The sequence below is a fragment of the Streptomyces ochraceiscleroticus genome, assembly GCF_000720485.1.
In the GTDB taxonomy this organism is placed as follows: domain Bacteria; phylum Actinomycetota; class Actinomycetes; order Streptomycetales; family Streptomycetaceae; genus Streptomyces; species Streptomyces ochraceiscleroticus.
The window spans coordinates 55210-112880 of record NZ_JOAX01000013.1; the positions used below are offsets into that span (position 1 = coordinate 55210).

Sequence of the window (57671 nt, forward strand, 5' to 3'; positions counted from 1 at the left end):
GAGGAGCAGATCGGCACCTGGATCCCGCAGATGTACGGCGACGTGAACGACGTCAAGGTCGCGGCCTTCTGCTCCTCCGAGCCCGACGCCGGCTCCGACGTCGCCTCGATGCGTACGCGTGCCGTGTACGACGAGGCCAAGGACGAGTGGGTCCTGAACGGCACCAAGACCTGGGCGACCAACGGGGGCATCGCCAACGTCCACGTCGTCGTCGCGGTCGTCGACCCGGAGCTGGGCTCCAAGGGCCACGCGTCCTTCATCATCCCGCCGAACACCCCCGGCCTCTCCCAGGGCCAGAAGTTCCAGAAGCACGGCATCCGCGCCTCGCACACCGCCGAGGTCGTCCTCGACAACGTCCGCGTCCCCGGAAGCTGCCTGCTCGGCGGCAAGGAGAAGCTGGACGAGCGGCTGGCCCGCGCCCGTGAGCGCGCCAAGGCGGGTGGCGGCGAGCGCGTGAAGAACGCCGCGATGGCCACCTTCGAGGCGTCCCGCCCGGCCGTCGGCGCGATGGCGGTCGGCACCGCCCGCGCCGCGTACGAGGAGGCCCTCGAATACGCGAAGACCCGCGAGCAGTTCGGCCGCCCGATCATCGACAACCAGGGTGTCGCCTTCCAGCTCGCCGACATGCGTACGTCGATCGATGCGGCCCGGCTGCTGGTCTGGCGCGCGTCCTGGATGGCGGTCAACGGCAAGCCGTTCACCGCGGCCGAGGGCTCGCAGTCCAAGCTCTTCGCGAGTGAGACCGCGAAGAAGGTCACGGGCCAGGCCATCCAGATCCTCGGCGGCAACGGCTTCACCCGCGAGTACCCGGTCGAGCGCATGCACAGGGATGCTGCGATCTACACGATCTTCGAGGGCACGAGCGAGATCCAGCGCCTGGTGATCGCGCGGACGCTGGCGGGGATGCCGATCCGGTAACGCCGGTGGGGATGCCGATCCGCTGACGCTGGTCGCCGCGCACAACGGGCCGGAACACACGGTGTGTTCCGGCCCGTTGCGCTGCGCGGGCCGTGCTGATCGGATCACCGGCATGGACACGACTCCACCGGACTGGGACCACTGCGGGATCGGGTCGTCCGCTGACGATCCGGGCGGGTGCCGGGGCGTACGGGCGGCCGGCACCCGGTGCCTGGCACACCTCGAACCCGCCGATCGCGAGGCGTACTTGGTGGGGCTCCGGCCCGGTGCGGATCTCGACTGCCGCGGGGTGACGTTCGACGCGGAGCTGATCAGGGATCTGCTGGCGCGGCTGCGCGGCGACGATGGCAGGCCGGTGTGCGGGGACGCCCTGTTCACGCAGGCGCGGTTCACGGAGGACACGGACTTCTCGCGCGTACGGTTCGACGGCGAGGGCGTCTTCGAGGGGGCGCATTTCGAGGCATCGGTGGTCTTCGACGGCGCGCGTTTCGAGCGGGGCGGCTGGTTCGTCGGGGCGTCGTTCGCGGGGGCCGCGGGATTCGGTGGCGTACGGTTCGCGGCGGACGCCGGATTCGGGTCGGCGGATTTCCGCGAAAGGGCGTGGTTCGGTGGCGCCCATTTCGGCGGCCGGGCGTGGTTCGGCGAGACGGTTTTCCACGGTGAAGCGGAATTCCTCCGGGCGGTCTTCGCCGGTGGTTGGGTGGGGCCTTTTGTGTGCCACGGAACGCTCGGGATGGTCGAGGCGGAATTCCGTAACGCCCTGCAGATATCCGTCATGGCGGCACGGATCGATGCCCGTTCCGCGCGTTTCGAAGGGGCCGTGGCACTGCGCGCGCGATGGGCCACGGTCGATCTCACCAATGCCGTCCTGCTGTTCCCGAGTTCGGTGGCGACCGACCTGTCCACGCCCCGTCATCCCGGCGAGGAAGCGCTCTCGGACGTCCATGACATCGAGGTGTCGATCGCCTCGATCCGCGGGGTCGACGCCTCGATGCTGCTGCTCAGCGACGTGGATCTGACCCGCTGCCGCTTCTCCGGCGCACACCATCTCGACCAGTTGAGATTCGAGGGGAAATGGCGGCTCTCCGCCGCTCCCCGAGGCGTCCAATGGAGCCGAGGAATTCCTCGCTGGTGCACCAAGCGCCAGATCATCGAGGAAGAGCGGCAATGGCGTACGTCGCCCCGTCGCCGCCGTCCGGCACGGCACGCCTGGGGTGATCCGCCGGAATCCCCGGACGACGTACCGGGGCTCGCCACGCTCACCACGACCTACCGCCAGCTCCGTAAAGCACGCGAGGACGCGAAGGACGAGCCCGGGGCGGCGGATTTCTATTACGGCGAAATGGAGATGCGCCGGTACAGTCACCGGCCGCGCAAGGCGGAGCGCTGGCTGCTGCAGGCGTACTGGCTGCTCTCCGGATACGGCCTGCGTGCCTCCCGGGCCCTCGTCGGGCTCGGCCTCGCGATGGCGGCGACGATCGTGCTGATGGTGGCGTCCGGGCTGCCGGACACGCCCGCACGCCCCTACCCGGCGAGCGCCGGCGTCCTCGGGAAGCAGCATCCGCGGCTCCAGCGGCCCTTCCTGGACCGGTTCACGGGGGAGCGCGCCGAGAAGGCCGCCGACGTGGTCATCCACTCCGTGGTCTTCCGCACCAGCGGCCAGGACCTGACCACCGCCGGTACGTACATCGAGATGGTGTCCCGCCTCACCGAGCCGGCCCTCCTCGGCCTCGCCGTGCTCGCCGTCCGCGGCCGCATCAAGCGCGGCTGACCCTCCCGCGCCGCCCACCCCCACTTTCCGCACATTCCACGCCCTCCCCGGCCCACCGGCCGGGGAGGGCGTCGTGCTGTCCGGGCGCGCCTCGGCTGAAGGATGCGGTCCGGTCTTGACGGCTGCCGCGTCTCGCTCTACTTTCGTCTTCCATAAAGCAAAACAAGTTTTCCAAGATGCGGAAACAGCGAGTTCCGGGCCTTACGCCGGAACGTGTCCGCGTCCTGACAGGCCGACGACGCAGGAGTACTCGATGCCTCGTATGACCGCCGCTCGTGCGGCAGTGGAGATCCTCAAGCGCGAGGGCGTGACCAACGCCTTCGGCGTGCCGGGTGCGGCGATCAACCCCTTTTACGCGGCTCTGAAGGCCGGCGGCGGCATCCAGCACACGCTCGCCCGCCACGTGGAGGGCGCGTCGCACATGGCCGAGGGGTACACCCGTACTCACCCGGGCAACATCGGTGTCTGCATCGGTACGTCCGGCCCCGCCGGCACCGACATGATCACCGGCCTGTACTCCGCGATCGGTGACTCCATCCCGATCCTGTGCATCACCGGCCAGGCGCCCACCGCGGTGCTCCACAAGGAGGACTTCCAGGCCGTCGACATCGCCTCGATCGCCAAGCCGGTCACCAAGAAGGCGACGACCGTCCTGGAGGCCGCGCAGGTCCCCGGCGTCTTCCAGGAGGCGTTCCACCTGATGCGGTCGGGCCGTCCGGGCCCGGTGCTGATCGACCTGCCGATCGACGTCCAGCAGACGGAGATCGAGTTCGACCCCGAGACGTACGAGCCGCTGCCCGTCTACAAGCCCGCCGCGACCCGCGCCCAGATCGAGAAGGCCCTCTCGATGCTGAACGAGGCCGAGCGCCCGGTGCTGATCGCCGGCGGTGGTGTCATCAACGCCGACGCCTCCGACCTGTTCGTGGAGTTCGCCGAGCTGACCGGCATTCCGGTCATCCCGACGCTGATGGGCTGGGGCGTCCTGCCCGACGACCACGAGCTCAACGCCGGCATGGTCGGCCTGCAGACCTCGCACCGCTACGGCAACGAGAACTTCCTGGCGTCCGACTTCGTCCTCGGCATCGGCAACCGCTGGGCCAACCGCCACACCGGCTACAAGATGGACGTCTACCGCAAGGGCCGGAAGTTCATCCACGTCGACGTCGAGCCCACCCAGATCGGCAAGATCTTCGCCCCGGACTACGGCATCGCCTCCGACGCCAAGGCCGCGCTGGAGCTCTTCGTCGAGGTGGCGAAGGAGATGAAGGCCGCGGGCAAGCTGCCCGACCGCGGCGAGTGGGCCGCCTCCACCCAGGAGCGCAAGGCCACGCTGCAGCGCCGTACGCACTTCGACAACATCCCGATGAAGCCGCAGCGCGTGTACGAGGAGATGAACAAGGCGTTCGGGCCGGAGACCCGCTACGTCACCACCATCGGCCTCTCCCAGATCGCCGGCGCGCAGATGCTGCACGTCTACAAGCCGCGCCACTGGATCAACTGCGGCCAGGCCGGCCCGCTCGGCTGGACCATCCCGGCCGCGCTCGGCGTCGCCACCGCCGACCCGGACGCGCAGGTCGTCGCGCTCTCCGGCGACTACGACTTCCAGTTCATGCTGGAGGAGCTGGCCGTCGGCGCGCAGCACCGCATCCCGTACGTCCACGTCCTCGTCAACAACTCCTACCTGGGCCTGATCCGCCAGGCGCAGATCGGCCTGGACATCAACTTCCAGGTCAACCTGGAGTTCGAGAACATCAACTCGCCGGAGCTGGGCGTCTACGGCGTGGATCACGTCAAGGTCGCCGAGGGCCTGGGCTGCAAGGCGATCCGCGTCACCGACCCGAGCGAGCTGGCCGCCGCCTTCGAGCAGGCCAAGAAGCTCGCCGCCGAGCACCGCGTGCCGGTCGTCGTCGAGGCGATCCTGGAGCGGATCACCAACATCTCGATGAGCAAGACCGCGGACATCAGCGATGTCACGGAGTTCGAGGAGATCGCCACCGAGCCGTGGCACGCGCCGAGCGCGATCGCGCCGCTGAAGAGCTGACGCCGTCGGGCCTCCCGCCTGCGCTTCGCACGCGGGAGGCCCGCCCCCACCCCCTGTCGTCCGCACCGGAAGGAAGACCACCCCTCATGGGCTTCACCGACTCCCGTTTCGACGTCAACCTGTCGATCCTCTTCACCGAACTGCCGCTGCTGGAGCGCCCGGCAGCCGCGGCCGCCGCCGGCTTCACCGAGGTCGAGCTATGGTGGCCGTGGATCGACGCGCCGGTGCCCGAGCAGTCCGAACTGGACGCGCTGCGGCACGCGCTGCAGGACGCCGGCACCCAGCTCGTCGGCCTGAACTTCTACGCCGGAGCGCTGCCCGGGCCCGACCGCGGCGCCCTGTCCATCCCCGGCGAGGAGTCCGACAAGTTCCGCGCCAACATCGACGTCGCCGCCGACTTCGCCCAGTCGCTCGGCTGCAAGGCGCTCAACGCGCTCTACGGCAACCGCGTCGACGGCGTCGACCCCCAGGTCCAGGACACCCTGGCGCTGGAGAACCTGGTACTCGCCGCCCGCGCGGCCGACCGCGTCGGCGCGACGCTGCTGATCGAGGCGCTCAACGCGCCCGAGTCGCCGCGCTGCCCGATCGTCTCGGCACCGAAGGCCATCGAGATCGTCGACAAGGTCAACGCGGCCACCGGGCTCGGCAACGCCAAGTTCCTGATGGACCTGTACCACCTGTCCATGAACGGCGAGGACCTCAACGAGGTCATCGACGCCTATGCGGACAAGACCGGGCACGTGCAGATCGCCGACAACCCCGGACGCGGCGCGCCCGGCAACACTCTCCATGAGCAGCAACCTCCCCAAGATCGCGTGGATCGGCCTGGGCATCATGGGCTCCCCGATGGCGGAGAACCTGATCAAGGCCGGCTACTCCGTCACCGGCTTCACCCTTGAGCAGGACAAGCTCGACCGGCTGGCCAAGGCCGGCGGCACCGCGGCCGCGAGCATCGCCGAGGCCGTCCGCGACGCCGACGTCGTGCTCACCATGGTCCCGGCCTCCCCGCAGGTCGAGGCCATCGCGTACGGCCCCGACGGCATCCTGGAGAACGCCAAGTCCGGCGCGCTGCTGATCGACATGTCCTCGATCACCCCGCAGACCTCCATCGACCTGGCCAAGAGCGCCGCCGAGAAGGGCATCCGCGTCCTGGACGCCCCGGTCTCCGGCGGCGAGGCCGGCGCCATCGAGGCCGTGCTCTCCATCATGGTCGGCGGTGACCAGGCCGACTTCGACGAGGCCAAGCCGCTGTTCGACGCCCTGGGCAAGACCATCGTGCTCTGCGGCCCGCACGGCTCCGGCCAGACGGTGAAGGCCGCCAACCAGCTCATCGTCGCCGTCAACATCCAGGCGTGCGCCGAGGCCGTGGTCTTCCTGGAGAAGTCCGGCGTCGACCTCGCCGCGGCCCTGGACGTCCTCAACGGCGGCCTGGCCGGCTCCACCGTGCTGACCCGCAAGAAGGACAACTTCAAGAACCGCGACTTCAAGCCCGGCTTCCGCATCGACCTGCACCACAAGGACATGGGCATCGTCACCGACGCCGCCCGCACCGTCGGTGCCGCGCTGCCCGTCGGCTCCGTCGTCGCGAACCTCGTGGCCTCGCTCCGCGCCCAGGGCGACGGCGGCCTGGACCATTCCGCGCTGCTGCGCGGTGTCGAGCGCCTGTCGGGCCAGCCGGTCAAGGACTGACGTCCGAGGACTGTCACCTGAGAACAGTCTTCCGAGGACAGTCATCCGCGGACTGTCACCTCTCCACGGAGCGCCGTTCGGATCCGTCCGGGCGGCGCTCCGTCGTGCGTACGGCTGAGTACACTGAGCCAACGTTCGTTAAGTACAGGGGAGGATCCAGGTGAGTGCGGAGCGGCCTGCGGGTCAGAAAGCGATCCTCGATGCCGCCCGGCACGAGTTCGCCGAGCGTGGTTACGGCGCGGCGTCCATCCGCGGCATCGCGCGGCGGGCGCAGGTCAGCCTCTCCGCGATGTACCACTACTACGCAGGCAAGCAGGAGCTGCTGCACGCCCTGCTGGACGAGAGCAGCGCCCAGTACTTCGCCTCCTGCGAGGCGGAGCTGGCGCGGGCCGGCGCGGACGCGGGGGAGCGGCTGGCCGCCCTGGTGCGGGCCACCGTCCGGTACCGCGCCGAGCGCCGGCTGGAGAGCAGCCTGCTGCTCACCGAGTGGCGCCACCTCTCCGAAGGCCGGGTGAAGGAGGCGCGGCAGCGGCAGTACGACGGCTCGCGGCTCTTCCATGAAGTCGTCGACGCGGGCGTGGCGCAGGGCGTGTTCCGTACGCCGCATCCGGAGGACGCCCGGCGCAGCGTGATCGCGATGTGCAACGCGGTGGCGCAGTGGTACCGCGCGGGCGGTGATGTCGGAATCGGTGAACTGGCCGAGCGCTACGTCGAGTTGGCGCTCGTACTGGTCGAGTACCGGCCGGCCGGCAGCCTCCCGCGCCGGTCCGGCTGACCCGCGGCGGCAGGCGCCCGGCTGAAGTTCGGACACCTTCGGGCACCGCCTTTTAACGACCGTTCAATTCTCTTTCCCGCCCCTGTCTGCTCCTTCGCGCTGCGCCGCGTGGTCAGATGTCCGACTCGCCGGACGGTTGTTCCCGGTAGAGTCCCGCCGCGTGCGGTCAGCCGTGGGGGGAGGGGCTCCTGTGCCGAAATATGAAGAGCTGGTGGCGTGGGCCGGTGCCGGACAGGTCGTCCGGGCCGATCCGGACGCCGTGGCGAAGTGGCGGATACCGGACCGTCAGAAGGCGTTACTGGTGACCACGGGGATACCGGTGGTGGACAACCTCATCGGCACGGCGTGCTTCCAGCACGAGCCCGAACCGCAGCTGCGCACCCGCGACGGCCGGCTCCTGTACCGGCTGACGCAGAACGCGCACGGCAGCCGTTCGCCCGCGCTGACCTGGGCGTTCGGCGTCGATCCCGACTCCGGCGCGGTGTACTACGTCCTGCCCGACGGCGAGGCGTGGTTCGCCAACTCCTCGATCGAGCTGTGGCTGCGCACGCTGCACCACTATGGGCTGCACGTCAGCCGGTCGGCGGTCCTGAACGACCCGAACGGCGACGAGGGCGCTGCGGTGGCCGAGCTGGGGCGCCTGGCGGTGCAGCTCAAGGCCATCGACCCGCCGGCCTTCGACGGGTTCGTCGGCTACATCTGGGTGGAGTTCCTGGAGAGATGGCTCTGGTGACGCGTCCGGAGAGAGGGCTCCGGTGACGCGTCGGCGATCGGTCTCGGACCTTTACCGATCTCTTTGCGTCGAGTGCGAGTGCCTTTGCGTCGCGTCCCCGGCCGGTGGTCTGTCGTCGTCGCGGTCGGCGGGGGCGGGCCGCCGCTGGTCGGCGCGGTGCGGCAGCGCGGGGCGCTTGCGCGCGTGAGACCTGTGACAGACGTGCAACTCATGTGCCGGATGGGCCGTTTCCGTCACGGGCGGGGGCGACGTGGTACGGGCTGCCGACCCGCTTAACGATCGTTCGCCGTCGGCGGCGCCGGTGTCCAGCGCACCGGCCCAGCCGGCCCGCCCGCCTGCTCCGGTTCGCCCCCGTGCTCGGTGATCTCACCCCGGCCCGCGAGCAGCTTCAGGTGGGCAAGCGTCTCGCCGAGTGCGAAGCGGCGCTGTCCCAGGCCGAACTCCTGCCAGCTCCGGGACCACTTGAGGTGCGCGGCCAGTTCCCACGCGGTGCTGCCGGGCGCCGCCGTGACCGCGGCCAGGGTCTCGGCGAGCCGCTCGGTGTGGTGCCGCGCGAGGTACGCGAGCCGCTGGTCGAGCTGCCGGAAGCGGTACTCGTGCGCGGGCAGCACCTCGGCCACGTCGTAACCGGTCAGCTTGTCCAGCGAGCGCAGGAAGTCCGCGAGGGGGTCACCGACGCTCTGCAGGAGGTACCCGATCGAGGGCGTGATCCGCGGCAGCACATGATCGCCGGAGAACAGGAGCTGCCGCTCGGGGTCATAGAAGCAGGAGTGGCCGGGGCTGTGGCCGGGCGTCCAGACGACCCGCAGGTCCAGGCCGGGGAGGGTGATGCGCTCGCCGTCCTGGAGGAGGACGTCCGGGCGCGGGGCGCGGAACAGCCGGTCGGGGGCCATCATGTCGGCGGTGGCGTCCGCGTCGGTGCCGGACATGCCGTGCTCCGTCAGGTGCCCGACGTACCCGCGCCGCCACTTGTCGTACGTGTCGAGATCCGGGCGCATCGCATGGGCGTCCAGCTCGTGCAGCGCGACATACGCGCCGGAGGCGTCGCGGACCCGGCCCGCCAGACCCAGGTGGTCGGCGTGGTTGTGGGTGACCAGCACCGCCTTGACATCGCGGACCTCGTAACCGATGGCCGTCAGACCGTCGTTGAGCGCCTGCCACGAGATGTCGGCGTCCCAGCCCGCGTCGACCAGCGCGAGGCCGCCGCGCACCTCGAGCGCGTAGACCAGGACGTACCGCAGCGGATTGTCCGGGATGGGGACGGGGAGGGACCACAGGCCGTCCCGGACGCGTTCGACGGGCGGCAGCACGCCGTCCTGCCAGGCCCGCCACTGCACGGTGCCGGTGATCTCGGGTGTCACAGCAGGTCCCGTCCCTTCGACGTACCAGAACGACTGGCGCAAGACCAGATACGCCAGCACGATGACGAACGAGCGTTAAGTTTACAGGCCAACGAATAGGGCGGGGCAGAGGGAGCGCTCCGCGCCCGTAGCTCGTCCACTGTGGTTCCGCAGCGGGGCAGTTGGAGTTGTTCCGCCCCTGGACAGGCCCCTTGGCGCCGCCTTAGCTTATCGATCGTTCGCCTGTACGCGATCTCCGTGCCCCTGCGCCCCGCCCGTCCCGGGCGTGGCCGGGGCCCGTCGCCCGCAGAACCGGCACCCCCCGAGGAGTCGCCCCATGCCGCGTACCGCACTGGACTACCCGCCCCTGCCCGTCGGCGCCGTGCTCGCCGGGGCCGCGCAGCGCTATCCCGACCGGCTCGCGCTGACGGACGGGCAGGAGGGCCTGACGTACGCCGAGCTGTACGACCGGGCCCTGCGGTTCGCGCGCGGCCTGCACGAGCACGGCATCGCGCCCGGCGAGACCGTGCTGCTGATGATCCCCAACTGCCCGTGGTTCCCGGTCGCGTACTGGGGCACGCTGCTGGCCGGCGCGGTCGTCAGCCCCACCAACCCCGCGCAGCCCGCGGCCCCGCTGGCGGCGCAGCTCGCCGATTCGGACGCCCGCGCGGTGATCGCGTACGCGGGCGCGCTGCCGTCCGTCTACGCCGCCGACGCGCCCGGCGTGCGCCTCACCGCCGTCGTACCGGGACCGCGCAGCAGCCCCGGCGCCCTCCCCGAACCCCCGGCCGGCCGTACCGTGCTGTCCGCCGAGGAGCTGCTGACGCACGGCAGAGCCGAGCCAGCAGGGCGGCGCCCGGAGGACGTGGCGCACCTGGCCTTCACCGGAGGCACCACCGGCCGGTCCAAGGCCGTCCGCGTGCTGCACCGCAACGTGATCGCCAATGTCGCCCAGACCGTCTGGGTACGGGCCGCCGGCCGGCTGTACGACGCGGACGGCGTGCTCGGCCTGGCCCGCGACGAGGCGGCCGCGACGCCCCACCAGTCCGTCCCCGGCACCGAGTCGACGATCTCCGTGGCCCCGCTCTTCCACGCGATGGGCCTGGTCGGGATGGTCGCGCACACCGTCATCGGCACCACGGCCGTGCTGCACACCCGCTTCGACCCCGCCCGCTACCTCGACGACATCGAAGCCCACCAGGTGGCCATGGTCGGCGGTTCGCCCACGATGTACCGCGCCCTGCTGGCCTCCCCGGCGAGCAACGGGCGCCGCCTGAAAAGCGTACGCAACATCAACTCCGGTGCCGCGCCCATGGACTCCGGAACCCGGCAGCGGCTCACCGAACTCTTCCCGGACGCGCTGTACAGCGAGGGCTACGGGCTCACCGAGGCGACCATGGCGCTGGCCATGTGGCCACTGGACGCCGCCGCCGGGACCCCGCACGGCACCGTCGGCGTCGCACTCCCGGACACCGAGCTGTCCATCCGCGACCTGCTCGACCCGGAGCGCGAACTGCCGGTGGGGGAGACGGGCGAGCTGTGGGCGCGCGGCCCGCAGGTCACCGACGGGTACCAGGGCCACCCGGAACTCACCGCCGAGCAGTACGCCGGCGGCTGGCTGCGCACCGGCGACATCGGGCGGCTGGACGAGCGGGGGCACCTCTTCCTGTCGGGGCGCGCCAAGGACATGCTCATCTACAAGGGGTACAACGTCTATCCGCTGCACCTGGAGGACATCCTTGCCGGGCATCCGGCGGTGGCGGCGGTCGCGGTGATCGGCGCGCCCGCCGCGGACGCGGGCGAGATACCGGCCGCCTACGTGGTCCTGCGGAACGGTGCGGCGGCCACGGCGGACGAGCTGATGGGGTACGTCGCCGAGCGCGTCGCCCCGTACCAGCGGGTGCGCGAGCTGCACTTCACGGACGCGCTGCCGGTCTCGGCGGCGGGCAAGGTGCTCAAGACCGCGCTGCGCGAGCGGCACGCGGCGCGGACGGCGGAGTAGCCCGCGAGCGGAAGATCACGGCCGCCACCGCACCGGTGCGGTGGCGGGGCCCGGCCGCTAGCGTCATGCCGTATGCAGACGACTCTGAACGGCGCCGACGTGTTACTTCGCCCCGCCACGGCGGACGACATCCCCGTCCTGGCCGCGATCCGGGGCGAGCCCGAGGTGTACGCGCGCTGGCGCGGCGGGAAGGACCTGGAGTCCGAGGTCGCCGATGACCTCGCCTCGCCCGGCAAATTCACGTACGCGATCGAGTACACGGGCCGGATCATTGGCGCGATCCAGTGGTCGCAGGAATCGGATCCGGACTATCGGCACGCGAATATCGACATCTATCTGACGTCGGCGCTGCACGGCCGGGGGCTGGGTACCGACGCCGTGCGCACGCTGGCGCGGCACTTGCTGACGGAGCGTGGTCATCACCGGATCACGATCGATCCGGCGGCGGACAACGAGGCGGCGATCCGCAGCTATCGGAAGGCCGGCTTCCGGCCGGTCGGGATCATGCGCCAGTACGAGCGCGGACCCGACGGCACCTGGCACGACGCGCTTCTGATGGACCTGTTGGCGGCGGATCTCACGAACTGAGCGGTGTCGGCGGCCCGTCGGAGGGGTATGTCGCTGACACGCTTCTGGCATATGCCAAACGGTCGCTGCCGCTGTCGGATGCGATCGCGATGGCAACAGGGCGTGAAACAGGCGCTGTCGGCGGTGGGCGGAGAAGGGGGAATTAAGTTCATCATCGATCAGGACGAGCTGTTCCGCGGCGCTCCATGACAGATATATGCGTAGTTGAATGGGGCGCAGCGCGCTCGCCGGGAGGTGCGGCGGCGCGGCTGGGCCGGTGTGCGCACGGAGGGAACCGGAACCTGTCGTGCGGGAGTGGCACAGAGTGGCACGAGACAACTTGGGACGGCTTGTCCGGCCGTCGGCCGGTGTCGGAGAGGAACGATTTTTCCCATGCATGATGTGACACGTTCGACCCCTTCCGCTGAAACGATTCCCCGCTACGCTCGCTCCTCCCCGGAAGCGTTCGGCCCGGCCGCCGGCGCTCAACCGGAACACCCGGCACGCCCCCTCGTCCCGCTGATGTCGAGAGAAACGAGCCCCTCGCGATGACGTACACCGCCAGGACCGCATTTGGCGACTTCGACCAGGCCCTCGCCCTGGAACCCGGCCGCTACGAGAGGGCCCGTCGCCGGCACCGCCAGATCACCGCGGCGCTGAAGAACGTGGGCCTGATCGAAAGTTCCTGCCTCCAGGGCAGCTTCGCGCGCAAGACCCGCATCGCCCCGCTGGACGACATCGGCATGGTCATGGTCTTCCACCGGCGCTTCGCCCGCCTCGTGAAGCGCCCCGGCGGCGCCGCCGACGCCATGGCGATGCTCTGCGACACGGTCACCGAGGCGTTCCCCGGCTCCCGGTTCGGCGACGAGGACCGCACCTCCCGCGCCCTCCAGGTCACCTTCGCCGACCTGGACGTGACCTTCGGGCTGACCCCGGCCCTCGCCGACCCGCGCTGCACCGACCTGCTCACCGCCAACTGGGAGCGGGACTCCTGGGAGCGCTCCACCGTCCGTACGCTCAACCGCGTCATCGGCCGGCACGACCACGCCACCGACGGCCGCTTCGTCCACCAGGTCCGCATGCTCAAGGCGTTAAGGGGCGGCCACCCCGTACTGCGCGAGACCGGCGGTCTCCTGTGGGAGGCGCTGGCCTACGAAGCGGTCTCCGGACCGCGGCAGCACACCGACGCGGTCGCCGGCACCCTCGCCCACGCCGCGCAGGCCGTCACCGGCCCCGTCATGGATCCCACCGGCTCCCAGGACCTCACCGCCGACTGGACCGAGGCAGAGCGCGCGGCCCGCGCCGAGGTGCTGGCCGCACTGGCCGCGCAGGCCGCCGAGGCCCGCCGCCGGGAGCAGGCCGGCGATCACACCGGCGCGATCGGGCTCTGGCACGGCGTGTTCGGGGCGCCCTTCCCGACCGTGGCCGACGCCCGCCGCGCCGAGACGGCCGGCGGCACCGGACACCGCGCGACCCGCCGGCGCAGCGTGCCGATTCCGCGCGCCCGCTCCTTCAGTCCCTTCCTGGGCCGCCCGGTGACCTGGTCGGTCTTCGCCGGTACGACGAGGTCGCTGTGAACTGAGGCGCGCCGGCGGGCCGCACCCGCCGGCGGGCGAGGAGACGGTGGCTCAGCCGTTCAGCCCGGCGAAGAGACGGTGGCTCAGCCGTTCCCGGTCGCTCAGCCGTTCCGCAGATGCGCGCACCGGGGTGCGGCCGCGTGGACGGCCGCGGTGTCCGGCGCCGGAGCCGGCGCGGCCACCAGGGCCAGGTCGTTGGCGTCGGTGAAGTACGGGCGGACCCGCGCGCGGGCCGCGCCCTCGCCGCGGAACGCCGACGGATGGGTGTCGATGTCCTTGCGCGCGACGATGTCCCCGCCGATCCGTCCGATCCGTACGGCCATGCCGCCCGGCAGCACCAGCCGCAGGTCCCAGAACTCCCGGTCCAGCGGCGCCGACCCGGCCACCCGGCCGGTGAAGTCCTCGTGCGGCAGCAGTACGCAGAACCGGCCGGCGCCCAGCTCCGTCGCGGGCAGCCGCAGCACCGTCGGCCGCGCCCCGCGGCGCGTCGCCGTCACCACCGCCTCCGCCGCCGGCTCCGCGCCCAGCAGCTCGGCCTCGACGTAGGTGACCGAGGGCCCGACCGCGACCCACACCGCCTCCGCGTGCGCGGCGCGCTGCCATACGCGCAGCGCCAGCCGCCCGCCGTCGGTGGCGTACGGGATCCAGGACCGCACCGCGCCGTCGGCTACGTCCGGGGCCCGGCCGACCAGCGCGGCCCGCTCGACCATCGTGGACCGCACGGGCCGCAGCGCCCCGTCCGCGCGCCGCCGTACCCACGCCTCCCAGTGCCCCTCGGCGAGCGGCACCCGCGCCAGCCGCAGCCGGACCCGGTACGGGCCGCCGCGGCCCTCCCGTACGGGCGGCGGCAGCGGCACCCGCAGCTCCTCGGCGGAGTTGCGGCGGCGCAGTACCAGGTCGGCGGGGCCGGTCAGTCCCGCGGCGGGGAACGTCAGGACCAGCGCGCCGTCGTCGGCCACCGCGCAGCGCGCCTCGGGGCGCAGCTTGCGTGCCGTGCCGTCGGCCCGCGCGGCCGCCGCGGGCGCGACCTTCCGCAGCACACCGAGCAGCGGCCCGGCGGTCACCGGCTGCTGGAGCAGCGGGCGTGCCATCCGCCGGGCGAGCGCCTTGCCCGCGCGCAGCGCCCTGGCCTGCCCCGCGATACCGGCGTACCCGCCCAGCGCATGCGCCCCGGTGAGCTTCTTCCGCGCCTCCGGAGGAGCGCAGCACTTGCCGGTCTTCGCGACGAGGTCCTCGAAGAGCTTGACGTAGGCGTGGGCGATGGCCGAGGGCGCGTAGTCCAGCGCCTTGGCGCGCGCTGCCGCGGCCATCGCGGCCCGCCGCTCGTCGTCCGCGATCAGAGCGAGCAGCGCCGCGGCGAACTCCTCGGCGTTCCCCGGCTGGACGAGCAGCCCGTCCACCCCGTCGGAGATGATCTCGCCGGGCCCGAACGGGCAGTCCGTGGCGACCACCGGCAGCCCGGCGTGCATCGCCTCCACGATCGTCATCCCGAAGGACTCGCCGTCCGAGGAGACCGCCGCGATCGACCCCTTGGCCCACTCCGGCTCGATCGGCGCGTGCGCGCCCATCATCGTCACCTGCTCGCACAGCCCCAGCTCATGGATGCGGGAGCGCAGCGCCCGCGCCTCGGGGCCGCGCCCGTACAGCCGCAGCCTCCAGTCGGGCCGCTGCTCCACCACGCGGGCGAACGCGTCGATCAGCAGCCGGTAGTTCTTGATGCGGATGAGCCGGCCGGCCGCGACCACCAGCTTGTTGCGCCCCGAGGAGGGCGAGACGTCCGGCTGCGGCACCGCGTTGGGGATGCAGCGGATCTCCGTGGTGACGTCGGGCAGCGCCTCGCGGTAGATCCTGGCGTCCTGCCGGGACACCGTGACGAAGGCGTCCAGGTGGGCCACCGCCGCGTTCTGCGCCGCCCGCACCTCGGGCCGGTGCATGTCGTGGGTGAGGTGCTCCTGCCCGACGAGCAGCGCGCGGGCGGGCCCGAAGCGGGCGAGGTACACATTGATGCCGGGCCGCGTCCCGATGATCACGTCCGCGTCGGTGTCCCGCAGGTACTCCTCGATCCGCGTGTCGACCAGCGCGCTGCACCGCTTGTACGGGCCGTCGCAGGCGGGGTAGACGCGCGAGGGGTTGCCCTTCGGGTCGTGCGCCGGATCGAAGCCGGGCCGGTCCGCGCGGGCCTCGACCAGCGGCACGATCCGTACCCGCGGATGGACGGGCAGGGCCGGGGCGGCCCGGGACCTGATCATCGAGACGATCTCGACGTCGTGCCCGGCGTCCGCCAGCGCGCCGGAGAGGTTGACGGTCGAGCGGATGGTGCCGCCGATGCCGTAGAGGTTGAAAAGGAGGAAGCACACCTTTAGGCGGCGCGCTGCCCACACAGGGGGCGGAGGACATGCCGCCGCTTCCCGGACCATGCCTGACACGACCACATCGCCACGCTTCTCCACAGAACCGGAGAATATGACGTGAATTGATACTCTATGAGTTTTCGCGCGAGCGTGTCGCGAACCTGCCCCCCGAACGGCCGGTATGCATCGTGCCTGGTGGCAGGGGTGACGCGCGGCGCCGACGGGTCGCGGCGTACGCCGGGGGCTCGGGTGTTTCAGGCCGCGTCGAGGGGTGCGGGGCGATGCGCGAGTACCACCGCTCAGGGGCTCAGTCCCGGCCCGCGGTCTTCTCGCGGGCCCGGAGCACGGCGATGGTGCTCCGGCACCAGTCGTGATGTTCCCGCTCGAAGCCCAGGCCGCGCAGGCAGGTGAGGTACGGGCCGATGCGTTCGCCGGTGCGCAGGAACTCCGCCTCCTCCAGATCACCGCGGAGATGCCGGAGGATCTTGGTGAAGAGGTCGGTCTTCGCGGCGGCGACCGCCATCCGCTCCTCGAGCTGTGCGATCACCGGCCCGGCGTCGACCCGGTCCACGGCCTGCACCTTCACCAGCAGGTCGTCCCGGATGAAGGACGGCTTGGCGGCGGCCGCCGCGAACCGCTGCAGCTCGGCGAGGCCCGCGTCGGTGACCGTGAAGAGGCGCTTGGTGGGCCGGGTCTCCTGCACCACCTGCCGCCCGGTGACCAGCCCGTCTTTCTCCAGCCTGGTCAGCTCGGCGTACAACTGCTGCGGCTGCGCGTGCCAGAAATTGGCGACGCCGACGTCGAACGCCTTGGCCAGTTCGTAGCCGCTGTACTCGCCGTCGAGCAGCGCGGCGAGCACCGCGTGGCGGAGCGCCATCGCACCCGACCCCTTTCCCTTTCCCGAAGGCTTGTGCATCATCATAGTCATCAATCTGACTACTCATGATTCTGACTATTCGCGGACCGGTCCGATGCCGACCGGCGAGCTGTCGAGAGAAGGAGCGGGGAATGGTGCAGCAGACGGCGGACCGGTTCCGGGCGGCGGTGGAGAAGGGCGACATCGGGGCGATCGAGGAGCTGTTCGCGTCGGACGTGCGGTTCTACAGCCCGGTGAAGTTCACCCCCTTCGAGGGACGTCCGATGGTGATGGGGCTCTTCGGGGTGTTGCTGCGCACGTTCGAGGACTTCCGGTACATCGGGCGCTTCGAGGGAGCGGCGGAGTCGAGCGCGCCGGCGGCGGCCGGTGACGGCGGCGGAGCGATGGACGCGAGCGTGCTCCTCTTCCGTACGACCGTGCGCGGGAAGGAGATCCACGGGATCGACCTGCTGCACTTCGACGAGGACGGACTGATCAAGGAGTTCACGGTCATGGTCCGGCCGCAGTCCGCGGTGGCAGCGCTCGGTGCCGCGGTATACGAAGGGCTGGTCGCGGACGGGCTGGTGCCGGGGCCGGACGCCGCTCCGCAGAGCTGACGGCCGGCCCCTGGCGAAGCCGTTCGCCGACGGGCTCAGGCGGGTGTCCGCTCCGGGGACGGGTCCCGCGGGGCGGACGCAGTTGTTCCGCCGCCCTCGATCAGCCGGCGGATCCCGAAGGTGGCGACGGTGGCGACGGCCATCGCGGCGACCAGGAACCACAGGCCCGTCACGGCGGAGCCGGTGCGGTCGGTGATGACACCGATGCCCATCGGTCCGAAACCGCCGCCCAGGTTGCCGACCGCGTTGATCATCGCGATGCCGGACGCGGCCTGAATGCCCGTCAGGAAGCGGGAGGGCAGCGTCCACAGGACGGGCTGGCCCGCGTAGAGGCCGACCGCGGCGAGGCTCATCAGGGCCACCTGCACCACGTGGTTGCCGACCAGCGCACTGCCCGCCAGGCCGGCCGCGCCGAGCGCCGCACACCCGGCGAGCCATGGATAGCGCGACCCGCCGCGGTCGGCGAGCTTGGGGACCACGTACAGGCCGATGGCCACGAAGACGTACGGGATCGCCGTGATGAAGCCGGTGGCCGTCGTGGACAGCCCGCCGAAGCCGTCGACGATCGTCGGCAGCCAGAAGCTCAGTCCGTAACAGCCCAGCGGGAAGCAGAGGAAGTACAGGGCGAGGGCGACGACCCGACGGTCCCGCAGCGCCCGCAGCGGACTGCCGTGCGTGGCGCCCATGGCATCGGCCTCGGCGGCGAGCTCGGCGGCGATCCATCCCCGCTCCTCCGTACTCAGCCAGCGCACGCCCTCCGGCCCGTCGGGCAGCAGGCGCAGCGTGACGAAGGCCAGTACGACGGCCGGGGCGCCCGTCGCGATGAAGATCCACTGCCAGCCGTCCAGCCCGAGCGTGCCGTGCAGCCCGCCGAGCGCGCCCATGTACGGATTGCCGAGGATGAAGGCGAGCGGCTGGGACATCATGAACCAGCCGACCATCCGGGCGCGGTAGCGGTACGGATACCACTTGGTGAGGAAGTACAGCACGCCCGGGTAGAAGCCGGCTTCGGCGAGGCCGAGCAGGAAGCGGGCGAGGTAGAACTGCCAGGTGGTGCTGACCGCCGCGGTGAGAATCGTGACCAGGCCCCAGCTCAGCATGATGCGGGTGAACCAGCGGCGCGCGCCGAACCGTTCCAGGTAGATGTTGCTGGGTATCTCGAACACCGCGTACGCGACGAAGAACGCGACCTGGCCGAGGGTGAACGCGGCGTTGGACAGGCCCAGTTCGTGCTGGAGCGTCAGTTTGGCGAAGCCGACGTTCGAGCGGTCGACATAGGCCACGAGATAGAGCAGGACAAGGAACGGCATCAGCCGCCAGGTGACCGCCTTCATCGCTTGCTTCTCCACGCGGCTCTCCACTTCGTCGGTTTGTTCGTCGTTGAACTCTGGACGCGGCGGGACCGTATCGTGCTTTGATAGCACCATTGAAGGGGGCGGCAGGACACGGCTTGGACACGGCCACCCCGCACCGCGTCGGAAGGACTTCACATGACCGTGAACGACCGGCAACCCGCCGGCGCCAACCCGCTCCGCTCCCGCGCCTGGTTCGGCGACGGCGGCAAGAACGGCTTCATCGCCCGGCACTCCCTGCGCGCCATGGGCCGCGGCGGTCACAACTTCGACGGCCGCCCGGTCATCGGCATCTGTAACACCTACTCCGAACTCACGCCCTGCAACGGCCACTTGCAGATCCTCGCGGACGCCGTGAAGCGCGGCGTACTGCAGGCCGGCGGCTTCCCGCTGGAGTTCCCCGCGATGTCGCTCGGCGAGCCGATCATGCGCCCGACGACCATGCTGTACCGCAACCTCGCCGCCATGGAGATCGAGGAGCAGATCCGCGCCAACCCCCTGGACGCCGTCGTCCTCCTCACCGGCTGCGACAAGACCACTCCCGCGGCCCTCATGGGCGCCGCCAGCGCCGGCGTCCCCGCGCTCGTCTTCACCGGCGGGCCCACGCTCAACGGCCGCTTCCGGGGCCGCGCCGTCGGCTCCGGCACGGACGTCTGGCGGATGACCGAGGAGCTGCGCGCCGGCACTGTCACCCAGGAGGAGTTCACCGAGTTCGAGACCGCGCTCACCCGCAGCGCCGGCCACTGCATGACCATGGGCACCGCCTCCACGATGGCCTGCCTCACCGAGGCGCTCGGCATGATGGTCCCCGGCGGCTCCGGGCTGCCCGCCGTCGACTCCCGCCGCGGCACCCTCGCCGAGGAGACCGGCATGCGCGCCGTCGAACTGGCCGGCTCCGACCTCACCCCGCAGCGCATCATGACCCGCGCCGCCTTCGAGAACGCCATCCGCATCAACGCCGCCATCGGCGGCTCCACCAACGCCGTCCTGCACCTCCTCGCCCTCGCCGGACGCCTCGGCGTCCCGCTCGCGCTGGACGACTTCGACCGCCTCGGCGCCGAACTCCCGCTGCTCATCGACCTGATGCCCTCCGGCCGCTTCCTGATGGAGGAGTTCGCGTACGCGGGCGGGCTGCCGGCCCTGATCAACGACCTCCGCGACCACCTGCACCACGACACCGTCACCGTCACCGGGCGCAGCCTGGTCGACAATTGCGCGGGCGCCGAGGTGCACGACCGCGAGGTCATCCGCCCGCTCGACCGGCCCGTCCAGCCCGCCGGCACCGGCACGGCCGTACTCCGCGGCAACCTCGCCCCCGACGGCGCGGTCATCAAGCAGTCCGCCGCCGACCCCAAGCTGCTCAGCCACACCGGGCCCGCGCTCGTCTTCGACTCGCTGGAGGACTACCTCGCCGTCGCCGAGGACCCGGACCTCGACATCACCGCCGACACCGTCCTCGTCGTCCGCAACACCGGCCCGAGGGGCTACCCGGGCATGCCCGAGGTCGGCAACGTACAGCTCCCCAAGAAGCTGCTCGACGCGGGCGTCCGCGACCTGGTCCGCATCTCCGACGCCCGGATGTCCGGCACCGCGTACGGCACCTGCGTCCTGCACGTGGCGCCCGAGGCGGCGGTCGGCGGCCCGCTCGCCCTCGTCCGCACCGGCGACTCCGTACGCCTGGACGTGCCGGCCCGCCGCCTCGACGTCCTGGTCGGGGACGACGAACTGGAGCGCCGCCGCGCGGCCTGGCAGCCGCCCCGCGCGCCCGCGGAACGCGGCTGGAGCTACCTCTACGACCGGCACGTCACCCAGGCCGACACCGGCGTCGACCTGGACTTCCTGCGCGGCGCGACCGACTCCACGCCGCCCCGGCAGGCGTTCTGACCCCGTACCGCCACGTGGCACCGAAGGTGTGACAATCAGCGGGGCGGCCGCCGGCCGGCCGCCCCGCACCGGCGCACACGAGAACACGGGGGAGCGGCGTGGAACTTCAGGGCCTGCACGGGCAGGTGGTCGACCGCATCGGCCGGTCGCTCGCCGCGGACGAGATCCGGGCGGGCGAGGTGCTGCGCCTTGAAGACGTACAGGAACGGTACGGCGTCTCGCGCACGGTCGCCCGCGAGGCCGTCCGCGTCCTGGAGTCCAAGCGGGTCGTCACCAGCCGCCCCCGCGTCGGCATCACCGTACGCCCGCTCACCGAGTGGAACCTCTACGACCCGCAGATCATCCGCTGGCGGCTCGCGTCGCCCCAGCGCGAGGCCCAGCTGCGCGAACTGGCCGAGCTGCGGGCCGCCGTCGAACCGTCCGCCGCCGCGCTCGCCGCGTCCGGCGCGGCGCCCGGCGTCCGCGCCGCGCTGACCGAGCACGCCGGCGCCATGGCGGACGCCGCCCGGGCCAACGACCGCGCACGCTTCGTCGCGGCGGACGCGGCCTTCCACCGCGCGCTGCTCACAGCCTCGGGCAACGGCATGTTCGCGCAGCTCGCCGAGGTCACGGAGGAACTGCTGACGGCCCGCCGCGACCTCGCCCTGATGCCCCCCGACATCGACATGTCGGCCGTCCACCGCCACCAGGAAGTAGCCACCGCGGTAGCCGCGGGCCACCCCACCGAAGCCGCCCAGGCCGTCGCACGCCTCGTCAACGAGGCCCACAACGAGGTGGAACGCCTACTGGAGGGCGGGGGACCGTGCGCCTACCGGACCTGAACCGCACGTGAACCGCGCGGTGCAGGGGCCGGGGAAGCGCAGTCGCCGGGCGCAGCTCAGAAATACACGATGCGCACAACAGTGACCGTCAGCACGCTTTCGCTGACGTAGTAGCGGATGACGACGCCGGCGATGGTGGCTTCTCGGCGTTCGCGTTCCTTTTTTATTGCTGCGGAGCCGTGGCCGTACGGGTCGTCGGCGAGGCGGCGCATGCCCGCGTCGAAGCGGGTGCGCAGGGCGGTGTCCATGGAATCGCGGGCTTGGTCGGCAGGGGGTGCGTACTGGAGGCGGCGGCGGGTCACGCCACCTCCGGCCGGCTGTCGTCGGCCGGTACGGCACCGATGTCCTCGCCACGCTCCAGGCGCTCGAAGAGCTCCTGGTCCTCGAGGTCGGCGCCGGTGCCGCCCAGGGCCCACCGGGCCAGTCTGGCGGGCAGCTCGCCGGCCGGGACGTGCGGGATCTCCTGGTCGAACGCGCGCGCCTGCTCCTCATCGAGGACGGCGCGGATACCGGCGATGGTGCCCGGCAGCTCCACCAGCTCTCCGCCGATCACCGTCTTCAACGTCGCCTCCACGGCCGGCCTCCTCGCGCGACCACCTCGCGCCACCGACCACCGTACGCCCACCGGGCCCCGTCGTGTCCCGCGTACCGAAAACACCCGCCGAACCGACAGTGGGCCCGCGGCGCGGGCCCACGACGGATGGTGGACGAGGGCTGGTCAGCGCTGTGGTGATCAGCGCTGTGCTGTGATGCTCTCGGTCCAGTCGGCCATCTGGTCATCGGTGAGGTGACCGGCCAGATCAGCCTCGCTGATCATGCCGACCAGTCTCTTGTTCTCGATCACCGGCAGCCGGCGGATCTGGTGTCCCCGCATCTCCTCCAGCACTTCGCTGATGTCGGCACCCGCGTCGATCCAGCGGGGCGTGCCCTTCGCCATCTCGTGCGCCGTGACCTGGGACGGGTCGTGCCCCATGGCCACGCAGCCGACCACGATGTCGCGATCGGTGAGAATGCCGCACAACCGCTCGTTCGCGTCGCTGATCGGCAGGGCTCCCACATCGAGCTCCCGCATCAGCTGCGCCGCGCGGTCCAGGGTCGCGTCCTCGGGGATCCACTGGGCGCCGGGGTGCATGATGTCTCCGGCAGTGGTCATGAACCGTACCTCCCATGCCGGACGGCCGGCGCGACGCCGGGCGCGCCGCAGGTCCCGGCCCTCCCATTGTGGTCGCCGGTGCGCGCCCTCGCATGTGGGGGAGCGGGGACGTCCGTGGGGCACCACCGTCGCCGTGACGGTGGTGCCCCACGGGGGTACCGGTACGGCTCAGCCGTTGCCGCTCCCGTTCTCGGAGAGCACCGGGAGGTCGTCGATGAGGTGCGACAGCGGCTCGTCGCCCTTGTTCTGAGTGGAGTTCTTGGTGCACTGCTGGTTCTGCGGGTTCGACAGGACGTTGACGTCCTGAACGGTGATCGGGATGAGGCCGATCAGCGAACCGACGTTGACCTTGGCCGGCAGGCCGACGCACAGGTCGTTGAGCGAGTTCTGGACCAGGCCGGCCTGCGGGCTCTGGTTGCCGTGCGTGGCCGAGTTCCCGTACGACGTCGAGGCACCGTTGCCGCTGAAGTTGTGGGCACCGCCGTCGTTACCGACGGCAACGGCAGTGCCTGCACTGGCGGCGAGGCCGGCGGAGGCGAGGGTGAGGGCGGCCAGGGTGGCACGGATGCGCATGTCTCTCCTTGGGACAACGGCAATGAAGGGAGGTATGGCCCAGTACAGCCCCACGCACGTCCTGTCCTGTCTTATTCACCCATCTATCGGCGTGTCCGTATGAATTGCGGTCGTGTGTGCCGTGTGTTGTGTGTTGGGTGCGGGCGGGCGTTGCTTGACGGTTTTCTGGCGGGGGCCCGCGGGACGGCAGACATGACGGCGGTTCGATGTGGGCATTGGTGACAACGAGTCTCACAGTGCCGGTGTCGTCCGGCGCCGGAGACCGGACCGGCGGGCCCGCGTGCGCCTGTGCTACCCGGACCCCGTATCGCGGTGGACGGCGCGGCCCGCCGGTCGTCAGGTACTGTGGGCGACCGCAGCGATCGCTGACGACCGAGGAGGTGAGACCCATTACCGCTGTACCAGGCCGGGTTCTCCCTGCTCGTATCCGCGCGGTCCCCGCGACGCCACCGGCGTAGCGGACCGCAGCGAGGGAGCGTGCCCGGCATTCGCCAGGCACATCCGAAAGGCTCCCATGTCCCTTCTCGCGTCCCCCCTGCTCCCTTCCCTCCGCTCCGCCGCCGTCGCCCGACTCCGGGCCACCGGCTCGGTCTTCGCCGAGGACGAGGCGGACCTGCTCCTCGCCGCGGCCGGCACTCCGGCCGCGCTCGACGCCATGGTGGAGCGGCGCGCCGCCGGCCTGCCGCTCGAACTGGTGCTGGGCTGGGCGGAGTTCTGCGGTCTGCGGGTGGCCGTGGCTCCCGGTGTTTTCGTCCCCCGCCGCCGTACGGAGTTCCTCGCCCGGCAGGCGATCGCGCTCGCCACCGCCGCCCGGACGACAGTCCCCGAAGCCCTCCGTCCCGTCGTCGTCGATCTGTGCTGCGGCTCCGGCGCGGTCGGTGCCGCGCTCGCCGCGGCCGTGTCCGCGCCCGGTGTCGAGCTGTACGCGGCCGACATCGACCCGGCCGCGGTCCGCTGCGCCCGCCGCAACATCCCCGGCACCGTGGGCGAGGTGAGCCAGGGCGACCTGTACGAGGCGCTCCCCGCAGCCGTGCGCGGCCGCATCGACGTCCTCGTCGCCAACGTTCCGTACGTCCCCACGCAGCAGGTCGGCCTGCTGCCGCCGGAGGCCCGTGACCACGAGCCGCTGGTCGCGCTGGACGGCGGCGCCGACGGCCTCGACATACTGCGCCGGGTGACCGCCGCGGCTCCCCAGTGGCTGGCGCCGGGCGGCCACCTCCTGGTCGAGACGAGCGAGCGTCAGGCGGCGTCGGCCGCCGAGGTGTTCCGCCGCAGCGGCCTGACGCCGCGCGTGGTCACCTCGGAGGAGGAGTACGCGACGGTCGTCATCGGCAGCGTCGGCTCCAGCGAAAGCACGGTCCCGGCCCCGGGCCGCTCTGGCCCGCGCGGCTGATGTGCGGTGAGGAACGGATCATGGCGGGAACCCCTTCCGGAGAGACCGGCCACCCGCACACCGGAGGGAGACGGACGGCAATGACCACCCACCGTTCCGCCGACACCAGCACGTCCGACACCAGCAAGCCCGATACCAGCGATAACACGCCCGACGGCAACGCCGAGTACGGCAGAAAGACGTTCAAGCGGTCCCGGAGCCACTTCGCCGACCGGATCACCGCGGACGGCCGGGACGGCTGGCCCGTCGAGGCCGGCCGCTACCGCCTGGTGGTCAGCCGCGCCTGCCCCTGGGCCAGCCGCGCCGTGATCTCCCGGCGGCTGCTCGGCCTGGAGGACGCGCTGTCGATGGCCATCGCCGACCCGATCCAGGACGACCGGAGCTGGCGCTTCACTCTGGACCCGGACGGCCGCGACCCCGTCCTCGGCATCCGCTACCTCAGCGAGGCGTACGACGCACGCGAGACCGGCTATCCCGGCGGGGTGAGCGTGCCCGCGATCGTCGATGTACCGAGCGGCAGGCTCGTCACCAACGACTTCCAGCGGATCACCCTCGACCTCGCGACCGAATGGACCGCACTGCACCGCCCCGGCGCGCCCGACCTCTACCCGGAGCCGCTGCGCGCCGAGATCGACGAGGTCATGGAGGGCGTCTACCGGGACCTCAACAACGGCGTGTACCGGGCCGGGTTCGCGACCGGGCAGCGGGAGTACGAGGAGGCGTACGAGGATGTCTTCCGCCGCCTGGAGTGGCTCTCGCAGCGGCTGGCCGACCGCCGGTACCTGGTCGGGGACACCGTCACCGAGGCGGACATCCGGCTGTTCACCACGCTGGTGCGGTTCGACGCCGTCTACCACGGCCACTTCAAGTGCAACCGGTACAAGCTGGCCGAGGACCCGGTCCTCTGGGCGTACATGCGGGACCTCTATCAGACGCCCGGATTCGGCGACACGGTCGACTTCGACCACATCAAGCGGCATTACTACCAGGTGCACACCGGCATCAACCCGACCGGCATCGTCCCCGGCGGTCCCGACCTCGCCGGCTGGCTGACCCCGCACCACCGGGAGGAGCTGGGCGGCCGCCCGTTCGGCGACGGTACGCCGCCGGGCCCGGTCCCGGCCGGCGAGGAGGTCCCGCCGGCCGGGCGTCCCTGAAAGCCTTACTCGGCAGCGGCGAGCCGGACGATGCGGAAGAACCCGTTGGCCGCATCGGGGTGACGGCTCGTCAGCTCAAGCCGGACCCGGCTGGTGCGGACGGTGTCGAACGTGACCCGGGTGGGGGAGTCCGAGGCGTCCGCCCACTCGATGCGCACGTGGTCGGCCGGTACGTACTCCCTGCCGTCCCAGTAGCTGACGGCGATCGCCTCGGGCAGTGCGTAGGTGTCGTCGTCCGTTGTCAACGACACGTCCAGGCCGGATACGTCGCGGCGGCGCGGCCAGGTGACCGACACCCAGTCCCGCGCACGAGCCCTGCTGATGGCGGGCAGCAGGGCCGTCGCCGCCATGCGGTAGTGGTTGGACCAGCCCGTGGCCGCGTCGCCGTCGAGCATCGCGGCGGGCACGGTGTCCGGCGCGCCGGAGAAGCTCGCGTCCGCGGTGGGTCCGCCGGAGGCAGCCTCGCGCACACCGGTGGCCGCGGCCGCCGCGGGCGCGGTGGCACTCGCCGAGGCGCCCTGCCGGTGCCCGGTGACGGCGACCCGGACAGACGCCGAATGCAGCCCCTTCGCCCGCGCCGTCACCGTCACCGCCCCGGCCCCCGCCGCCGGCCGTACGATTGCCAGGGCCTTCCCGTGGAAGGCGGACCGGACGGGCGACTGATAGTTCTCGGCGCTCTCCTGCTGCCCGTTGTCGGCGCCCAGCAGGTGCCCGCCGGTCACCTGGAAGGTCAGGGCATGGCCGGCGTCCGGTACGAGGACGCCCCGGGAGTCGGTGACCTCGGCGGTGACGAAGACGAGGCCGTCTCCCGCCACTTGCTTCCGGTCCGGGGTCAGCCGTACCGCCGTGGCCTCGCCCGCTGTCCGCAGGGTGTCGCGGGCGACCTCGCGTCCGTTCCGCCGCGCCACCGCCACGAGCTTGCCCGCCTCGAAGGGCACCTGCCAGGTGAGGTGGAGCCGCCCGGCACTGCCGTTGGGGCTGGTGTAACTGCCCGGGTACGGACCCGAGGTGACGGTCTTGTCGTCCCCCGTCGCCTCGGTCGTCTCCAGGTACTCCCGTCCGTCCGCCGTCTTCTTGCGGTCGAAGCGGCGCACGCCCAGCGACCGGCCGTTGAGGAACAGCTCCACGCTGTCGGCGTTGGAGTACGCCCAGACGGTCACGGTGTCCTTGGGGCGGTGACCGGTCCAGTCCATGGGCACCAGGTGCACCATGGGCGTCTCGCTCCACTGGCTGCGGAAGAGCGAGAACTGGTCCTTGGGGAACCCCGCGGTGTCGACGGCGCCGAAGAACGAGCTCTTCACCGGGAAGACGTCGTCGTACGGGGTCGGCTCGCCGATGTAGTCGATGCCGGTCCACACGAACTGGCCGCCGAAGAACTCCCGGTCGCGGTCCTTCTTCAGGGCGTACTCGCCGCTCATCGTCCACGACTCCAGGTTGTTGTCGTACGACGAGGAGCCGCGCTTGCCGGGCGTGTAGTTCTCGCCCGTGTTGAGCTGGTCAGGGCTCTCGTACACCCCGCGCGTCGAGGTGCTCGACGAGCTCTCGGACTCGAAGAAGAACGTGTCCGGGTACTTCTTGTGCAGTGCGTCGACCGAGGCGGCCGTGTTGTAGTTGAGCCCGACGCCGTCGAGCATCCGGAGGATGCGGTCCTGCGGCGAACCGTCCTTCGGCACACTGCGGTACTTGTCCGAGCCGATCACCACGGGCCGGGTCGCGTCGACCGACTTCACGGCCGCGATCAGCCGCTCGGCCATCGCCACCCCGGCTTCAGCGGTGCTGTCCGGGATCTCGTTGCCGATGGACCACATGATGACGGCGGGCGAGTTCTTGGCCGCGTGCACCATTTCCTTGATGTCGGCGTCGCTGTGCTCGTCGAAGAACCGGCCGTAGTCGTACGGGTTCTTCGGGGTGCGCCAGCAGTCGAACGCTTCGACCTGCAGCATGATGCCCAGCTCAGCGCAGAGCGTGACCAGTTGGGGAGCCGGCGGATTGTGTGACGTCCGCAGGGCGTTGACACCCATTTCGCGCATGATCTCGAGCTGCCGCCGGGCCGCGTCGGGGTGGAAGGCGGCGCCCAGCGCACCGAGGTCGTGGTGCAGATTCACACCCTGCAGCTTCATCCGTTCGCCGTTGAGCGAGAAGCCGTGGCCGGGGTCGAAGGTGGTCCACCGCAGCCCGAAGGGGGTGCTCGTCTCGTCCACGATCCGGCCGCTGACGGTGACACGGGTGACGACGGTGTAGAGGTACGGGCGCTTCACCGACCAGAGCCGCGGCTTGTCGATACGCAGGTCGAGCGTGGTCGTCGTGGGGTCGCCGGTCAGCGTGGCGGGCGCGGACACCGACGCGACCTGGCGGCCGTCCGCGTCCCGGACCGTCGCCGTCACCTCGGCCCGTACGGACCGCTGCTCCTCGCTCACGGCGGCCACCGCGACACGGACCGCGGCATGGCCCTTGCCGACGGTCCGCTCCAGGTCGGGCGTGGTGACCGTGATCCCGTGCCGGACGAGATGCACGGGATCGGTGACGACGAGGCGTACGTCCCGGTGGATGCCGCTGCCGGAGTACCAGCGGCTGCTCGGCACCTGGTTGCGGGCCCGCACGGACAGGGTGTTGGCCGTCCGGCCATCGGTGTGCGCCAGGTCCGTGAGATCCACGGCGAAGCCGGTGTAGCCGTACGGGTGGGTGGCGACCAGCTCCCCGTTGAAGTGCACCTGCGCGTCCATGTACACACCGTCGAACTCGACGGATATCCGCTTCCTCGCGGTCTCCGCCGGCAGTGTGAAGGTCTTGGTGTACCAGCCGAGACCGCCGGGGAGGTAGCCCGAGCCCGCCGTGGTGCGGTCGTCCTTGACGGGGTCCAGGCCGACGCTCCAGTCGTGCGGTACGTCCACGTCGCGCCAGGCCGGATCGCCGGCCGCGGGCTGCGGCGCCTCCTCACCCGTGGTGTTGACCAGGGCGAACCGCCACCCGCGGCAGAGATCGATCTCCCGGCCCGTCCCCGCCGCCTTCGCCGCGGCCGCTGCCCGTCCGGCAGCCCAGGCCGTGGAACCCGCCGCCAACTGCGCACCGAGGACTCCACCGAGGGAGGCGCCGGCGCCGCCCAGAACCACGCGTCGTGAGATGGCCATGTGTGCCTTCCGGTATTCCGTGAGGGTGACGAGGCTGCTGAACGCGCTGAGTCTGTCGAGTCCTGTTGATATATGTCAATGAACAAAACAAAACTTCTCAACTAGCGGCAGGGCGCGGCCGGGAGGCGGGTCGGGATCGGGCTTACGCGTCGTCGGCGGCGTACACCCGAACTCCGCCGACGTACGTCTGCAGGACCCGGGTCCCCGCGATGTCACCGGCCGGGTCCTCGAAGGGGTCGCGGTCGAGGAGGGCCAGGTCGGCCAGGTTGCCGGCGCGCAGGGTGCCCGTGTCGTCGAGGTGGTTCACGTACGCGCTGCCGGCCGTGTACGCCGCGAGGGCCGTGCCGAGGTCGAGGCGCTGTTCGGGCAGGAAGGCGGGGGAGCCGGCGGCGGCGTCCGGCCGGCGGCGGTGCACCGCGGTGTGCAGCGCGGCCATCGGGTCGGGACTGCTGACCGGCCAGTCGCTGCCGGCGGCGAGCGTGGCGCCGGAGCGGAGCAGGTCACCGAAGGGGTACTGGTGGGTGGTCCGTTCGGCGCCGAGGAACGGAATGGTGAGGTCGTCCATCTGCGGCTCGTGCACGGCCCAGAGTGCCTGGATGTTGGCGGTGGCGCCGAGGCGGCGGAAGCGGGGGACGTCGTCGGGGTGGACGATCTGGAGGTGGGCGAGGTGCGGACGGTGGTCGGTCCAGCCGTTGGCCTTCCGCGCGGCCTCGACGGCGTCCAGGGACTCGCGGACGGCGCGGTCGCCGAGCGCGTGGAAGTGGACCTGGAAGCCGTGTGCGTCCAGCTCGGTGACGTAGCGCCGCAGCGCCTCGGGCTCGATGAAGGAGATGCCGCTGTTGTCGGAGGCGCAGCCGCAGGCGGTGAGGTAGGGGTGGAGGAGGGCTGCCGTGTGGTTCTCGGCGATGCCGTCCTGCATGATCTTCACGGTCGTGGCGCGCAGTCGACCGGCGGTCAACTCCTCGCGCTTGGCGAGGAGTTCAGGAAGCTGTTCCGTACCGCGGGCCCGGTCCCACCACAGTGACCCGGTGACCCGCGCCGTGAGCTGTCCGGAGCGGACGGCGGCCGCGTAGGCGGGGGAGGGGTCGGCCATCCCGGCGTGGTTGCCGAGCAGTGCGTCCTGCCAGGCGGTGATGCCGTACGAGTGGAGGAGCGCCTGGGCGCGCAGCAGTCCTTCGGTGAGTGCGGCGAGGGTCGGCGCCGGGACGGCGGCGGCGACCAGCACCATGGCGCCTTCCTGGAGCATCCCGGTGGGGTGCCCGTCCGCCTCCCGTTCCAGGCGCCCGTCGGCGGGGTCGGGCGTACGGGCGTCGAGGCCGGCGAGTTCGAGGGCGCGGGTGTTGGCCCAGCCGCCGTGGTGATCGCGGTTGACGAGGTACACCGGACGGTCGGGCACGAGCGCGTCGAGGAACTGGCGGGTGGGCGTGCCGCCGGGGAACGCCTCCATCGACCAGCCGCCACCGGTGATCCACTCCGTGTCCGGGTGGGCGTCGGCGTAGGCGCGGATGCGGCGGCGGTACTCCTCGGCGGTGACCGCGCCGCTCAGGTCGCACTGCCCCAACTCCACGCCGCCGCCCACCGGGTGGACATGCGCGTCCTGGAAGCCGGGCACGAGCAGCCGACCGTGCAGGTCGAGGATGTCGGTACGCGGACCGATCAGCTCGTGCACCTCGTCGTGGCCGACGGCGACGATGCGCTCACCGCGCACGGCGAGGGCGGTGGCGCGGCTGCGGGCCGGGTCCACGGTGTGGACGGGACCGCCGGTGAAGACGAGGTCGGCGGGGTGCGAGTGCGGCATGTCCGGGCTCCTGGGTCGGTGGGATGGCAGGGGGAAGAGGGAGGCGGGTCAGCGGGCGGGTTCGGACGGTGGCGCGGCCGGCTCGCCGCCGCCGTCCATCGGCAGGGCGATCGCCTCCGCGTCCGTGCCGCGCCCCGTGACGAAGTACGGCGACCGCCGCCCCCACTTGGCGCGTGCCGCGGCCACCAGCCCGGACGCCACGATCAGTACGGGAACGAGCAGCATGAACCAGCCGTTGTCCGGCCGCGCCTCGAAGTGGTCGCTCATCGTCACGTAATGGACCGCGAGATAGCCGCCGAGCCCGAAGAGGACCAGTCCGCTGAGCGCGGGGATCACCACGCCGGTGAGCGCGGCGCGGGCTCCGGCGCGCAGATCGGCGCGGAAGCGCAGCGCGCAGGCCAGGGCGGTCAGGCCGTAGTAGAGGGAGACGACCAGGCCGATCGAGTTGACCGCGGCGAGGATCATCTCGTTCAGCTGGGGGATGCCGAGGGCCAGTACGGCGACGGCCGCGGCGATGGCCATGATGACCACCGTACCGACGGCGGGCGTGTCGAATCGGGGGCTGACCCGCGTCCACATGGTGCCGAGGGTGCGGTCGCGGCCCATGGCGAGCGTGGCCCGGGCCGTGGGGATGACGGCGGCCTGCAGGGAGGCGAAGGCGGAGCACATCAGGGCGGCCAGCGGCAGGGACGCCCACGGCTCGGGGGCGAGGCGCGCGCCCAGGAAGGTGAGCGCCTGCGGGCCGTTGCGCACCAGTTCCCCGTTGCCCATCACGCGCTGGAAGGAGATGGCGGCGAAGACGAACAGCGCCAGCATCACGGTGAGAGCGATGAGCCCGCCGCGCGCGGCGTCCCCGGCGCTCTTCGTCTCCTCGTTCACGGTGAACGCCGCGTCCCAGCCCCAGTAGATGAAGACCGCGAGGATCAGACCCTGGACGAGTGAGGTCGTCGAGCCCATCTCGAACGGGTTGAGCCAGGAGAAGGAGAAGGGCTGGTCGCCGACGGCCAGGCCCCAGGCGCAGAAGGCGAGCAGCACGGCGTACTCGAAGACCAGCAGCCAGAGTTGGAGGCGGGTGGCGGAGCGGACGCCGGTGACCGCGGTGACGGTCACGGCCACCAGCGCGACGAGGCCGATGACCGTGCTGGTCGCGGTGGAGTTCGGGTCCAGCGGGAGGCCGAACGCGGTCCGTGCGCCCAGCTTGTTGAGGAACTGCAGGATCACCGAGCCGGTGACGGCGCCGGTGTACGCCATGAAGACGACGTTGCCGACCAGCACCACCCAGCCGGTGAGGAAGCCCGGCCAGGGGCCGATGGAGCGGCCCACCCAGGTGTAGCCGTTGCCGCAGTTGGGCTCGGAGCGGTTGAGGCGGGAGTACGCGAGGGCGATGCCGAGGATCGGCAGGAACGCCAGTACCAGCAGGGCGGGCGTCCGGCGGCCCGCGTACACCGCGAGGGTGCCCATTCCGATGCCGATGCTGGTGGTCGCCGCGGTGCTGGAGGCGGCGATGGCCACGCCGTCCTTGACGCCGAGCGAGCGGCGCATACGGGTGCCCGGCGGAGCGGGCGGCACTGCTGGGGGCATGGGGCACGCTCCTGGAACGGGGGAGGAGGGGCGCCGTGGCGGACCGGCGTGCGCCGATGAAACCGCCGCCTCCAGCGCTATGTCAATGGTGTTGACGTAAGGTGGTGATTGACTGGCCCGGGCGCCGGCGGCCGGGCCGCGCCCCCGGGCGCCACCCGACCGCCCGGAACCGACGACCGAAGGGCCGACCGTGGCACCACCCGACCGCGTCACCGCGGAACGCAGGCGACGCCGCCCCACCAAGAGCGGCGTGGTCCTGTCGGCGGAGCTGATCCTCGATGCGGCGCTGGAACTCCTCGACGAGCACGGCGCCGAGGCCCTCACCATCCGCCGGCTCGGCACCGCGCTCGGCGCCGACCCCAGTGCGGTCTACCGCTACTACCGCGGTGCCGAGGATCTGCTGCTCGCCCTGGGCGACCGCCTCATCGGCGAGGCGCTCGACGGCTTCCGGCCCGAGGACCACGACGACTGGGCGGCGGCGCTGCGGGACTTCGGACTGCGCGCCTACCGCGCGGCGCTGCGTCACCCGCGCGTCGCCGTCCTCAGCTCCTACCGCGTCACCCGTCGCCCCCACGAACAGCGCGCCGTGGAGACGGGCGTCGGCCTGCTGCGCCGGGCCGGCTTCGACGACGCCACCGCCGTGCGCCACTACCACGCCTTCGTCGACACCGTCCTCGGCCACGCGGCCCTGGACGCCGCGGTACTCCGCCTCCCCGCCGACCAGCGGGCCGGCGACGAACAGGCGTGGAGCGAGGCGTACGCGCAGCTGCCCGCCGACGACTTCCCGCACCTGAATGCGGTCCGGGACCACCTGCCGACGATGGCGGGCCCGGCCGTGGAACACGCGCTTGATCTGCTGCTGGCGGCGTTGCGGGCACAGGCCCCGGCCTAGCGGGCCAACGATCTAGCGGTTCAGCGCGGTGCGCAGCGCGGCGTGCGCCGCCTCGTTCGCCTCGGCGGCCGCGGGCAGTTGGCCCGGCATCCCGAAGAACCCGTGGAAGACCCCGTCGTAGCGCCGGACGTCCACCGCGACGCCGGCCTCCCGCAGCCGGCGGCCGTACGCCTCGCCCTCGTCGCGCAGCGGGTCGTACTCCGCGGTCAGGATGTGGGCCGGCGGCAGTCCGGAGAGGTCGGCCGCGGCGAGCGGCGAGGCGTAGGGGTGCACGTCGGTGCAGGGGTGCACATCGCCGTCACCGTTGCCGTCGCCGTCCGCGCCGAGGTACTGCTCCCAGTACCAGCGCAGATGGTCGGCGGTGACGAAGTAACCCCGGGCGTTCTGCCGGTAGGAGGGGGTGTTCCGGGCGGGGTCGAGCATCGGGTAGATCAGCAGTTGGAAGACCGGCATCGGGCCGCCCTGGTCCCGGGCCATCAGGGGGAGTACCGCGGCGAGGTTGCCCCCGGCGCTGTCGCCGGCCACCGCGACGCGGGCCGGGTCGCCGCCCTCCTCGGCGGCGTGCGCGGCGGCCCAGCACAGGACCGCGTAGGCGTCCTCGGCGGCGGCGGGGAACCGGTGCTCGGGCGCCCGCCGGTAGTCGACGGAGACGACGAGCGCGCCCGTCGCGTTGGCCAGGTCCCGGCAGATGCCGTCGTGCGAGTCCAGGTCGCAGATCACGAAGCCGCCGCCGTGGCAGAACACCACCACGGGCAGCCCTCCGTCGGCGCCCTCGCGCGGCCAGTACAGCCGTACCGGCACCTCGGGGGCACCGGCGGGCCCCGGCACTCGCCGGTCCTCGACCCGGGCCACCGGCACCGGGACCGCCGCGCGGGCCGGCTGCGCCGCGAGGATCCGGCGCGCCTCGGCCGCGTCGAGGACCTCCGTGCCCAGCCGCGGGAAGTGCGCCTCGGTCAGCTCGATGATGGTTTTCGCCACGGGATCCAACGGCATGCGCGGTCTCACCTCGTCGTCACGTCTCTGCCGACCTGCCTCGCACCAGTATTGCCCATCGATAGTCCTAATCGAAATACTCCCGGCCGTGGGCGGTGGAAATCGGTGGCGCCCCGTGAGGTGAGCCGTTACCTTCCGCCCGAGCGCAGTGCGCTGCGAGACACGACCACGAGGGGGAGCCGGGCATGGAGACCGAGAGCTTGCGGACGGACCGTCTTGGCGTACTGCTCGACCAGTTCGACCAGGCCAGGGAGATGGCCCAGGTGCGGCTCACGGGGCTCGGCGACGAGGAGTACCTCTGGGAGCCGGTGCCCGGCTGCTGGTCGATCCGGCGCCGGTGCGAGGCGGTGACGCCCAGGGCGTTCGGACCGGGCGAGTGGGTGCTCGACCGGGGCGCCCCGGACATTCCGGCGAGCGAGTACGCCGAGGTGGCCCGGCAGGCCGCCGGAGGCATGACCGTCGACAAGATCGCCGAGGACTGGAGCGTGAGCGTCGAGCGGGTCGAGCAGGTCCTGGCCCACACCGGTACGCCGGAGCCCGACGTCACACCGGTCACGACCATCGCGTGGCGGCTCGCGCACCTGCACTTCGAGTTCGCGGGCCGATGGGAGTGGACCTTCGGCGAACGGCGGCGGGAGCCGAAGCTGCTCGTCGACTTCACCCCCTCCGCCGACCTGGCACTCGAGCGGTTCTGGGCGTCGGTCGACCGCTGGCGCGACAGCATCGCCACCGTCACCGACGAGCAGCTCGACACCGTCGGCTTCTCGCAGTACCCGCACGGCTCCGACCCCGACGACCCGTTCATCGGCGTGCTGGCGGGCGGCAACCTCGAACTGATCCACCACATGGCCGAGATCGCGCTGCTCCGCGACCTGTGGCGGGCGCGCTTCACCACATCCGGGTAGGGCCGCGCGGGCGCTCAGTCGTGTTTCTGTTCCGCGGCGCGCACCTTCGCGGCCACCTCGTCCAGGTCCCGCAGCGCCGACTCGGCGAACTCCCGCTCCGCCGCGTAGTACTTCTCCGACCAGCGCAGGACCAGTTCGGTGTACGCCCAGGAGGGCTCCTTCGTCGAGCCCTCGGCCGTGGCGCGGGCACGGCGGGTCATCTTCTCCGCGTACGCGCGGTGCTGTTCGAGGACGGCGCGCAGCTCGTCGGGCTCGGTCAGGTGGCCGAGCCACAGCCGCAGCATGACGCCGTGCTTGAGGACCGGCGGCTCGACCGGCGCCTCGCTGACCCACCGCGCCGCCGCCTCCTTGCCGCTCGGAGTGATGCTGTACATCCGCTTGCCACGCACGCCGTCGTCCTGGATCACCGTCCGCGACGTGACGTAACCGTGCTTCTCCAGTCGCTTGAGCTCGCCGTAGACCTGGCTGGCCGACGGGCTCCAGTAGAAGAAGTGCAGGCTCGAATCGGCCCATTTCTTCAGGTCGTACCCGGAAAGCTCGGACCCGAAGGAGAGCAGCCCGAGCACCGCCCAGCTCGTGGGCGGCAGTTCAGCGGGGTCGAAGGGCGCGGTCGAGTCGGTCACGGGCGTGAGTATAGGACCGGACGGGTAAGGTCCTGCGCTGTTGGGGCTTCCGCCAGGTGGTTTCCTGGCCCGGTGCCTATGCGGAGGCAAGATAATTCTGTGCGGACAGCCCCCGCTGTTGCGAAACGCCGCAGAGCTGTGGTGGTCATTGCCTCGGACGTCTTCTCGTCGTTGGGAGAACGGCCGACGCGGTTGTGCCACCGGAGCCGGGTACTGAGAGCGAGCCGACGCGGCACTGTCAGCCGGTATGCAGTCCGGCTGCGAGCACCTGATGCGGGTGTCAGTGGCAGCCGCGTGCGCCGCTCTGCCAACGTGCGCCCCATCGCGCTCTCTTGGCGCTCCTTTCGTGTAGTTCGTACGGTGAAGGCATCGTGTCACTGGAGGTGCCGGTGACCGGATGGATGCCAGGGCGCGGCCGGAAGGGTTGAGCTCCTGGGACCTCGTCGGCCTCACGTCGCCTTGGGCGCTGAGGGGGACCGGTGGCAGATTCGTGGTTACAGCGACTCATTTCGGAGTATGGCGCCGAGTGCAAGGACCGCATCGGTAGAGGGGACCCGGAAGCCGCCATTCGCGGACCGGTCGAGCGGCTTCTGGTGGCGGTGGGAAAGCGGTGGCGCCTCCAGCTCCGCCTCTACCCTGAGGTACGCCGGCCGGAGTTGGGAGTGCGCCCCGACTACGCGGTGAGCGCGAGTGGCCACACCACTGGGTATGTGGAATTGAAGCGGCCGGAGAAAGATGTCACCCCCGGTGGGCTGAAAGGGCGTGACCGGAAACAGTGGGAGCTGATGCACCAGCTACCAAACGTCCTCTACACCAACGGCCGCTCATGGACCCTTTACCAAGGTGGGCCGGAACCCGTGCGGACCGTGCATTTTGAAGGTGACTTGGCGCGCGTGGGGCACCGGCTGCGCGCGCGGGGGCCGGACGCTGCTGACTTCGAGGAACTGTTGCGGGATTTCCTTTTCTGGTGTCCGCAGCCGATCACCAGTGTCCGACAGCTCGTACGGTATGTGGCGCCGTTGTGTCAACTGCTACGGGAAGAAGTGGCCGAGCGACTGACGGAAGAGGAGCGGGAGTCCCGGGGGCGGCGCAGTCGCCGTCCTGGTCCCTTCACCGCCCTGGCGAAGGATTGGGAACAAGTCCTTTTCCCAGGGGCGAACGTCGGTCATTACGAACGAACCTTCGCGGACCGATATGCCCAGACTGTGACGTTTGCTCTGCTGCTGGCCAGAGTTGAAGATATCCCGGTTTCGGGTCGCACACTCCACGAAGTGGGGAGGCAACTAGGTGCAGACCATACGGTCATGGGCCGGGCGCTGCAGATTCTAACGGACGATGTCGGTGAACGATTCGCTCACTGCCTCAACATGCTGGTGCGTATCGTCGGGGTGGTGAATTGGAGTCCTATTCGGGAACGCGAACCGAACGCCCACGTCGATCTCTATGAGCACTTCCTCCAGGCATACGATCGTGACCTGCGTCGACGATCCGGTACTTACTACACGCCCAAGCCGCTCGTGGAGCACATGACGAGACTTGCGGACGAGGTGCTGAGGACGAATCTGCACTGCCCAGAAGGCTTTGCCGACGATCGGGTCACTATTGTCGATCCCGCGATGGGCACTGGCACCTTCCTCAGCGAGATCATCGATCTGGTGGCTGACCGGCGGGCGCTACGTGGTGACGGGTTCCGGGGAGAGGCTATCGAGCAACTCGCGCGTCGACTGATCGGCTTTGAGCGACAAATGGGCGCGTACGCCGTTGCGCAAATGCGCATCACTCAGACTCTGAGAAAGCAGGACACCCACGTCAGGCTCAAGGACCTGCGGCTTCACCTCACCGATACGCTCGCCGACCCTTGGCAGAAGGGGGCGGTTCTCGACCTGGGAGCGGCGTACGCGCCACTGGTGTCCAACAGCGCCGCGGCCGATGAGATCAAGCGGGAGTGGCCGGTAACCGTGATCATCGGCAATCCACCTGACCGAGAGAAAGCGGAAGGCGACGGAGGGTGGATCGAGAAGGGCTCGCCGGGACGTGGACGACCGCTGCTCGACAGCTTCCGGATCGGTGGCAGCAATGGGACGCACGAGCACAAGCTCAAGAACCTCTACGTCTACTTCTGGCGCTGGGCCACGTACAAAGTGTTCGAACAACACGAGCCCGAACACCAGCAGGGCATCGTGTGCTTCGTCACCACGGCAGGTTTCCTGCGTGGGCCCGGTTTCAAGGGTATGCGGGAATACCTTCGACGTATGTGCTCCGATGGCTGGATCATCGATTTGAGTCCGGAAGGAATCCAACCGCCGGCCCATACCCGTATCTTCCCACCCGTACAGCAACAACTGGCGATCGCGTTGTTCGTGCGAAGTCCGGGAGCGGGTGCTGACCAACCGGCGATGATCCGCTACACCGCACTCAATGGCCACCGTGAGGACAAATACCGGAAGCTGGCGGCTCTGAGTATGTGCAGCGAGGACTGGGCCACGGTACGCAGTGATTGGCAGTCCCCCTTCACGCCGGAGGCGCGGACGGACTGGGACGAATTTCCGGCGCTGGGGGAAATTTTTCCTTGGACGAAGCCAGGGGTGCAAGCCAATCGCACCTGGGTGTGCGGTCCGGACAAGGAGAAGCTGGGCGAGCGGTGGCAACGTCTGCTGGCGGAGCCGGAGGAAGCGGCGCAGCGCGTCTTGTTCAAAGAGACGCGCGATCGCAGTCTGGACAGCGCTGTGGAGTCCCTGCCCGGTTTTCCGCAGCGACCACGACCCATCCGAGAGGAGACCGGGGAGTGCCCGGAGCCCGTCAGAGTGGCTTACCGTGCTTTCGACCGGCAGTGGATCATCCCGGACAACCGGTTGCTGGACACGCCACGCCCCGATTTATGGGAAGCTGCAATTCCGGACCAACTGTATGTCGTCGAACAGCACTCACAACCGATCAAATCCGGACCGGCGTTGGTATTCTCATCGCTCCTTCCGGACAAGCATTGCTTCAATAGCAGAGGCGGCCGCGTACTACCCCTCCGGCACGCGGATGGCTCGCCCAACGTCGCACCTGGACTCCTGCAACACCTTGCCAATTCCTTCGGCGGCTTGCCGGTCACGGCCGACGCTCTCGTCGCCTACGTCGCTGCGCTCACCGCGCACCCCGCTTTCACCCACCATTTCGTCGACGAACTCAACACTCCGGGTATACGTGCGCCGCTCACAGCTGACCGCGCTCTGTGGCAGGAGGCCGTGGCGCTGGGCAGAAGAGTGATCTGGGCCGCGACATTCGGGGAGCGGTGCGCCGATGAGTCGGACGGTCGGCCGGTGGGCGGGGATGCCATGTGGTCGTCCGCCGAACCGCGCATCGAGTATGCGGTACCGGTGGGCCGGGATCAGTTACCGACCCGCGTGGAGTACGACGCCTCGGGCCAGAAGCTGCGCATCGGCTCGGGTGTGTTCACCTCTGTGACCGAGCGCATGCGCTCCTACGAGGTAGGCGGGCACAACGTCCTCGACAGATGGCTGAGCCGGCGAAACGGCCGGTCGGCCGGGCGCAGGGGCAGCCCTCTCGACGACATCCGGGCCACAGAATGGCGGCCGACGTGGAGTCACGAGTTGCAGGAGATACTGGCGGCGCTGCGACACCTGACGCAGCTCGAGCCTGCGCAGGCCCAGCTGCTGGAACGGGTCCTGAACGGCCCGCTCATCACTGTTCAGGAACTGCGTCGGCGCAGGATTCTTGCGGTGCCGCCCCAGGCGGCTAAGACCCGGCCCCTGCCGTGTCCCGCAGACATGCTTCCTGGGCTCGAAGGCATCGACGTCCAGACACGGCATGCCGTACAGCCGATAGAAGTGCGGCCGGACGCAGGAGGGACCGGTACCACGCCCAGGCGCCAACGTCAGAAAGGACGTCATCCTGGCCAGAAGCCGTGACGACCATCATTGGAGCAGGGCGGTTCGGCCGCGTCCCACGCGCCAGGTCGGCCGGACTGGGAAAGGAGCCCCCGCCGTGAGGGCCGGCAAGGTGGTGCATCTGATGCGGCGGGCGGGTGCATCGTCTGCGTCACATAGAGGGTGCAGTCGAGCGGCTGGGGCTAGTCACTCTGTTCCTTCATCCTCCTTTGTCCTCCTGAGCGGGCGGTCCTCCCGTGCCGCGCGGCGCAGTTCCGTCTTGAGGATCTTCCCGCTCGCGTTGCGCGGAAGTTCCGGTATGAGGTGGAAGCGGCGCGGCACCTTGAAGTTGGCGAGCCGCTCCCGGGCCCAGGCGGTGAGGCCGTCCGGGGTGGGCGGCTCCTGCGCGGGGTCGGGGACGACGAAGGCCACGCCGACCTCACCGAGCCGCTCGTCCGGCGCCCCGACGACGGCGACCTCGGCGATGGCGGGGTGCGCGCCGAGCGCGTGCTCCACCTCCGCCGGATACGCGTTGAAGCCGCCCACCACGTACATGTCCTTGAGCCGGTCGGTGAGGGAGAGATAGCCCCGCTCGTCCAGCACGCCGACGTCACCGGTGTGCAGCCAGCCGTCCTCGTCGACGGCGCGCGCGGTGGCCTCCGGGTCGTCGAGGTAACCGGCCATGACGTGATAGCCACGCGTGACCACTTCGCCGGGCCGGCCGGGCGGCAGCTCGCGGCCGTCCGGGCCGACCACCCGCAGCTCCGTGCCGGGGAGCGCGACGCCGACGGTACGGGCGACCGTCGCCGCGTCCGCGTCGGCGGGGCAGATGGAGACCACCCCGGTCGACTCGCTGAGCCCGTACGCCGTGAAGACGTCCGTCGCGCCGAGCTCCCGGCGGATCTCCTCGATCAGCGCGGTGGGGACCATCGCGGCGCCGGTACCGGCCAGCCGCAGCGCCGAGAGGTCGTGCCGCTCGCGCCCGGGATGGCGGATGAGGCCGTGGAAGACGGTCGGCGGCCCGAGCAGCACGCTCACCCGCTCCTCGGCCATCCGGCGCAGCACCAGGCCGGTGTCGAAGACCGGCTCGGGCAGCATCGTCACCCCGCGCAGCAGACAGGCGAGCACCCCCGCCTTGTACCCCATGGTGTGGAAGAAGGGGTTGACGAGGAGATAGCGGTCGCCGGGGTGCAGTGTGATCGCGCGGGACCAGCTCTCGAAGACCCGGACGGTCTGCCCGTGTGTGACCATCACGCCCTTGGGACGGCCCGTGGTGCCGGAGGTGTAGAGGATGTCGGAGAGGTCGTCGGGGCGTACGGCGGCGGTACGGGCCGCCCGCTCGGCATCGGGGACCGCGGCGCCCGCCGCCAGGTAGTCGTCCCAGGAGACCGCGTCGTACCCGTGCGATGCGGCCGGGTCCGTCGCCCCGTCACGCAGGACCACCATGCTGCGCAGCAGACCCGGATCCGCACCCGAGTCGTGCAGCATCGCGACGTAGTCCGTGCCGAGGAAGCCGCGCTCCGTGAAGAGGAGACGGGCACCACTGCGCCGAATGATGTCGGCGGCCTCCGCGGCCTTGTAGCGGGTGTTCACCGGTACCAGCACGGCGCCCACCGAGACCGCGCCGAGCGCCGCCGCGATCCACCGCCGGCTGTTCGGCGCCCAGACGGCCACCCGGTCGCCGGGCGCCACACCGTGCGCGACGGCGGCCCGCGCCGCCGCGTGCACCTCGTCCCGCAGCCGCGCGAAGCTCCACCGCACCTCGCCGTCGGCCAGCGCCTCCGCCTCCCCGAACGCGGCCGCGGCGGAGTCCGCCAACTGCGCGACCGTGACGGGGCCGTGCGCGTCCGCCTCGCCGCTCCCGCGGCTGTCCATGCTGATCACGATCACGCCCTCCTGCTCCGCTGCCGAGTCCCGCGGCCATCTCACCGGTCCGCCGCGGCGGTGGCTACGGCGAAGTCCCGTCCAGTGGGAGAAGCGCCACGTCGACTCCCTAGACTGCGGTGGTGGCGGAAGACGAGAAGAGTGGCGCGGAGCTGCCGGCGACCGGCTGGGCGGTGCTCGGGCTGCTCTCCTTCGGTACGGAGCTGTCCGGTTACGACCTGAAGAAATGGGCGGACTGGTCGCTGGGCTTCTTCTACTGGAGCCCGTCGTTCAGCCAGATCTACGGTGAGCTCAAGCGGCTGGAGAAGCACGGCTACGCCGCCTCGCGGACGGTCACACCGGAGACCGGCGGCCGGGGCAAGCGCGTGTACCGGATCACCGAGGCGGGGACGGCCGCCGTCCGCGCCTGGACGCGGGAGGCGCCGGTCGAGCCGCCGGTGCTGAAGCACGGCGTCATGCTGCGACTGTGGCTCGGACACCTGATGGGCCCGGACCGGATGCGAGAGGTGCTCGGCACGCACCAGGAGTACGCCGAGACCATGCGACGGCGGGCGGCGGCGGACGCCGAGGGCGCCGCCACCGAGGACGCGTGGGCCTACACCGAGCTCACCCTCAAGTGGGCGGAGCGGTACTACGCGGCGGAGCGCGACCGAGCCGCCGAGATGCTGGCGGAGCTGGAGGAACTGGCGGAACGGCAGGACGGCGGCGGCCCGGACGGGGGTTAGACGGCGGCGGCCCGGACGAGGACTAGACGATCGCCGGCAGGCCCAGGTCCGCCGCCAGCCGCGACCGGTGCCAGGCGGGCGGCTCGAACAGCCGGGCCGCACCGTGTGCCCGCTTGAAGTACCGGTGCGCGTCGTGTTCCCAAGTGATGCCGATCCCGCCGTGCAACTGGATCATCTCGCCCGCCACCGCCGAGAACGCCTCCGAGCAGACCGACTTGGCGACGGCCGCGGCCCGGGACGCCTCGGGCGTGCCCGCAGCGAACGCCGCGCCCAGCGCTGCCGACCGGGCCGATTCCACCAGCACGTACGCGTCCGCCAGCCGGTGTTTGACCGCCTGGAAGGAACCGATGGGGCGGCCGAACTGGACGCGGTCCTTGGCGTAGGCGACGGTGAGTTCGAGGCAGCGTTGGGCCGCGCCGACCTGCTCGGCGGCCAGTGCCGCACAGGTCAGGTCCAGCACCCGCCCCAGGACCCGGCCGCCGTCGCCGTCCGTGCCGATCAGCCGCCCCTCGGCACCGTCGAGGACCACGCGCGCCAGGGCCCGCGTCTGATCCATCGTCACCGCCGCCTCGCGGCGCACCCCCGCACCGTCCACCGCCACCTGGAAGAGCGACACCCCGGCTTCGGTACGGGCCGCCACGAGCACTACCTCGGCCGTTGCCCCGTCCAGTACGTACTCCTTGGTACCGGTGAGCCGCCACACCCCGCCCGGCCCCGGAGTGGCCGCCGCCCGGACCGCCACCGGATCCCAGGACCCGCCTTCGGCCCAGGCCAGCGTCCCGACGGCCCGCCCCTCGGCCAACCGCGGCAGCAGTGCCTTGCACGCTCCCGCATCGCCCGACGCCAGCAGCGCCTGCATCGCGAGCACAGCAGAACCCAGGAACGGTACGGGACTCAGCGCCCGCCCCAACTCCTCCATCACGACGTGCACTTCCCGGCCCCCGCAACCCGCGCCGCCGTACTCCTCGGGCACCGCCAGCCCCGCGACGCCGATCTGCTCCGTCAGCGGCCGCCAGGCCGCCGCGCCCTCGTGCCGCATGAGTACCGCCCGTACGGCGGACCGCAGCTCCTCCTGCTCCTCCGTCAGCGCCAGCCCCCTCATGCCCTGGCCCCTTCCAGTACGCGGGCGCGGCAGTCCGCCGGGCTGCCCCACGCCGACCGCAGCGCACGGGCCTTGCGCATCCACAGGGAGAGATCGAGCTCGTCGGTGTACCCGAGGGCGCCGTGCAACTGGAGGGCGGTGCGGGCCGCGGCGTACGCGGCCTCGCAGGCGGACACCTTCGCCGCCGGTATGTCCGCCGCATCGCCCGCCGCCAGCCCCAGCGCCGCCGCGTACAGCAGCGGCTCGGCGAACTCCAGGCCGATGAGGGTGTCTGCCAGCCGGTGCTTGACCGCCTGGAACGACCCGATGACCACCCCGAACTGGGTCCGCTGCCGGACGTGTTCCACGGTGTGCGCCAGCAGCGCGCGGCCCAGCCCGAGCGCCTGCGCCGCCGTGGCCAGCGCCGCGACATCGGCGGCGTGCGCGGCGGCCGCTGTCACCCGCGGCCCGCGCGCCAGTACGGTCCCGCCGAGCGGCCGGGCCAGGCGGCGCGCCGGGTCGGCCGAGGGCTGCACGGGACCCGTCGATTCCGCGATGCGTACGGTGTCCCCGTCGACGACGAGGACCGCGTCGGCGTCCGCCGCGTCCAGCGCGTAGGGGTTCCCGCCGGTGACCACGCAGAAGGACGCGACGGTCTTGCCCGAGGCGATGCCGGGCAGCCAGTCACCGGCCGCCGTCCCGGTCCCGTCGCCCAGCCGGTCCAGGAAAGCCGCGGCCGCCACCGTCTCCACCACCGGTCCGGGCATCGCGTGGCGCCCCAACTCCGTGAATGCGAGGGCGAGTTCGACCGGCAGCGGGCCCACGCCCTCGTACGCCTCCGGTACGGCGAGGGCGAAGACGCCCAGGTCGGCGAGGCGGGTCCACAGCCGGCGGCCGGGACCGGTGTCCCCGGCCGCCCAGGCCCTGCTCACCGCGGGCGTATCGGCCGCCGTGAGCAGGGCGTTCAGGGAGCGGGCGAACTCCCGCTGTGCGTCGTCGGGGAGGAACCACATCACCGGCGTCCTTTCGGCAGACCGAGCAGTCGCTCGGCGATGATGTCGCGCTGGATTTCGTTGGTGCCGGCGTAGACGGGCCCCGCCAGCGAGAACGTGTACCCCTCGGCCCAGGAGCCGTGCGCGGGCGCGTCCTGCGCCGTGTCCGCCAACTCCCCGCAGGGGCCGAGCAGATCGAGCGCCGTTTCGTGGAGCGTGATGTCGTACTCGGACCAGAAGACCTTGTTCAGACTCGACTCGGCACCCAGCGTTCCTCCCGCCGCGATCCGGGACGCGTTCCCGTACGTGAAGAGCTGGTACGCGCGGGCGCCGATGACCGCGTCGGCCACCCGGTCGCGCAGCGCGGTGTCGGCCGGGTCGGCGCGCTCGCGCCACAGCGCGACGAGCCGGTCGGCCGCCGCGAGGAAGCGGCCCGGGCTGCGCAGCGTCAGCCCGCGCTCGTTGCCCGCCGTGCTCATCGCCACCCGCCAGCCCTGCCCCGGCTCCCCGATCACGTCCGCGTCCGGCACGAACACCTCGTCGAGGAAGATCTCGGCGAAGGCGGGCTTGCCGTCGAGCCGCCCGATGGGCCGTACGGTCACCCCATCCGCGTCCAGCGGGAACATGAGATACGTCAGCCCCCGGTGCGGCTTGCCGCCGGCCGCGCCGGCCGGGTCGCTGCGGAAGAGCCCGAAGGCCCGGTCGGCGAAGGCGGCCCGGGAGGACCAGGTCTTCTGGCCGCTGAGCAGCCAGCCTCTCCCACTCTCGGCTCCGCTCGAGCGGGAGGTGCCCCCACCGGTCCGTACCGCCGTCGACCGCAGCGACGCCAGGTCGGAGCCCGCTTCCGGCTCGGACCACGCCTGGGCCCAGACCGTCCGGCCGCTCGCCATGTCCGGCAGTACACGCGCCAGTTGCTCGGGCGTGCCGTGCTCGAACAGGGTCGGGGCGAGCAGGTTGATACCGTTCTGGCTGACGCGGCCGGGCGCCCCGGCCGCGTAGTACTCCTCCTCGAAGAGCAGCCAGCGGAGCAGGGACGCGCCCCGGCCGCCGTACTCCTCGGGCCAGGAGACCACCGACCAGCGCCCGGCGGCCAGTTCGCGCTCCCATTCCCGGTGGGCCGCGAACCCTTCCGCCGTTTCCAGTGAGGGCAGCGGAGCGCGGGGCACATGCGCGGCGAGCCAGGCGCGGGCCTCGGCCCGGAACGCCTCGTCGGCGGGGGAGAGGTCCAGGTCCATCAGGAGGACGCCTCCTTCATGCCCCGGACGTCCATGCCGCCGAGCGAGTCGTGCGCGGTCTCGGCGTTGTGCGCGTGGGCGAGGTGGTGCAGGCCGAAGACGGAGTCCAGCCCTGTGTGCAGGCCCTGCAGGTCCTCGGCCTGGTTCACGGCGCGCTTGGTGAGGGCGAGTCCCATCCGGGGCATCTCGGCGACGCGGTGCGCCAACTCCATTGTCTGGTCGGTGAGTTCAGCGCGCGGTACGACCCGGTTGATCATGCCGACCTCGTACGCGCGGCGCGCTGTCATCCGGTCGCCGGTGTAGAGGAATTCCTTGGCGATGCGGGGCGGCATGACCCACGGATGGGCGAAGTACTCGACGCCGGGGATGCCCATGCGCACGACGGGGTCGGCGAAGAAGGCGTCGTCGGAGGCCACGATCAGGTCGCAGATCCAGGCGAGCATCAGGCCGCCCGCCACGCAGGCGCCCTGCACGCTCGCGATCATCGGTTTGGGCAGCTCGCGCCACCGGCGGCACATCCCGAGGTACACCTCGGACTCGCGGGCGAAGCGGCTCTCCGCGCCCGCCTTGTCGCTGTGGTCCCACCACAGCCCGGCCTTGCGGTCGAAGGGGAGATGGGCGTCCCGCTCGGGCGTGCCGATGTCATGGCCCGCTGAGAAGTGCTTGCCGGCGCCCGCGAGGACCACGACCTTGACCTCGTCGTCGTCGGCCGCGCGGTAGAAGGCGCGGTCCAGGGCGTAAGTCAGCGCTGAATTCTGGGCGTTGCGGTAGTCGGGCCGGTTCATGGTGACGGTCGCGACCGGTCCCTGCCGCTCATAACGTACGGGCTCGTCGTCGGGCACAGTGGGCATCTGCGACTCCTTCCCTAACAAGTGTTTGGTAGGTTAACGTACGGTCATGAGCAGCGTCGAGGAGTTCCGCACCGAGGCCCGCGCCTGGCTGCGGGCCCACCTCACCGGCGAGTTCGCGGGTCTGCGCGGCCGCGGCGGGCCCGGCAGGGAGCACGAGGCGTTCGCCGAACGCCTCGCCTGGGAGCGGCACATGGCGGCCGCCGGCTGGACCTGTATCGGCTGGCCGCGGGAGTACGGCGGCCGGGGCGCGACCCTCGCCCAGCAGGTCGCCTTCCACGAGGAGTACGCCCTCGCCGAGGCGCCGGCCCGCGTCGGCCACATCGGCGAGCAACTGCTCGGCCCCACCCTCATCGCCTTCGGCACGCCCGCGCAGCGGGCCCGCTTCCTCCCGAAGATCGTCTCGGTCGAGGAGCTGTGGTGCCAGGGGTACAGCGAGCCGGACGCCGGCTCCGACCTGGCCAACGTACGGACCAGGGCGGAGCGGGACGGCGGGGATGGTGATGGCGGTGGCGACTGGGTGGTCACCGGGCAGAAGATCTGGACGTCCCTTGCCCACGAGTCCGACTGGTGCTTCGTCGTCGCCCGTACGGAGCCGGGTTCCGTACGGCACGCGGGACTGTCGTACCTACTGGTGCCGCTCGATCAACCGGGCGTCGAGATCCGGCCGATCACCCAGCTCACCGGCACCTCCGAATTCAACGAGGTGTTCTTCGACGGTGCGCGTACGGACGCCGACAACATCGTCGGTGCGCCCGGGGACGGCTGGCGCATCGCCATGGCCACGCTCGGCTTCGAGCGCGGTGTGTCCACCCTCGGCCAGCAGGTCGGCTTCCGCCGCGAGCTGACAGCCGTCATCGAGCTGGCCAAGGCCAACGGCGCCGCCGCCGACCCGCTGATCCGCGACCGGATCGCCCGCGCCTGGACCGGCCTGGAAACCATCCGCTGCAACGCGTTGCGGATGCTCGACGGCGTTGCGGCCGGTGCGCCGGGCCCCGAGGCGTCCATCGGAAAGATCTTCTGGGCCACCTGGCACCGTGAGCTGGGCGAACTCGCCATGGACGTCTGCGGCGCCGACGGGATGCTGGCCGCCGGCGAGCCGTACGACCTCACCGGCTGGCAGCGGCTCTTCCTCTTCTCCCGCTCCGACACGATCTACGCCGGCTCCAACGAGATCCAGCGGAACGTCATCGCCGAGCGCGTGCTCGGCCTGCCGAAGGAGGCACGCGCGTGACCCCGCCGCCCCCGTACGTACCCGGGCACTCCCTCCTCGCTGGGCGCACCGCCGTCGTCACCGCCGCGGCCGGCGCGGGCATCGGCGGCGCCACAGCCCGCCGGCTCCTGGAGGAAGGCGCGCGCGTCGTCCTCTCCGACGCGCACGCCCGCCGGCTCAAGGAGTCCGGGGAAGCGCTCGCCGCGGAGTTCGGCGCGGAGAAGGTCGCTGTGCTGCCCTGCGACGTCACCGACGAGGCACAGGTCGCGGCCCTTCTTGACCTGGCCGAGGAGCGCCACGGGCGGCTCGACATCGTCGTGAACAACGCCGGGCTCGGCGGCACCGCCGACCTGGTCGACATGACCGACGCGCAGTGGGACCGGGTCCTCGACGTCACACTCAACGGCACCTTCCGCTGCACCCGCGCCGCCCTCCGGCGGATGAAGGCCACCGGCCAGGAAGGCGTCATCGTCAACAACGCCTCCGTCATCGGCTGGCGCGCCCAGCGCGGGCAGGCGCACTACGCCGCCGCCAAGGCCGGTGTGATGGCGCTGACCCGCTGCGCGGCGGTCGAGGCGGCCGAGTACGGCGTGCGCGTCAACGCCGTGGCGCCGAGCCTGGCCATGCACCCGCACCTCGCCAAGGTCACCACCGACGAACTGCTGCAGGAGCTGACCGCGCGCGAGGCGTTCGGACGGTACGCCGAGCCCTGGGAGGTCGCCAACGTGATCGTCTTCCTGGCCAGCGCGTACTCGTCGTACATGACGGGCGAGGTCGTACCGGTCAGCAGCCAGCGTGCGTGAGCGGCCGGGCGACAATGGGACCGTGCCAACCGCCAAGAAGAAACCGAACGTGAGCCCGTCCCCCGAGCGCCGCCGCGAGCTGCTGGACACCGCGGCCGAGGTGTTCGCCGCGCAGGGCTACAACGCCACCACCGTGCGCAAGATCGCGGACGCCGCGGGGATGCTGGCCGGCAGCCTCTACTACCACTTCGACTCCAAGGAGTCGATGCTGGACGAGATCCTCGCCACCTTCCTGGACGAGCTGTGGACCGGCTACGACACCGTGCTGGCCGCAGGGCTCGGCCCCCGGGAGACCATCGAGGCCCTCGTCACCGAGTCCTTCCGGGAGATCGACCGGCACCGCGCCGCCGTCGCCATCTACCAGAAGGAGGCCCGGACCCTCGCCACCCAGCCGCGCTTCGGCTACCTGGCCGACTCGCAGACGAAGTTCGAGGAGGCGTGGCTGGGCACGCTGGAGCGCGGGGTAGCCGACGGCGTGTTCCGCGCCGGCCTGGACATCCGGCTCACCTACCGCTTCATCCGCGACACCGTCTGGGTCGCGGTGAGCTGGTACCGCCCGGGCGGACAGCACAGCCCGGAGGAGATCGCCCGCCAGTACCTCTCGATGGTCCTGGACGGCGTCGCCGTACGCACCTGACCGACACCCGACCGAGGAGCAGCCGTCATGGCCGAGGCATACATCGTCGACGCGATACGCACCCCCGTGGGACGCCGGAACGGCGGGCTCGCCGCCGTCCACCCGGCCGACCTCGGGGCCCATGTGCTGAAGGCCCTGATGCGGCGCACCGGCGTCGACCCGGCAGCGGTCGAGGACGTGGTGATGGGCTGCCTGGACACCGTCGGGCCGCAGGCCGGTGACATCGCCCGTACGAGCTGGCTGGCGGCCGGCCTGCCCGAAGAGGTCCCCGGCGTCACCGTCGACCGGCAGTGCGGCTCCTCGCAGCAGGCCGTCCACTTCGCCGCGCAGGGGGTGCTCTCCGGCACCCAGGATCTGGTCGTGGCGGCCGGTACCCAGAACATGTCGATGGTCCCGATCGCCTTCGCCAGCCGCCGGGCCGCCGAACCGCTCGGGCTGACGGACGGCCCGTACGCGGGCAGCGAGGGCTGGCGGGCCCGCTACGGCGACGCGCCCGTCAACCAGTTCCACGGCGCCGAGCTGATCGCCGAGAAGTGGGGCATCACCCGCGAGGCGATGGAGGAGTTCGCGCTCCGCTCCCACCAGCGGGCCCTGCGCGCCGCCGACGAGGGCCGCTTCGACCGCGAACTCGTACCGTACGGGGACGTCACCGCCGACGAGGGGCCGCGCCGGGACACCTCACTTACGAAGATGGCGGCGCTGAAGCCGGTGGTCGAGGGCGGCCGGCTGACCGCCGCGGTCTCCTCCCAGGTCTCCGACGGCGCCTCGGCGATGCTGCTCGCCTCCGAGCGCGCTGTACGGGAGCACGGCCTCACCCCGCGCGCCCGTATCCACCACCTCTCCGTACGCGGCGAAGACCCCATCCGGATGTTGTCCGCGCCCATCCCGGCCACCGCGCACGCGCTGAAGAAGACCGGCCTGACCATCGACGACATCGACCTGGTCGAAATCAACGAGGCGTTCGCGCCGGTCGTCCTGGCCTGGCTGAAGGAGACCGGCGCCGACCCGGAAAAGGTCAACGTCAACGGCGGCGCCATCGCCCTCGGCCACCCCCTCGGCGCCACCGGCACCAAGCTCATGACCACCCTCCTCCACGAACTGGAGCGCACCGGCGGCCGCTACGGCCTCCAGACGATGTGCGAGGGCGGCGGCCAGGCCAATGTGACCATCATCGAGCGGCTCTGATGCAGGGGGCCGGCGTGTGTGCGGGCACGCCGGGCCGTCGGTGAACGGTGCCATCACTCCCAGTCGGAGCATGCCGGTACCTCTCTCACCTCAGCAGCCGGGCGCGGAGACCGGCCAGGGTCGAGGTGTCCAGGCCGAGGCCGTCGGTCAGATAGCCGTCGAGGCCGCCGTAGTCCTGCTCGGCCTGGTCGAGAGCCGCCCGGAGGTAGTCCTCGCGGACTTTTAGGAGCGGGGTGAGCAGCTCCGGGTTCCGCATCCGGCCGGCCTTCTTCAGGCCCGCGCGGGTCCTGCGGTCGGCCGCCGCGCGGAGCTCGTTGGAGAGCAGGTAGTCGCGGGTCGCGGCGGACTCCGGTACGCCGACGGCGCGGAGGAGTACGTAACTCAGCCAGCCGGTGCGGTCCTTGCCCGCGGTGCAGTGGAAGAGCAGGGGAGCCCCTTTGCCGTCCGCGATGTCCCGTACGGTCGCGGCGAATTGGCGGCGGCTCTTCGCGTCCGTGACGAAGGAGCGGTAGGTGGCGCGCATCAGCCGCGCCGCCCGGCCCTCCCCGAGCAGCTTCCGCTGCGTGGCCGGGTCTTTGGTGGCGAGGGCCCGGTTTGTTGTGTCGTTGAGGCCGCTGTCGGCCACGGCGCGTGGCACGAGGGTGAGGCCGCGGGGGAGCCGGTCGGCGCCGTCGCGCGCGGTCTCGGCCGGAACGCGGAAGTCGACGACGGTACGGAGGTCCAGCGCGGCGAGCTTCGCACGGTCCGCCGGCGTCAGCTTGCCGAGCCCGTCGGCCCGGAAGACCCGGCCGTAGCGGACGTGGTGGCCGTCGGCGGCCCGGTAGCCGCCGAGGTCGCGGACGTTGACCGCGCCGTGCAGCGTGACGCGGTGGACCGTGGAGGCCGGGGAAGCGGCCGGTGACCGGTCCGGGCGCGGCGGCGCTTCGGCCGCCGTGCACGCGGGCAGGGCGCCGAGGGCGAGGGCGGCGAGCGTCGTGCCGGCCGTCCGGCGGAGGAGGCGTGTGGCGCGCATCGGGCAGCTCCAAAGGGGGAGGGGAAGGCTTCCGAAGGGCGTGCAAACCGTGGGGGTGTGAAGCGGGGGATGTGAATCGGGGCGAACCGTGGGGGTCAGTCCGCGGGCGGCAGACCGCGGAGGGTGGCGTGGGCCTCCGCCATGACGCGGGCGACCAGCTCCGCGCAGGACGGCAGATCGTCGATCAGGCCCGCGACCTGGCCCGCAGCCATCACGCCCAGGTCCGTACGGCCGTCCACCATCGAGCCCTTGAGCAGCATGGGGGTGTTGGCGGCCAGCAGGACCTGACTCCACGTCAGCTCCTTGCCGTGCTTCATCGCCAGGCCGTCGCCGATCATCCGGCGCCAGCTCGTCCCGGACTCCCGCTTGAAGGCCGCCGCGTGGCGTACGGCGCGCAGCAGGGCAGCGGTGCGGCCCGAGCGTTCCAGCGCGTCGACCAGCTCGCTGCGCAGCATCCGGTGCGGGAGCCCGTCGACGGCGGTGGTGACGGTGACGTCCTTGACGGTCGCCGTCAGATAGCGGGCCTTCACCGCGTCGGGGACGGTGCTGTCGGAGGTGAGGAGGAAGCGGGTGCCCATGGCGATCCCGGCGGCGCCGTACGCCAGCGCGGCGACCAGGCCGCGGCCGTCGCGGAAGCCGCCCGCCGCGATGACCGGGATGTCCACGGCGTCCACGACCTGCGGCAGCAGCACGCTCGTGGCGACCTCCCCGGTGTGGCCGCCGCCCTCGCCGCCCTGCACGATCACCGCGTCGGCGCCCCACGCCGCGACCTTCTCGGCGTGCCGCCGGGCGCCGATGGAGGGGATGACGACCACCCCGGCGTCCTTCAGCCGCGCGATCAGCTCCCGCGAGGGCGCGAGCGCGAACGAGGCGACCCGTACGCCCTCGTCGATGATGATCCGTACACGCTCGGCCGCATCACCCGCGTCGGCCCGCAGATTGACCCCGAAGGGCGCGTCCGTACGGGACGTGACCTCGCGGACGGCCGCGCGGAGGCGGTCGGGTGTCATGGTGGCGGAAGCCAGGATCCCCAGCGCGCCCGCGTTGGCGGCGGCCGAGACCAGGCGGGGACCGGCCACCCAGCCCATACCGGTCTGCACGAGGGGATGGCGGACGCCGACGAGCTTCGTCAGTGCGGTCTCGATACCGGTGTCCGTCACGCCGAGGGCACCTCGCGCTCGCGCAGGCCGTTCGGGTCGATCACCGCACGGATCAGCCGCAGCTCCTCGGCGGTGGGCTCGCGGGTGCAAGGCACGTCGTCGGGGACCGTCAATGCGAAGCCGGTGGCCTCCCGCACCTGCCCGACCGTGACGCCGGGATGCAGCGAGCGCAGCCGCATCGTACGGTCCGGGGTCTCGAAGTCGAAGACGCCCAGGTTGCTGATGACGTCCGGGATGCGGTGGTAGCGGGTCGCGGAGGGACCGGCCGCGGCGGCGCGGTCGTACCCGACGCCGGAGACCATGTCGACCTTCTCGACGAACACCCGCGTGGAATGCCGCGGCACCCAGTAACTCGTCGGATTGTTCAGCGTGTTGGCGGGTGCACCGCGCACGCCAAGGAGTTGCCGCTTCGGCTGGTCCCAGTCGCCGATGCAGGAGATGTTCTGGTTGCCGTGCCGATCGAGCTGGCTCGCGCCCATCATGACGTGCCGCCGCCCGCTCGAGACGAGCGCCAGGTGCTGACGGTACGGCAGCCAGCCCTCGGTCACCCCGGACGGCTCCCCGAGCGCCGGCACGTCCCCCATCAGCAGCGCCTCGCCGTCCGTGAGCAGCAGGCCGGGGGAGAAGGTGAGCCTGGCCAGCCGGGCGCCGATGGTGGGGATCGTGCCCATGGGGCTCGCCAGGATCTCGCCCGCGTCGCGCCACACCTCGGCGCAGGCCACCACGCAGTACTCGGCCCGCGTCGCCGTGATCGTCTTCATGCCGACTCCTCATGGAACGCCGCGACCGCGGCCTGGTAGCTGTGCTCGTCGCCGGACAGGAACCGCTCGGTGAATGCGCGCCACGCGTCCGGGTCCTTGGCCGCCCGGACGTACGCCCGCTGGAACGCCTCGTCGCGGCCGTAGTCGGGGGCGCAGGAAGTGAAGTGCGCGCCGTTCGGCGTCTCGACGACGCCGGTCACGAACGCCCGCTTGACCAGCAGCGACTGCGGCCCCTGGTCCTTGAGCAGCTCGGCCGTGTCCACCACCCGCTCGCAGGAGACGTACGCGGCGTCGGCGGCCTGGCAGAACAGGTCGTCGAAGTACGGATCGGGCCCGAGGTACTGGCCATTGCCCTGGGCGTCGGCCCGGTTGAGGTGGACGAGCGCGGCGTCCAGCCGCAGGGCGGGGACGGCGACCAGCTCCTCGCCGTCCTCGTACGGCGAAGTCACCGTGCGCAGCCCCGGGTTGACGGTCATCACGTCCGAGCCGAGGCCGGCCCGGATCGGCATGAAGGGCAGCCGGTGCGCGGCGGCGGTCAGCCCCCACATCACCATCGCCTCGTCCAGCTCGGTCAGTTCGAGGCCGCCACGCTGCCGGGCCGCGCAGAAGTGCGGCTCCAGCGGTACGGAGTCCAGCGTGCCGAACGCGGTGATGAGCTGGCGGATCTTCCCGGCGGCGGCGAGCAGCCCGACGTCCGGGCCGCCGTACGACACCACGGTCAGGTCGGTGAGGTCCGAGCGGAGCAGGGCCCGCACCAGGGCCATCGGCTTGCGGCGCGAGCCCCAGCCGCCAATGCCGAGCGTCATGCCGCTGGCCAGTCGGGCGACGACCGCGTCGGCCGTCATGGTCTTGTCCCTGGTCATGACTGCCGCTCCTCGTCGGTGCCGAAGGCGTCCCGTACGCGGTCGGCAAGGCCGCTGAGGTTGGCCTCGAAGGTGAAGCCCTGCTCGAAGCGGTAGCTGCGGCGTACGTCGACCGGGTCGATGCCGTTGATCGCGGCCTTGGCGAGACGCAGCAGAGTGCCGTCCTTCGCGGCGATCTCGACCGCCAACTCCTGCGCTGCTGCCAACAGTTGGTCACGCGGGACGACCCGCCACACGGAGCCGTGCTGTCGCAGTTCCTCGGCCGTGACGGTGCGTGAGGTGTAGTACAGCGTCCGCATCAGGTGCTGCGGGACCAGCCGGGCGAGATGGGTGGCCGCGCCCAGCGCGCCCCGGTCCAGCTCGGGCAGGCCGAAGGTCGCGTCGTCGCTCGCCACGATCGCGTCCGCGTTGCCGACCAGGCCGATGCCGCCGCCCAGGCAGAAGCCCTGTACCGCGGCGATCACCGGGACTTCGCAGTCGTACACGGCGGCGAACGCCTCGTAACAGCCGCGGTTGGCGCCGATGAGCGCGTCGTGGCCGGGCGTGCGCTGCAGCTCCTTGATGTCCACGCCGGCGTTGAAGCCGCGGCCCGCGGCGGCGAGGACGACGCAGCGCACCTTCGGGTCGGCGCCGGCGGCGCGGAGTGCGGCGGCCAGCGCGTACCAGCCGTTCACCGGCAGGGCGTTCACCGGTGGGAAGTCCACGGTGATGACCGCGATGCCCTCTTCGGGCGCGGAGGTGGAGACACCCATGAGCAGATCAGCTACCTTTCCACCAAACGTTTGTTAGGCGCGCCTGTTGCAGGCAAGGTAGCAGCGGACGGCGCGCCGCGGGAGGTGCTCAATGCCAGCGATCATCGATCTGTCGGGACGCGTCGCCGTCGTCACGGGCGGCACGCGGGGCGTCGGCGCGGGCATCGCGCGCGCCCTGCTGGAAGCCGGGGCCGAGGTGGTGACCTGCGCACGACGGCCCCCCGACCGGCCCGTCGAGGCGGCCGGACGCACCGCCTGTTTCCACTCCGTGGATCTCCGGGACCCGGACGCCGTCGGCGCGTTCTTCGCCACGGTACGGAGCGAGTACGGGCGGCTGGACACGCTCGTCAACAACGCGGGCGGTACTCCGTACCGCATGCTCGCCGAGGGCGGCAGCAGGCACGCGGCACGGGTCGTCGAACTCAACCTGCTCGCCCCGCTGAACGCCTCGCTCGCCGCGTACGATCTGCTGCGCGAGGGGACCGCGGGCGGCTCGGTCATCATGATCGGCAGCGTCAGCGGCACCCGCCCGTCACCGGGCACCGCGGCCTACGGTGCCGCCAAGGCGGGCCTGGAGAACCTGGCCCGCTCGATGGCCGTGGAATGGGCCCCGAAGGTACGCGTCAACACCGTGACCCTCGGCATGGTCCGCACCGAACTGTCCCACCTGCACTACGGGGACGAGGCCGGGCTCGCCGCCGTCGGCCGCACCGTACCGCTCGGCAGGCTCGCCGAACCCGAAGAGATCGGCGACGCCTGCGTCTTCCTCGCCTCCGGCCGCGCCACGTACCTCAGCGGCGCCTCGCTGCTCGTCCACGGGGGAGGCGAGCGCCCGGCGTTCCTCGACGCCGCCACCGTCAACCACACGGAAGGGAACCACACGCAATGACCTCGGACGAAATGACCTCACGCGCCATGAACGCCACTACCGGACTTTGCGCGGACCGCGTCGCCGTCGTCACCGGAGCCGGCCGCGGCCTGGGCCGCGCGCACGCCCTCGCCCTCGCAGCGGAGGGTGCCAAGGTCGTCGTGAATGACCTGGGCGTCGGCCTGGACGGCAGTGGCGCGGCCGCCGCCGGGCCCGCCCAGCAGGTCGTCGACGAGATCCGCGCCGCCGGCGGCGCGGCCGTCGCGCACGGCGGCGACATCGCCACAGCCGCCGGCGCGGCCTCGCTGATCAGCACCGCGCTCGGCACGTACGGCCGGCTGGACGCCCTGGTCAACAACGCGGGCTTCCTCCGCGACCGGATGCTCGTCAACCTCGACGAGGACGACTGGGACGACGTACTGCGCGTCCACCTCAAGGGCCACTTCCTGCTGTTGAAGCACGCCGCGGCGCACTGGCGCGCGGAGGCCAAGGCCGGTCGCACGCCCGAGGCCCGGGTGGTCAACACCAGCTCGGGCGCGGGGCTGCTCGGGAGCGTCGGCCAGGGCAACTACTCCGCGGCCAAGGCCGGCATCGTCGGCCTCACGCTCGTCGCCGCCGCCGAGCTGGCCCGGTACGGCGTGCAGGTCAACGCGATCGCCCCGGCGGCCCGCACCCGCATGACCGAGGAGACGTTCGCCGGGACGATGGCGGCGCCGGGGGAGGGCGAATTCGACGCGATGGCCCCCGAGAATGTCTCCCCGCTCGTCGTCTGGCTGGCCTCCGCCGCCTCCGAGGGGGTGAGCGGCCGGGTCTTCGAGGCGGAGGGCGGGCGGATCACCGTCATGGAGGGCTGGCGCCCCGGTCCCACCGCCGACAAGGGCGCCCGGTGGACCCCGGCAGAAGCGGGCGAGGCCGCGCGGAAGCTGCTCGCGGCGGCCGAGCCGCCGCAGCCGGTGTACGGGGCGCGGTGACCCGGCGGCGCCCTGCGCGTGACCGCTTGGCCCGGCCCGGCCGGCTTGCTGAGGATGCTTTCCCGCTCACCGGGAATTCGGCCTCCCGCACCGCTCCGGGACCGCCCTAGCCTCCCCGGACAGCCCCTTGCCCGCAGGAGGTCCAGACAAGATGACTGCTCTCCACGACCAGGTCCGCGTCATCGACGCGGGCCGGCCGCCCGCCCGCTTCGCCCGCGGCTGGCACTGCCTCGGCCTGGCCGACCACTTCAAGGACGGCGAGCCGCACGAGATCGAGGCGTTCGGCACCAAGCTGGTGGTCTTCCAGGGCGCGGACGACAAGGCGCTGCACGTGCTCAACGCCTACTGCCCGCACATGGGCGGCAATCTGGCGCACGGTTCCGTCAAGGGTGACACCGTGGCCTGCCCGTTCCACGACTGGCGCTGGGCGGGCAATGGCCGGTGCGCGGGCGTGCCGTACGCCCGCCGCGTGCCACCGCGCGCCCGTACTCGCGCGTGGACCACGCTGGAGGAGAACGGCCAGCTCTTCGTCTGGCACGACCCCGAGGGCAACCCGCCGCCGCCCGAGGTCACGATCCCGCGCATCGAGGGCGCCTTCAGCGACGAGTGGAGCGACTGGACCTGGCACACCCTCCGGGTGGACGGTGCCAACTGCCGGGAGATCGTCGACAACATTGTCGACATGGCGCACTTCTACTACGTGCACTACTCCTTCCCGACCTACTTCAAGAACGTCTTCGAGGGACACATAGCCACCCAGTACATGGAGAGCGCCCCGCGCGAGGACGTGGACCTGGGTGCCCTCAGCGCCCCGCTGCGCTCCGACGCCTCGTACTACGGCCCCTCCTACATGATCGACCGTCTCTGGTCGCCGGTGGCCGGGACGGACGGTCTCGAGATGGAGATGGTGCTGATCAACTGCCATTACCCGGTCGACGAGAACAGCTTCGTGCTCCAGTACGGCGCGATCGTCAGGAAACTGCCCGGCATGTCCGACGCCGAGGCCGCCGAGGCCGCCCGGCACACCTCCCGCGGCCTCGCGGCCGGCTTCGAGCAGGACGTCGAGATCTGGCGGCACAAGACCCGGATCGACAATCCGCTGCTGACCGAGGAGGACGGCCCGGTGTATCAACTGCGCCGCTGGTACGAGCAGTTCTACCGGGACGCGGCCGATGTACCGGACGAGATGACGCGGCGGTTCGAGTTCGAGATCGACACCGAGCGGGCCAACAAGGCATGGCGCGCCGAGGTCGACGCGAACCTGGCCCGCCGGGCGGCGGGGACGGGGGCCGGGGCCTGACATGCAGCCGGTGGAG

General features: G+C 71.4%; 50 protein-coding genes (2 of these 50 only partly in view). 27 read left to right on the top strand and 23 right to left on the bottom strand.

What is annotated here, in order from left to right:
• The 7 genes from IG84_RS0117545 to IG84_RS39895 all read left to right on the top strand — a co-directional run.
• Positions 1–918, top strand: partial view of an acyl-CoA dehydrogenase family protein gene (locus IG84_RS0117545; protein ID WP_031057733.1) — the 3' portion only. It extends 312 nt beyond the left edge of the window; 918 of the gene's 1230 nt are visible here — the last part of the coding sequence; the start codon falls outside the window, past its left edge; the stop codon is at positions 916–918.
• Between the two features lie 112 nt (positions 919–1030).
• Positions 1031–2689 (top strand): pentapeptide repeat-containing protein, encoded by a 1659-nt coding sequence (locus tag IG84_RS0117550; protein ID WP_031057736.1) that lies wholly within the window; start codon positions 1031–1033, stop codon positions 2687–2689.
• Positions 2690–2942: 253 nt separating this feature from the next.
• A complete protein-coding gene (gcl, locus tag IG84_RS0117555) occupies positions 2943–4730 on the top strand; it encodes a glyoxylate carboligase (RefSeq protein ID WP_031057740.1) in 1788 nt (595 codons plus the stop codon).
• Between the two features lie 86 nt (positions 4731–4816).
• Positions 4817–5629 (top strand): TIM barrel protein, encoded by an 813-nt coding sequence (locus IG84_RS0117560; RefSeq protein ID WP_051861882.1) that lies wholly within the window; start codon positions 4817–4819, stop codon positions 5627–5629.
• Positions 5520–6419 (top strand): 2-hydroxy-3-oxopropionate reductase, encoded by a 900-nt coding sequence (locus IG84_RS0117565; protein WP_031057747.1) that lies wholly within the window; start codon positions 5520–5522, stop codon positions 6417–6419. Before IG84_RS0117560 ends, IG84_RS0117565 begins: the two co-directional genes overlap by 110 nt.
• Positions 6420–6579: 160 nt before the next feature.
• Positions 6580–7194 carry a TetR/AcrR family transcriptional regulator gene (locus tag IG84_RS0117570; RefSeq protein WP_037800428.1) on the top strand — a complete coding sequence of 205 codons (615 nt, stop codon included), beginning with the start codon at positions 6580–6582 and terminating at the stop codon, positions 7192–7194.
• A 190-nt stretch (positions 7195–7384) separates the two neighbouring features.
• Positions 7385–7927: an SUKH-4 family immunity protein gene (locus IG84_RS39895; RefSeq protein WP_031057753.1), complete on the top strand. Its 543-nt coding sequence runs from the start codon at positions 7385–7387 to the stop codon at positions 7925–7927.
• Between the two features lie 272 nt (positions 7928–8199).
• Here IG84_RS39895 and IG84_RS0117580 read toward each other — a convergent pair whose 3' ends face one another.
• Positions 8200–9288 carry an MBL fold metallo-hydrolase gene (locus IG84_RS0117580; RefSeq protein WP_063761812.1) on the bottom strand — a complete coding sequence of 363 codons (1089 nt, stop codon included), beginning with the start codon at positions 9286–9288 and terminating at the stop codon, positions 8200–8202.
• A 316-nt stretch (positions 9289–9604) separates the two neighbouring features.
• On the opposite strand from IG84_RS0117580, the gene IG84_RS0117585 reads away from it, so the two are divergent.
• The 3 genes from IG84_RS0117585 (at position 9605) to IG84_RS0117595 (ending at position 13413) form a co-directional block, all read left to right on the top strand.
• Positions 9605–11269: a class I adenylate-forming enzyme family protein gene (locus tag IG84_RS0117585; protein ID WP_031057758.1), complete on the top strand. Its 1665-nt coding sequence runs from the start codon at positions 9605–9607 to the stop codon at positions 11267–11269.
• 72 nt (positions 11270–11341) lie between these two features.
• Positions 11342–11857 (top strand): GNAT family N-acetyltransferase, encoded by a 516-nt coding sequence (locus tag IG84_RS0117590; RefSeq protein ID WP_031057761.1) that lies wholly within the window; start codon positions 11342–11344, stop codon positions 11855–11857.
• Positions 11858–12384: 527 nt separating this feature from the next.
• On the top strand, positions 12385–13413 hold the full coding sequence (locus tag IG84_RS0117595; RefSeq protein ID WP_031057766.1) for an SMODS domain-containing nucleotidyltransferase: 1029 nt from the start codon (positions 12385–12387) through the stop codon (positions 13411–13413).
• Between the two features lie 101 nt (positions 13414–13514).
• On the opposite strand, the gene IG84_RS0117600 is transcribed toward IG84_RS0117595, so the two are convergent.
• Together IG84_RS0117600 and IG84_RS0117605 are read right to left on the bottom strand one after the other, a co-directional pair.
• On the bottom strand, positions 13515–15770 hold the full coding sequence (locus tag IG84_RS0117600) for a glycosyltransferase (RefSeq protein ID WP_051861885.1): 2256 nt from the start codon (positions 15768–15770) through the stop codon (positions 13515–13517).
• 301 nt (positions 15771–16071) lie between these two features.
• Complete coding sequence (locus IG84_RS0117605; protein ID WP_031057771.1) at positions 16072–16641, bottom strand: PadR family transcriptional regulator; 570 nt, start codon at positions 16639–16641, stop codon at positions 16072–16074.
• A gap of 131 nt (positions 16642–16772) precedes the next feature.
• Here IG84_RS0117605 and IG84_RS0117610 point away from each other — a divergent pair, with 131 nt between their 5' ends.
• Positions 16773–17237, top strand: coding sequence for a nuclear transport factor 2 family protein (locus tag IG84_RS0117610; RefSeq protein WP_031057774.1), 465 nt, complete (start codon positions 16773–16775; stop codon positions 17235–17237).
• Between the two features lie 35 nt (positions 17238–17272).
• On the opposite strand, the gene IG84_RS0117615 is transcribed toward IG84_RS0117610, so the two are convergent.
• Entirely contained in the window at positions 17273–18586 is a 1314-nt protein-coding gene (locus IG84_RS0117615) for an MFS transporter (RefSeq protein ID WP_031057777.1), read from the bottom strand.
• A gap of 141 nt (positions 18587–18727) precedes the next feature.
• Here IG84_RS0117615 and IG84_RS0117620 point away from each other — a divergent pair, with 141 nt between their 5' ends.
• Positions 18728–20473: an IlvD/Edd family dehydratase gene (locus IG84_RS0117620; RefSeq protein ID WP_031057779.1), complete on the top strand. Its 1746-nt coding sequence runs from the start codon at positions 18728–18730 to the stop codon at positions 20471–20473.
• Positions 20474–20571: 98 nt separating this feature from the next.
• Complete coding sequence (locus tag IG84_RS42630; protein WP_031057782.1) at positions 20572–21294, top strand: FadR/GntR family transcriptional regulator; 723 nt, start codon at positions 20572–20574, stop codon at positions 21292–21294.
• Between the two features lie 56 nt (positions 21295–21350).
• Here IG84_RS42630 and IG84_RS0117630 read toward each other — a convergent pair whose 3' ends face one another.
• From IG84_RS0117630 to IG84_RS0117645, 4 genes are all read right to left on the bottom strand, one after another.
• The gene (locus tag IG84_RS0117630) at positions 21351–21542 is read right to left on the bottom strand and encodes a hypothetical protein (RefSeq protein WP_051861964.1); all 192 of its coding nucleotides are present in this window, start codon (positions 21540–21542) and stop codon (positions 21351–21353) included.
• A 50-nt stretch (positions 21543–21592) separates the two neighbouring features.
• Complete coding sequence (locus IG84_RS0117635; protein WP_051861887.1) at positions 21593–21868, bottom strand: hypothetical protein; 276 nt, start codon at positions 21866–21868, stop codon at positions 21593–21595.
• A 159-nt stretch (positions 21869–22027) separates the two neighbouring features.
• Positions 22028–22447, bottom strand: a complete 420-nt coding sequence (locus IG84_RS0117640) for a CBS domain-containing protein (protein WP_031057792.1) — start codon at positions 22445–22447, stop codon at positions 22028–22030.
• A 168-nt stretch (positions 22448–22615) separates the two neighbouring features.
• A complete protein-coding gene (locus tag IG84_RS0117645) occupies positions 22616–23020 on the bottom strand; it encodes a rodlin (protein ID WP_031057794.1) in 405 nt (134 codons plus the stop codon).
• 514 nt (positions 23021–23534) lie between these two features.
• Between IG84_RS0117645 and IG84_RS0117650 the strand changes: the two genes are divergently transcribed.
• Together IG84_RS0117650 and IG84_RS0117655 are read left to right on the top strand one after the other, a co-directional pair.
• On the top strand, positions 23535–24413 hold the full coding sequence (locus IG84_RS0117650; protein ID WP_051861890.1) for a putative protein N(5)-glutamine methyltransferase: 879 nt from the start codon (positions 23535–23537) through the stop codon (positions 24411–24413).
• Positions 24414–24493: 80 nt separating this feature from the next.
• Positions 24494–25570: a glutathione S-transferase family protein gene (locus IG84_RS0117655; RefSeq protein ID WP_031057797.1), complete on the top strand. Its 1077-nt coding sequence runs from the start codon at positions 24494–24496 to the stop codon at positions 25568–25570.
• Between the two features lie 5 nt (positions 25571–25575).
• Here the strand turns inward: IG84_RS0117655 and IG84_RS0117660 are convergent, their stop codons facing one another.
• From IG84_RS0117660 to IG84_RS0117670, 3 genes are all read right to left on the bottom strand, one after another.
• Positions 25576–28698, bottom strand: a complete 3123-nt coding sequence (locus IG84_RS0117660; RefSeq protein WP_031057800.1) for a glycoside hydrolase family 2 TIM barrel-domain containing protein — start codon at positions 28696–28698, stop codon at positions 25576–25578.
• 142 nt (positions 28699–28840) lie between these two features.
• Positions 28841–30496, bottom strand: coding sequence for an amidohydrolase (locus tag IG84_RS0117665; protein ID WP_031057801.1), 1656 nt, complete (start codon positions 30494–30496; stop codon positions 28841–28843).
• Between the two features lie 48 nt (positions 30497–30544).
• Positions 30545–32077: an APC family permease gene (locus tag IG84_RS0117670; protein ID WP_051861893.1), complete on the bottom strand. Its 1533-nt coding sequence runs from the start codon at positions 32075–32077 to the stop codon at positions 30545–30547.
• Positions 32078–32267: 190 nt separating this feature from the next.
• Between IG84_RS0117670 and IG84_RS0117675 the strand changes: the two genes are divergently transcribed.
• Positions 32268–32969, top strand: a complete 702-nt coding sequence (locus tag IG84_RS0117675) for a TetR/AcrR family transcriptional regulator (protein ID WP_031057805.1) — start codon at positions 32268–32270, stop codon at positions 32967–32969.
• 12 nt (positions 32970–32981) lie between these two features.
• Here IG84_RS0117675 and IG84_RS0117680 read toward each other — a convergent pair whose 3' ends face one another.
• Entirely contained in the window at positions 32982–33962 is a 981-nt protein-coding gene (locus IG84_RS0117680; protein ID WP_031057807.1) for an alpha/beta hydrolase, read from the bottom strand.
• Positions 33963–34147: 185 nt separating this feature from the next.
• On the opposite strand from IG84_RS0117680, the gene IG84_RS0117685 reads away from it, so the two are divergent.
• On the top strand, positions 34148–34867 hold the full coding sequence (locus IG84_RS0117685; protein ID WP_031057809.1) for a DinB family protein: 720 nt from the start codon (positions 34148–34150) through the stop codon (positions 34865–34867).
• A 14-nt stretch (positions 34868–34881) separates the two neighbouring features.
• On the opposite strand, the gene IG84_RS0117690 is transcribed toward IG84_RS0117685, so the two are convergent.
• Positions 34882–35490, bottom strand: coding sequence for a PadR family transcriptional regulator (locus tag IG84_RS0117690; RefSeq protein WP_051861895.1), 609 nt, complete (start codon positions 35488–35490; stop codon positions 34882–34884).
• Between the two features lie 479 nt (positions 35491–35969).
• On the opposite strand from IG84_RS0117690, the gene IG84_RS0117695 reads away from it, so the two are divergent.
• Positions 35970–39407 carry a type ISP restriction/modification enzyme gene (locus IG84_RS0117695; RefSeq protein WP_031057815.1) on the top strand — a complete coding sequence of 1146 codons (3438 nt, stop codon included), beginning with the start codon at positions 35970–35972 and terminating at the stop codon, positions 39405–39407.
• 165 nt (positions 39408–39572) lie between these two features.
• Here the strand turns inward: IG84_RS0117695 and IG84_RS0117700 are convergent, their stop codons facing one another.
• On the bottom strand, positions 39573–41240 hold the full coding sequence (locus IG84_RS0117700) for a FadD3 family acyl-CoA ligase (RefSeq protein WP_051861967.1): 1668 nt from the start codon (positions 41238–41240) through the stop codon (positions 39573–39575).
• A gap of 131 nt (positions 41241–41371) precedes the next feature.
• Here IG84_RS0117700 and IG84_RS0117705 point away from each other — a divergent pair, with 131 nt between their 5' ends.
• Positions 41372–41974: a PadR family transcriptional regulator gene (locus IG84_RS0117705; RefSeq protein ID WP_037800492.1), complete on the top strand. Its 603-nt coding sequence runs from the start codon at positions 41372–41374 to the stop codon at positions 41972–41974.
• Positions 41975–41996: 22 nt separating this feature from the next.
• On the opposite strand, the gene IG84_RS0117710 is transcribed toward IG84_RS0117705, so the two are convergent.
• Genes IG84_RS0117710 through IG84_RS0117725 form a run of 4 tightly spaced genes read right to left on the bottom strand, consistent with a single transcriptional unit; the run spans position 41997 to position 46133 of the window.
• On the bottom strand, positions 41997–43067 hold the full coding sequence (locus tag IG84_RS0117710) for an acyl-CoA dehydrogenase family protein (RefSeq protein ID WP_107053912.1): 1071 nt from the start codon (positions 43065–43067) through the stop codon (positions 41997–41999).
• A gap of 5 nt (positions 43068–43072) precedes the next feature.
• Complete coding sequence (locus IG84_RS0117715; protein WP_031057846.1) at positions 43073–44068, bottom strand: acyl-CoA dehydrogenase family protein; 996 nt, start codon at positions 44066–44068, stop codon at positions 43073–43075.
• Positions 44068–45282 (bottom strand): acyl-CoA dehydrogenase family protein, encoded by a 1215-nt coding sequence (locus tag IG84_RS0117720; RefSeq protein ID WP_031057853.1) that lies wholly within the window; start codon positions 45280–45282, stop codon positions 44068–44070. The genes IG84_RS0117715 and IG84_RS0117720 overlap by 1 nt, the downstream gene beginning before the upstream one ends.
• On the bottom strand, positions 45282–46133 hold the full coding sequence (locus tag IG84_RS0117725; RefSeq protein WP_031057856.1) for an enoyl-CoA hydratase: 852 nt from the start codon (positions 46131–46133) through the stop codon (positions 45282–45284). Before IG84_RS0117725 ends, IG84_RS0117720 begins: the two co-directional genes overlap by 1 nt.
• A gap of 46 nt (positions 46134–46179) precedes the next feature.
• Between IG84_RS0117725 and IG84_RS0117730 the strand changes: the two genes are divergently transcribed.
• Genes IG84_RS0117730 through IG84_RS0117745 form a run of 4 tightly spaced genes read left to right on the top strand, consistent with a single transcriptional unit; the run spans position 46180 to position 49968 of the window.
• Positions 46180–47364 (top strand): acyl-CoA dehydrogenase family protein, encoded by a 1185-nt coding sequence (locus IG84_RS0117730; RefSeq protein WP_031057859.1) that lies wholly within the window; start codon positions 46180–46182, stop codon positions 47362–47364.
• Complete coding sequence (locus tag IG84_RS0117735; protein ID WP_031057861.1) at positions 47361–48146, top strand: SDR family oxidoreductase; 786 nt, start codon at positions 47361–47363, stop codon at positions 48144–48146. Before IG84_RS0117730 ends, IG84_RS0117735 begins: the two co-directional genes overlap by 4 nt.
• Before the next feature lie 22 nt (positions 48147–48168).
• Positions 48169–48783 (top strand): TetR/AcrR family transcriptional regulator, encoded by a 615-nt coding sequence (locus IG84_RS0117740; RefSeq protein WP_031057864.1) that lies wholly within the window; start codon positions 48169–48171, stop codon positions 48781–48783.
• A gap of 27 nt (positions 48784–48810) precedes the next feature.
• Entirely contained in the window at positions 48811–49968 is a 1158-nt protein-coding gene (locus IG84_RS0117745; protein WP_031057867.1) for an acetyl-CoA C-acetyltransferase, read from the top strand.
• Positions 49969–50053: 85 nt separating this feature from the next.
• On the opposite strand, the gene IG84_RS0117750 is transcribed toward IG84_RS0117745, so the two are convergent.
• From IG84_RS0117750 to IG84_RS0117770, 5 genes are all read right to left on the bottom strand, one after another.
• On the bottom strand, positions 50054–50980 hold the full coding sequence (locus IG84_RS0117750) for a tyrosine-protein phosphatase (RefSeq protein WP_031057870.1): 927 nt from the start codon (positions 50978–50980) through the stop codon (positions 50054–50056).
• 95 nt (positions 50981–51075) lie between these two features.
• Positions 51076–52125, bottom strand: coding sequence for an NAD(P)H-dependent flavin oxidoreductase (locus IG84_RS0117755; protein ID WP_031057873.1), 1050 nt, complete (start codon positions 52123–52125; stop codon positions 51076–51078).
• A gap of 11 nt (positions 52126–52136) precedes the next feature.
• Complete coding sequence (locus IG84_RS0117760; protein WP_031057876.1) at positions 52137–52901, bottom strand: CoA-transferase subunit beta; 765 nt, start codon at positions 52899–52901, stop codon at positions 52137–52139.
• Entirely contained in the window at positions 52898–53764 is an 867-nt protein-coding gene (locus IG84_RS0117765; protein ID WP_031057878.1) for a CoA transferase subunit A, read from the bottom strand. Before IG84_RS0117765 ends, IG84_RS0117760 begins: the two co-directional genes overlap by 4 nt.
• The gene (locus IG84_RS0117770; protein ID WP_031057881.1) at positions 53761–54516 is read right to left on the bottom strand and encodes an enoyl-CoA hydratase family protein; all 756 of its coding nucleotides are present in this window, start codon (positions 54514–54516) and stop codon (positions 53761–53763) included. The genes IG84_RS0117765 and IG84_RS0117770 overlap by 4 nt, the downstream gene beginning before the upstream one ends.
• 91 nt (positions 54517–54607) lie before the next feature.
• Here IG84_RS0117770 and IG84_RS0117775 point away from each other — a divergent pair, with 91 nt between their 5' ends.
• The 4 genes from IG84_RS0117775 to IG84_RS0117790 all read left to right on the top strand — a co-directional run.
• A complete protein-coding gene (locus IG84_RS0117775) occupies positions 54608–55405 on the top strand; it encodes an SDR family oxidoreductase (protein ID WP_031057883.1) in 798 nt (265 codons plus the stop codon).
• Positions 55402–56355, top strand: a complete 954-nt coding sequence (locus IG84_RS0117780; protein WP_245659386.1) for an SDR family oxidoreductase — start codon at positions 55402–55404, stop codon at positions 56353–56355. Before IG84_RS0117775 ends, IG84_RS0117780 begins: the two co-directional genes overlap by 4 nt.
• Before the next feature lie 151 nt (positions 56356–56506).
• Entirely contained in the window at positions 56507–57655 is a 1149-nt protein-coding gene (locus tag IG84_RS0117785) for a 3-ketosteroid-9-alpha-monooxygenase, oxygenase component (RefSeq protein ID WP_031057889.1), read from the top strand.
• A 1-nt stretch (position 57656) separates the two neighbouring features.
• Positions 57657–57671, top strand: the 5' portion of a protein-coding gene (locus IG84_RS0117790; RefSeq protein WP_031057893.1) for a hypothetical protein. 228 nt of this gene lie beyond the right edge of the window; only the first 15 of its 243 coding nucleotides appear in the window; its start codon is at positions 57657–57659; its stop codon lies off the right edge, out of view.

Excerpts from the sequence above, each read along its gene's own strand:
- IG84_RS0117550 (WP_031057736.1), top strand. The coding sequence starts at position 1,031 with ATGGACACGACTCCACCGGACTGGGACCACTGCGGGATCGGGTCGTCC.
- gcl (WP_031057740.1), top strand. The coding sequence starts at position 2,943 with ATGCCTCGTATGACCGCCGCTCGTGCGGCAGTGGAGATCCTCAAGCGC.
- IG84_RS0117560 (WP_051861882.1), top strand. The coding sequence starts at position 4,817 with ATGGGCTTCACCGACTCCCGTTTCGACGTCAACCTGTCGATCCTCTTC.
- IG84_RS0117565 (WP_031057747.1), top strand. The coding sequence starts at position 5,520 with ATGAGCAGCAACCTCCCCAAGATCGCGTGGATCGGCCTGGGCATCATG.
- IG84_RS0117585 (WP_031057758.1), top strand. The coding sequence starts at position 9,605 with ATGCCGCGTACCGCACTGGACTACCCGCCCCTGCCCGTCGGCGCCGTG.
- IG84_RS0117590 (WP_031057761.1), top strand. The coding sequence starts at position 11,342 with ATGCAGACGACTCTGAACGGCGCCGACGTGTTACTTCGCCCCGCCACG.
- IG84_RS0117595 (WP_031057766.1), top strand. The coding sequence starts at position 12,385 with ATGACGTACACCGCCAGGACCGCATTTGGCGACTTCGACCAGGCCCTC.
- IG84_RS0117605 (WP_031057771.1), bottom strand. The coding sequence starts at position 16,641 with ATGGCGCTCCGCCACGCGGTGCTCGCCGCGCTGCTCGACGGCGAGTAC.
- IG84_RS0117610 (WP_031057774.1), top strand. The coding sequence starts at position 16,773 with ATGGTGCAGCAGACGGCGGACCGGTTCCGGGCGGCGGTGGAGAAGGGC.
- IG84_RS0117620 (WP_031057779.1), top strand. The coding sequence starts at position 18,728 with ATGACCGTGAACGACCGGCAACCCGCCGGCGCCAACCCGCTCCGCTCC.
- IG84_RS0117630 (WP_051861964.1), bottom strand. The coding sequence starts at position 21,542 with ATGGACACCGCCCTGCGCACCCGCTTCGACGCGGGCATGCGCCGCCTC.
- IG84_RS0117640 (WP_031057792.1), bottom strand. The coding sequence starts at position 22,447 with ATGACCACTGCCGGAGACATCATGCACCCCGGCGCCCAGTGGATCCCC.
- IG84_RS0117645 (WP_031057794.1), bottom strand. The coding sequence starts at position 23,020 with ATGCGCATCCGTGCCACCCTGGCCGCCCTCACCCTCGCCTCCGCCGGC.
- IG84_RS0117650 (WP_051861890.1), top strand. The coding sequence starts at position 23,535 with ATGTCCCTTCTCGCGTCCCCCCTGCTCCCTTCCCTCCGCTCCGCCGCC.
- IG84_RS0117655 (WP_031057797.1), top strand. The coding sequence starts at position 24,494 with ATGACCACCCACCGTTCCGCCGACACCAGCACGTCCGACACCAGCAAG.
- IG84_RS0117660 (WP_031057800.1), bottom strand. The coding sequence starts at position 28,698 with ATGGCCATCTCACGACGCGTGGTTCTGGGCGGCGCCGGCGCCTCCCTC.
- IG84_RS0117665 (WP_031057801.1), bottom strand. The coding sequence starts at position 30,496 with ATGCCGCACTCGCACCCCGCCGACCTCGTCTTCACCGGCGGTCCCGTC.
- IG84_RS0117670 (WP_051861893.1), bottom strand. The coding sequence starts at position 32,077 with ATGCCCCCAGCAGTGCCGCCCGCTCCGCCGGGCACCCGTATGCGCCGC.
- IG84_RS0117680 (WP_031057807.1), bottom strand. The coding sequence starts at position 33,962 with ATGCCGTTGGATCCCGTGGCGAAAACCATCATCGAGCTGACCGAGGCG.
- IG84_RS0117685 (WP_031057809.1), top strand. The coding sequence starts at position 34,148 with ATGGAGACCGAGAGCTTGCGGACGGACCGTCTTGGCGTACTGCTCGAC.
- IG84_RS0117700 (WP_051861967.1), bottom strand. The coding sequence starts at position 41,240 with ATGGACAGCCGCGGGAGCGGCGAGGCGGACGCGCACGGCCCCGTCACG.
- IG84_RS0117715 (WP_031057846.1), bottom strand. The coding sequence starts at position 44,068 with ATGTGGTTCCTCCCCGACGACGCACAGCGGGAGTTCGCCCGCTCCCTG.
- IG84_RS0117720 (WP_031057853.1), bottom strand. The coding sequence starts at position 45,282 with ATGGACCTGGACCTCTCCCCCGCCGACGAGGCGTTCCGGGCCGAGGCC.
- IG84_RS0117725 (WP_031057856.1), bottom strand. The coding sequence starts at position 46,133 with ATGCCCACTGTGCCCGACGACGAGCCCGTACGTTATGAGCGGCAGGGA.
- IG84_RS0117730 (WP_031057859.1), top strand. The coding sequence starts at position 46,180 with ATGAGCAGCGTCGAGGAGTTCCGCACCGAGGCCCGCGCCTGGCTGCGG.
- IG84_RS0117745 (WP_031057867.1), top strand. The coding sequence starts at position 48,811 with ATGGCCGAGGCATACATCGTCGACGCGATACGCACCCCCGTGGGACGC.
- IG84_RS0117750 (WP_031057870.1), bottom strand. The coding sequence starts at position 50,980 with ATGCGCGCCACACGCCTCCTCCGCCGGACGGCCGGCACGACGCTCGCC.
- IG84_RS0117760 (WP_031057876.1), bottom strand. The coding sequence starts at position 52,901 with ATGAAGACGATCACGGCGACGCGGGCCGAGTACTGCGTGGTGGCCTGC.
- IG84_RS0117765 (WP_031057878.1), bottom strand. The coding sequence starts at position 53,764 with ATGACCAGGGACAAGACCATGACGGCCGACGCGGTCGTCGCCCGACTG.
- IG84_RS0117770 (WP_031057881.1), bottom strand. The coding sequence starts at position 54,516 with ATGGGTGTCTCCACCTCCGCGCCCGAAGAGGGCATCGCGGTCATCACC.
- IG84_RS0117775 (WP_031057883.1), top strand. The coding sequence starts at position 54,608 with ATGCCAGCGATCATCGATCTGTCGGGACGCGTCGCCGTCGTCACGGGC.
- IG84_RS0117780 (WP_245659386.1), top strand. The coding sequence starts at position 55,402 with ATGACCTCGGACGAAATGACCTCACGCGCCATGAACGCCACTACCGGA.
- IG84_RS0117785 (WP_031057889.1), top strand. The coding sequence starts at position 56,507 with ATGACTGCTCTCCACGACCAGGTCCGCGTCATCGACGCGGGCCGGCCG.